The organism is Undibacterium sp. GW821-FHT11H02 (assembly GCF_058808015.1).
This window is the reverse complement of record NZ_JBXARG010000008.1, coordinates 1-57,671: the sequence shown is the minus strand read 5'-3', so window position 1 is coordinate 57,671 and position 57,671 is coordinate 1. Positions and strand designations below refer to the sequence as shown.

Sequence of the window (57,671 nt, the reverse complement as noted above, 5' to 3'; positions counted from 1 at the left end):
CGGTGACTTTGTGCCGCGTCGTCATCCGCAACTCGATTGGACGCGCCCGGTTGATGGCAGTTCACGTGCGGCCGATTGGCAAGGCTTGCATCCGGTCAAAGACATTATCCAATTATTCAACCCTGCCAATGGCTGGATACAAAATACCAATAACTGGCCTTTTTCCGCCGCCGGTACTGGCGAAGGAAATAACAGCCCGCGCCTGCAAGATTATCCACGCTATATGTGGACTAATGGCGAAAACGCACGTGGCCTGCATGCAGTGAAAATGTTGAAGGATGCGAAGAATTTGACACTCGATGGCATGATCAAGCTCGCATACGACAATGAGCTCACTGCTTTTGAGTCCTTGTTGCCACCTTTATTTAAAGCTTATGACGCGATGCCTGACCCGGCGCTGGCAGCACAGATTCGAAGTTTGCGAGCTTGGGACTTGCGTGCGACTTTAGAATCGAGTCCCACTTCGCTGGCGATTTATTGGGCGCAAGACTTGGTGCAGACGCATGGTGCTGAGGCTCGTAGCAAAAATATACCGGCAGTAGACTATTTACCTAGCCTGCCAGCCTCCGCCCTGCTCGCTGGCTTGCAACGTGCTAGTCAGCGCTTACAAAGAGATTTTGGCCATTGGCAAACGCCTTGGGGTGAAATTAATCGTTTCCAGCGACTCTCAGGTGATATTAATGCCAGCTATGACGATAATAAACCTAGCTTGCCAGTACCCTTTGCATCTGGCAACTGGGGAGCACTGGCCGCTTATGGCATGGTCGCCAAGCAAACGACCAAGCGGATCTATGGTGATCGTGGCAACAGTTTTGTCGCAGCAGTCTCTTTTGGGCCGCGCATACAAGCCAAGAGCATATTGGCTGGTGGCGAGAGCGGCGATCCTGCCTCGGCTCATTTTAACGATCAGGCTGAGATGTATAGCAAAGCGCAGTTTAAGGATGTGTTGTTCTATCCAGAAGACATCGCGCGGCACTTGAAGCGTCAATATCATCCCGGGCAGTAAAGCTTATAAGAAGGGCGTTGCACTAGTTGGGCTGATTTAGCTGCCGCATTGCAAATTTTTAAAAATGCCGCAATGCGCAATAAATCTAGCCCGTTTCTTCACCACAAATTGGTCTTATCCCCGACGTTTCTAGTTTAGAATGCACCGTCGTTGAAAATCCCTGCATTTTTGGTAAGTCTTGTGTGCGGTGGATTTGGTTTCTAAATGGGACGTAAGTTAGAGAACAACGGATTTAGACAAATTAAAAAAGCTTTACGACAATTCAAACTAAGTTTTACAAAATTCAAACAGGAGAAAATTGCATGAGCGGTGCTGCAATCACACCGGGTCAAGAGACCCCAATTCCAGAGTTTAAGCAAATCATGGGGCATCCTGCTCCGCTCTGGATGTTATTCATGTCCGAATTCTGGGAGCGCTTTGCGTTCTATGGTATTCGTTGGGCTTTGGTGCTTTATATTGTTGATCAGTTCTATCAGGGCTCTGGCGCAGGTCAGGCAGATGCCAACCTGACCTATGGTTCTTATCTGGCGCTGGTGTATGCCGCTGCTTTGTTTGGGGGCTATGTCGCTGACCGGGTGATTGGTTATCAACGTTCAATTCTAGTTGGTGCGGTGTTCATGGCAGCTGGCTTGTTCATGATTTCTTATCCCAATCAAGATGTTTTTAAATTGGGTTTGGCCACGATTATTATTGGTAACGGTTTGTTTAAACCGAATATTTCTACGATGGTCGGTAAGTTGTACAGTATTGCTGATACCCGTCGTGATTCTGGCTTCACTATTTTTTACATGGGTATTAATGTTGGTGGTTTCTTAGCACCGATCTTCACCCAGTTTTTGGCACAAAAAGTATTTAGTACAGGCGATACGCCAGCTTACAAAATTGTCTTCATCGCCGCTGGTATAGGTATGGTTCTGAGCTTGATCTGGTTCGCTATTGGTCGCCGTATGTTAAAAGGCATAGGCGCTCCAGCAGCAGGTAATGAGAGCATGTCGCGCGTCATCTATGTTGCATTGGGTGCCTTGTGTGTGATTCCAGTAGCTTACTTTTTGCTGTCGATGGGCGCTGTGAAATTGCAGATTGTTTTGTTTATCTTATTTGGCGGACTGGCTGTCATGTTGATGGTAGAAGGTATCCGTAATGGTAATGTCGCTCGCGATAAAGTGATTGCGATGTTGTTGATCTTTACGTTCAATATTTTGTTTTGGATGTTCTTTGAACAAGCGGGTAGTTCTTTCACTTTCTTAGCAGACAAAATTGTTGATCGTGATTTAACCTCCACTTTTAATTTTCCAACGGCTTGGTTCCAAAGTGTGAATTCTTTGGCGATTATCGGTTTCGCACCGATTGTTGCTGCAGTATGGGTGATGTTAGGTCGTCGCAATATGAATCCATCGATTCCACGTAAATTTGGTTTGGGCCTGATCGGTAATGCCTTGGCTTTTGGTTTGTTGATGTACGCCTTGACTTTCTTGGTTGATGACAAGAATAAGATCCCATTCTGGACTTTGTTCATGGTGTATGTAATTCAGTCAATTGGTGAGTTGTGCTTATCCCCTATCGGCTTGTCGATGGTGACAAAACTGGCACCAGTACGCTTAGTGGGTCTGGGCATGGGTGGTTGGTTCCTGTCCACAGGTATTGGTAACAACTTGTCAGGCATTTTCGCTAGCCATGTCAGTGGCGATGCTGGTATGTCGGTAGCGTCTGCTTTGAGCGGCTACACCTTCGGTTTCTATTCATTATTAGGCGCAGGTATCGTGTTGTTCCTGATCGCACCATTGATGCAAAAATTGATGCATGGTGTGAAGTAGAATTGAAAGCGCTGTAGTTTATTTAGCCAACAAAAAAGCGACCCGGGGGTCGCTTTTTTGTTGCTCATAGTTTGAAGGTGTTGAAATTAAGCTATCCTTGCTCGGCGCGGCAATAAGCAATTACCGCGTCCTTTGTTGCAACTATTTCACTTCCGCCATTTGCCCTGCCGACATGCCATCCGCAGCAGGCATCGCTGGATAAGCTTTGCCGTTAATTGTGAGCTTGCTGTTTTTCCAGAGAATTTGTGAGCTTAAGTTGCCACCATTGCGCACGATGTAGCCTTGTGCTTCGTAGGGCTCGACGCTGGTTTTGAACATGCCCAACATCATGTTGCGTGCTTCAGCTTCGGTTTGCGTGCCGTTAATCAATTCTTGTACCAGCGATTCGGCCAGACTGACATCCGCTTTGCTATCTAATTTCGCTAACAACAGCATAGGATTGTCTAAGTCCTCTGGTTTGACATCCAAAAATTGCAGTTTACCGGTCGCTTTGAATTCGCCGTTCTTGCCAGTCAGGCTGAGACGATCTAGAGATAATACCGGTTGATGTTTGAGCAGTTCTGCGCCGTGTTTTTTGATATTGACTTGCATTTCAGCGAGTTTCTCTGCGGTTAAACTCTTAGGATCTGTCACGTACAAAGCGGTGAAAATCTGATTGAAGCTAGGCCCGTGCAAATTCAACAAAGAGTAATCGTAATGAAAACTACCGATATCCTTGCTATTGATTTGAATTTGTTGGATGCCCATTTTCAAGTCTGAATCAAATAGATCATTCTTGCGTGTGGTGCTGCTTTCTAATACCAGGTCTTTTAAATTGAAGCCTGTGTTGGGCGCCAGTTTATTTGAAAAGCTGATTCCACTAATTGTTGCTTTTGACGTACCGACGTAGAGTATGCCGTCGGCATAAGCACGTTCTGCATCGCCAGTCATTTTGATCGCGCCAAGATTCATGGTGGTGCTGCCGTCGCTACTGACGACATCCATGCCAGGTGCATTGAAATCAAATTTCAATTTTTTGTAGGCTGCGTCAAATCCAAATTCCAGGTTCAAGCCTTTCCAATTGAGTTTGTCCTGGCGTACGCCGACCACGGTATTTACTGCCGGGCTGCTCATTTTGACGACCCCGCCACCGCCGTAGTTGAGTACAGTTTGTAGCTCTAAGAATTTTTTGTCACCGAAGATTTTTTTGATTTCGGCAACCGTCGCGGCATCCATGACGAATTCCGTTTCAATTTTGCCCGCACCTATGCCCACTATGCCAGGGATAGGACCGTGCGTAATATGATTGATGATTTGGATTTGCACAGGTTTGATGACAGGCATCATGTCCGGCTCGGCTTGGGCAGGTTCAACCGCATTGCCCGCCATCGCGGCGTCTGGTTCTTGGAAGTTGGCAGGCGTCGCTGTTGTGCTTGGCAGCATGTCTGCGTAGCTAATTTCTATCGTGCTTTCTTGAGTCGAGGAAAACATGCCGCGCGTGTAATTTTGTTTGACGATTTTGAACTTGGAAAACATCACCTCATTGGTGTTGAGCTGGCTCAACTTGGTTTCTAAGCGCTTGCCAGTGAGCCAAGAAGCTGCTGGATAAGCAATTGCTAAAGCAGCGACCACCGCAAGAGCTAAGGAACTTTTTTTCATGTGACACATCCTTTAAATCTAATAATGAGAAAAATCAAAAAATAAAAAATAGAAAAACCAGGCAGGCAATAGTGTAACGATATTTTCGACTTGTATGATTTAAAAGATAATATATTTAACCGATAGGACTTACGCAAAATTGCGCTAGCTAGGCGGGAAGCCGAAGACAGTACGGTTGTACGGCGAGGCGAACCAACGACGCTAGCGTCTGTTTTGCGTAAGTCCTTACCGAGATTTTCGGTTAGGATTTGAGATGACGAGGGATGCACTTTTCGAGGCAGTTTTTTTGGTGCGAATGAGGCGTGAATAGCGAGCTATTGGCAACGAAGAGCAAGAAAAATGACCGAGAATGCACCTTCGGCACGCCTAAAGGAAAATCCAGGTTTAAAGAAAGGGATGTGGCGGTAGTGCCCTTAGGTAAAGCGGGACAGCTTTACTAAACAGCATTAAGAGGCAGTGGGGCGATTGACGCAAATCGCCATTGTCGCTGGTGGATTGCTAGTGATTCAGCGATTTTCTTTGTTGATAAAGAGAGGTTCCCGGTTTTTGAAGAAATTGTGTTTCAAAATCATGTGGGTTCAAGGGGCGTGAAATTAGGTATCCTTGAATTTCATTGCAACGCAGGGAAGACAGTAATTCTTTTTGTTCTGCGGTTTCTACACCTTCGGCAATTACCTTTAACTTTAGTGCATGCGCCAGACTGATAATCGCCGTGACAATCGCAATATCACTTTCGTCCTTGGGCAAATTCATGACAAAGGAGCGGTCAATCTTGAGTTTGTTGATAGGGAAACGCTTCAGGTAACTGAGGCTGGAATAGCCCGTGCCAAAATCATCCACCGCCATTTTTACGCCTAATGCGGCGATGGCATGAAGTTTTTTCAGTGTCTCTTCGATATCCCGTATCAAAATAGATTCGGTCAGTTCTAATTCAATACAGCCGGGATCCAAATGGGCATCGTCGAGCGCATTGGCGAGGCTGTCGACGAAATTTGGTTGTTGAAACTGTAGTGCCGAGACATTCACCGCAATACGTAATTGGCGACCCTCTTTATTCCATGCTGCTGCTTGTGCAATCGCTGTGTGCATGACCCAAGTGCCGAGCGCGATAATGAGGCCGGTTTCTTCTGCAATCGGAATAAATTTTGCTGGACTAACTTCACCTAACTCGGGATCGTGCCAGCGCAACAAGGCTTCCGCGCCGTAAACTTCTTGCGTTTCCAGATCGACCAGCGGCTGATAATGCAGGCGGAACTCTTGATGCTCTAAAGCCTGTCGCATGGCATGATCAATTTTCATGCGTGATAGTAAACCGATGTTCATTTGCCGCTGATAAAAACGAAAATCTGAACGGCCGCGCTCTTTCACATGGTACATGGCACTGTCAGCGTTTTTGATCAAATCTTCCATGCTACGACCGTCGGTCGGATACAGCGCAATCCCGATACTACAGGTCAGGCTGAAAGAAATACCGTCGAGACAATAGGAGGCGGCGATATCACTTAAGACTCGTCGTGCGCAAATTTCCGCGCCATTTGCGTCCGCTTGATGTAGCAGCAAAACAAACTCGTCGCCACCGAGACGGGCGGCAGTATCCACCTGGCGCAAACATTTTTTTAGACGCTCGGTGACTTCAATTAAGACTCTATCGCCGAAGGGGTGACCTAAGGAATCGTTGATCTGTTTGAAGTTATCGAGGTCTAAGAACAAGAGGGCAAATTCACCATTGTCGCGGCTAGCGTGGGTGATGGATTGGTTGATACGCTCTTCCAGCAAGAGGCGATTTGGTAGTCCAGTCAATGCATCCGAAAAGGCAAGCTCTTCGATCTTTTGTTTAGCATTGTAGTTTTCGGTGCGGTCTTTGAAAAAGCCGATGATATTGACGGTATATCCCAATTCGTTTTGTACGCAGACTAAAGAAATCATGCATAGATAGGCATGACCATCTTTGCGGCGGTTCCAGATTTCGCCTTCCCAAAAACCATATTCATTTAATTCACTCAATACCCGTTTGAGTACTTCGGTATTGCTCTGATTTTGTAAGAAATCGCCGATAGTCAAACCTATCATGTCGGTTTCGACGTATTGCGTAAGGCGCTCAAAGCTGGGATTGGTCGTGATGATTCTTTGATAGTTATCCGCGATGAAAATAGCATCGGTACTGGCTTCGAAAACTTTTGAGGCAAGTTGTAGTCTGGCCTGATCGGCTAATTTCTGTGAGATGTCACGGAAAGAATATACCCGGCCTATCGGTCTGCCGCGAGCGTATTGCGGTAAGGTGACGCGCTCTAAGATTTTGCCTGAGTGCAGAACCAGAATGTCATTGCTCTCCATTAAAGGTGAGCGTTGTATCGTTGCTAGCCTTTCATTGTAATTGCTGGCATCGACCATGCAATTATCCATCCAGGCATAGATAGCAATATCATTGCGCTCAGTCAATAAGTCGTCCGGCAGATCCCATAATTTGGCAAACAGATGGTTATAACTACGGATATCGCCATTCAGATCGGTCACCAAAATACCATCAGCGGTGGACTCTAAAGTTGCACGTAGTTCTGCAATCAGTTTTTCTAATTCGGTTTCGATTTGTCTGCGGTCGCTATGATCGCGTATCGCAACCACGTACAGTGAAGTATCGAGATCAATATGGACTAGTGAGACGCGCCTGACGACGTGGACCACGCTGTCGTTCGGGCGCCTCAATAGGGTTTCAGAATAGATATTGTTTGATAAGCCGGCAGCAACATCTTCCCAAAAGAACATGTCCTCGGGGGCTGCGGCCAAGTCCACGACTGGCGTGTTGATTAGACTGTGTTGTACCGCGCCTAGTAATTCATGTGCCGCACGGTTGGCCGCCACAATTTGAAATTGCACAGGGTCGACCAATAATACGCCTTCCAGCATACCTTCGATTAAAGCCTCCCATTGCCGGCTGCTCATGAAATTTTACCGACTAAATCGGTCGCCATCGACAGAGGATCGCTGGCACGCTCAAAGAAATAGCACAGGCGTTTGCGTGGCGAAAGATAATCGTAGGCGGCCTTGGGTAATTGCACAGGCTTTAAGCTGCGTCGTATGCCGATGTGGGTTTCGTGCTCTAGATTAATCATTAATGCGTCGTCACGCGGGACAGATGGTTCGTGAATAATCACTTTGGGTTTGATAGGGCGCGCGGAATTGACGGAGACCACTAAGGCATAACGTTCATCACTAAGCTGTACTACCGAGCCGGGTGGATAGATGCCCATCATCTTAATAAATGCAGTCAAAGTGGGGGTATCCGATTGCATTTTGTTTTTGGTGAATAGCTGGGATAAGGCTTCGTGCGGGGTGATGGCATGCGCCACGTTACTGGGATTGCACATATTATCGAAGCGATTCACTAAAGAAATGATGCGACTGAGCGTCGTCATTTTTTCTACATTGATATGACCAGGATAGCCACTGCCATCGGCAAACTCATGATGCTGTGCAATGAGTAGGGTGGCGCTGGTGGATAACTGCATTTTGCGCGCCAGGTTGACCCCATGGGCAACATGGCTTTGATATAACTGGCGCTCTGAGGCACTGCTTTGTTCATCGACCCAACGCAAGCGATCGGGTAATTCCATTTTGCCGACATCGTGTAGTAATGCGCCGATACCGAGTTCTAGCATGTCCTCTTTGGGGAGTTCTAATGCCTTACCCAACAAGAGCGAAATCAGTGTGACGTTGATGCTATGCAATGCGGTTTTTTCGCCCGCTTTTTCGGACAAAAGGCGAATCGCGGATTCATCATGATTGAGTATGCCATCGAGCATGCCTTGTACCAGTTTGCTGGCGGTATCTTTGGCTGCTGGTGGTTGGGCGTGGATGATCTCGGTCAGATGTTTAAATTCTTGTGTAGCTTGTCCAAATTGACGCTCACATGCCATCAGGCTGGCTTGCTGGCTGGCGAGCAAAGCCTTGCGTTGTTTTGCTGCCAGGGCTTCGGGTGATTCGGTGGTATTCGTAACACTAATTTGTTCCGCGGGTTTGCTGACTTTAAGCTCGGGATCGGCGTGACTTTTTTCAGGGGCGTAGCGAATTTTGGCGAGTCCCAGCGCTTTTAATTTTTGAATCTGTTCTTGATTGCGAATCTCAAAACTACTGACGGGAAACGGGTGATCCATCCAACCGATATCGAGGTAGATATAGTGGCCAATTCGCAGTTCCGCCGGGCTGATAAATTGATGGGTAGGGTCTGTCATCGCACACGCGTTTTAGAGTAATTCAACTAATTGCGGAAAAGTTTCTTTTAGTTAATTGTTTTAGTATAAGCCTAAATAATCGAAAAAACCTATTTTCGCCTCTTTTGCCGCAAAATATTTAGAAAATCTGATGGATCAAAACGGGTGGCGTTGTATTTTATGTTCTTTAGTAAACAGGATTCATAAGTGTCTGTGATTTTTTGACTTCGTCGACGATTTTCATTTGCGGGGAGTTCACTTATTGCTTGTTTATTACGCTTCGTAGATAGTCCCCTATGGAACAACAGAATCGCATTTTTCGTGACACAAATATCTTACAATCAAATTTTATCTTTGGAAATATTCTTCCATGTTACTAGCGCTACTGACGGATTTACATGCTAATCGCGAGGCGCTGGAAGCTTGCCTGGCGCATGCCGAAGAACGTCATGCGGAACAATATGCATTCTTGGGAGATTTGATTGGTTATGGTGCTGACCCAAGTTGGGTGCTCGATACCGTGATCAATTATGTGGGACGTGGTGCTTATGTATTGATGGGAAATCATGACATAGGTGTATTGCAAGCGGACCGCAAGGAGATGAATCTGAATGCCCGTACGGTAGTCGAGTGGACGCGCGGTCAGTTGAACGATTATCAAAAAGAATTCATACGCAATTTACCGATGCAAATTGAGTTTGATCAACTATTGCTAGTACATGCCAATGCCTGGGCCCCTGAAAAATGGGACTATGTGGACGGCGTGATGGAGGCCGGGCGCAGCATGAATGCCACGCAGGCGCAGATTACTTTTTGTGGACATGTGCACACGCCCAGCCTGTATCACATGAATCATGCGGGCAAGGTTGGCGAATTTACCCCAGTGTCTGATCACAGTATGAGTTTAAGTAAATTGCGACGATGGCTGGTACAGCCGGGATCAGTAGGGCAACCGCGGGATGGTAATCCTGCCGCTTGTTATGCTTTGTTCGATACCATGTCACGTGAGCTTACTTTTTTCAGGGTGCCCTATGATGCGGAAACTGCGTCGCAAAAAGTATTGGCAGCGGGTTTGCCGCCCGTTTTAGCACAACGTTTGCTGCACGGAGGTTAAGCCGATGTCCGATCGTAAGTCTAGTCACCCTCCTCATGATGTCAATGCCGCGCTCCCCAGCGCAAATGCAGAAGCACCGGCCGACATGTCGCAAGCGGCATCGAAACAACGGCAATCAAGTTCATTTGGCAAATCAAGCTCACCGGTTCGATTGCAAGTCGGCATGATGGTAGATGGTTATCGTTTGGAAGAAAAATTGCATCTGGGTGGCATGGCGGCCTTGTGGCGGATTACTGATTTTCAGGAACGCTATCGCTCCGCCGATGGTGAATTGCCTGCGCTGATCATGAAAGTGCCTTTGATGTTCAGCATCGAAGATCCGACCGCGATAGTCGCTTTCGAAGTTGAGCAAATGATTATGCCCAAGCTGAAAGGCAAACACGTTCCTAAATACTACGGGGCAGGTGATTTTGATACTCAGCCATTTATTGTGATGGAACAGATAGAAGGCACTTCCTTACGCGCACGCTTTGATGAGGCACCCTTGCCACTCGATGAGGTGGTAAGGATAGGCGTTAAAGTCGCAACGGCTTTACAAGATCTGCATAGACAACATGTCATTCATCTTGATTTGAAACCTTCGAATATTATGTTTCGCTCGGATGGCGCTGCGGTGCTGATCGATTACGGACTGTCGCGACACGATAAATTGCCTGATCTGCTGGGCGAAGAATTTCGACTTCCTATGGGAACCGGGCCGTATATTGCGCCGGAACAGGTATTAGGCATTCGTAACGAGCCACGTAGTGATCAGTTTTCTTTAGGGGTGTTGTTATACCATCTGGCGACAGGCGAACGCCCTTTTGGTCATCCTACTTCCGTAGCCGGATTGAAAAAGCGTCTATATCACGATCCTATTCCGCCACGCGTCCACAATCCAGAGATACCGAATTGGTTGCAAGAGATTATTTTGCGTTGTCTGGAAGTCGATCCCAGCGCTCGTTTTGACACAGCGGCCCAGTTGGCATTGATGCTGCAAAATCCGGATCAATTGCGTCTGACCAGCCGAGCAGAAAAATCTGACAAAGATGGCATATTGTCGGTGCTAAAACGCCGCTTTCAAGCCGCAGGTATGGAGCCCTTTGCCAAATACAGTATGTCGGATCAGCTCTCGCAATCACCCATTATTATGGTGGCTTTGCATTTAAGTGAAAGCAATACGGAATTAGCAGATGACATACGGATGCTGACGCGACGCATGTTGCAGACTGAACCAGGCGCGCGTCTGGCCTGCGTAACTATCCGCAAGACCAGTCGTATTGGCCTCGATGATGGCATGGTACAGGGCGGTCAGAATATGCATGTGAAGCAATTAGTTGAGCTAAAACATTGGGCGCGACCGCTGCAAGTGTTGAAGGACAAGATTACTTTTCATGTGTTAGAAGCACACGACGCGGCGGCTGCCATTATTGAGTACGCACACAATAATAATGTCGATCAAATTATCATAGGTTCACGTGGCAGTTCAACGATCCGGCGTTACCTAGGCAGTGTTTCTGCACAAGTGGTAGCCGAAGCGGAATGCACCGTAACCGTGGTTAAACAAAGACGAGAATAAGTCTATTTATTTTGGATTGCAAAGATGAGCCTGTATCCACAGTATCGAGCATGGCCAACTTGGCGTATGACAAGGCGCAGTGTTTGTGTAACGCTCTTGTGCGCATGGATGGCAGTCAGTCTGGCTTACGCCCAGTCACAAAATCCAGCACAAAACGCCGCACAAAATCCTATTCAAGTGCGCACGTTAACCGGACACCCTGCTTTAGCACCAAGTCAGACCTGGCAAAAATTAGCTGATACCGTATTTCATCGTCTTTCCACACAAAATGGCTTGCCGCAATATAGTGCGACAGCGATTGCCCAAGATGGTGATGGTTTTATCTGGGTCGGTACGCAAGGTGGTTTGGCACGGTGGGATGGTTATCGGTTCCGTAATTATTTACCGCTGCAAAATGACGTCAATAGTTTGCCGGACAACTATGTGATGTCGCTCTATACCGATCCGCGCGGTCAGATTTGGGTAGGTACCAATGGCGGTGGGCTGGCGCGATATGACCGTAAAAATGACCGCTTTATCCGAATTCCTATTGGTCCGCAGGCAATCAGTCATGTCACGATTAATGCGATCATTGGTGATGGTAAAAACGGCTTGTGGCTGGCGACGCGCGGTGGCCTCAATCATTACGATCCAGACAGTGGCAAATTCCAACAATTTCATGCGGACAGTAAGCAACAAGAGAGTTTGCCCAGTGATTTGGTGCGTACTTTAACGCGTGATAAAACCGGAAGTCTGTGGATAGGCACCAGTCAGGGTTTAGTGAAACAAGAACAACAAGATGGCGCTGGTCCGCGTTTTAAGGCGATACGTCTGCCTATGGAGGCGGGAAAAATTCAACGTATCGTCAGTTTGGCTTGCAGTCAGGACGGCAAGATTTGGGTCGGGACTTTTGATGCGGGTGCTTTCTATATCGATCCTAAAGACGGGATTCCGCATCGACTATTACTACCGCAGCCTAATACGGATCAGTTGCTGCCAGCGAACGATAATATCTTCACCATCCGTGAGACCGCAGAGAATGAAATCTGGCTAGGTACTTACGGTAAAGGCGTTGTGATCGTAAATGGTACAACCCTGGAAAGCAAGCGTCTGTTGAGTGAGGCAAATCGTAGTACCAGTCTGGCAGATAATTCGGTGTGGTCGATCTTTCGTGATCGTTCCGGTTTGGTCTGGGTCGGTAGTCAACGCGGTATTAGCTTACATGATCCTTCGTCGAGTGCCTTTTTCACTTTATTCGGTGCCGAAAAACATCCGTATGGCTTGCTTGGAATTGATTTTTTCTCGGCAAAGGGCATGTCGGATGGGAGCGTCTGGATAGGCTCGCAGAATCATGGCGTGAGTATTATGCGTGCCGGGAGTGAGCGCTTTCAAGTTTTGCTGGCCGATGACAGCAAACCGATGACCGCGCTGCCGCAGAGTGCTATTTTTACGATCTTTCAAAGTCTGGCGGGTACGGTCTATATAGGCACGGACAAGGGTTTGTATCTCTCAGACATGTCTGGGAAAACGGTAAAAAAACTCAATTTGGCTCCGCGCAATCCAGCATTGCGAGTCGCTGCGCTATTGGAATTTTCAGGTAAATTATTAATCGGTGGCCCGGAAGGATTGTGGGAAAAAGATTTGGCAGTGGACGAAGATAAAGTGACGCAACCTGCCTGGAGCAAGCCGGTTGCAAACAAATTTATTACCGACCTGCAAAAAGCACCTGATGGGGCGGTGTGGGTCGGTACTTCGCAAGACGGAATTTATCGCATCGATCCCGACAGCGGTGCTACTCAAAACTATAAACCTGATCCGCAAAACGAAAATTCTTTGTCGCATAGAAATGCCTCCGCGCTGTTATTTGATTCGCGTGGCTGGTTGTGGATCGCGCTGCAGGGTGGTGGTTTAGATTTATTGCGGACCCCAAATGCCAAGGCAGAAGCCCGGTTTATTCACTTGCGTAAAGAACAGGGTTTGCAGAATGATTTGGTGAATAAAGTATTGGAAGATGCGCGCGGTGATATCTGGGTCAGTACCGACGAAGGGCTGGCGAAAATCAATCCGGATACCTTAAAGATCACTGCCATCACTGAGCCAGATGGGATTGCGATTTCAGGCTATTGGAGTAATTCGGGCGCCATGTTGCCGCAAGGTGATTTGTTGTTCGGCGGTGTCGGTGGTCTCACGATAGTGCGTCCTAGCTTGATGAAGGAGTATAAGTTTGATCCACCAGTCGTGATCACCAGTATCCAAGCGGGAGGTAAGACTATCGCTGCCAATCAAGCGCGATTCCTCGGTGTCAATCCTGAAAAATTGGTGATCAGCCCGGAAGCCAATAGCATGATCATAGAATTTGCCGCGCTCGATTATTCGGCACCGGAACGCAATCATTATGCCTATAAGCTAGAAGGTTACGATAAGGACTGGATAGAGACTGATTACACACGTCGATTGGCGGCTTACACCAACCTGTCTCCGGGCGAATATCGTTTGTTATTGCGTGGTTCGAATCGTAGCGGCGCCTGGTCGGAAAAAATCGTGATATTACCGATACGGGTGTTGCCTGCATGGTTTCAAACCTGGTGGGCGTATGCCTTGTACTTCCTGGTGATTTCCACGATGGTGATAGGTTTGATACGTTGGCGCTTGTGGCGTCTGGCGAATCGCAATCGCACTCTGGAGTTATTGGTGCAAGAGCGCACTCAGGAATTGGAAGTATCGCGTCAACAGTTAGAACAACAAAGTTTGACAGATCATCTGACCGGATTACGTAACCGTCGTTATTTGAATTTATGTATAGACGAGGATATAGCGCAAGTGAATCGCGCTTATCAAGTCCTTAACGCCAAGGACATTAATCGCGCACTATTAAATATCGACATCATTTTTATGATGGTCGATATTGATTATTTTAAATCCGTGAATGATGAGTTCGGCCATGCTGCAGGTGACTTGGTATTGATTGAAACGACCAAGATTTTGAAAGAAGCCGTGCGCGAAACCGACACCATCATACGGTGGGGGGGCGAAGAATTTTTGATCGTGGCACGCAATGCAAATTATCTGGAAGCCGAAGTCTTGGCGGAACGTATTCGTACCCGTATCGCAGAATACGATTTTGTACTGCCCGATGGCAAAGTTCTGCACAAAACTTGTTCTATTGGTTTGACTACTTATCCATTTATTCCGACTTCAGTAGAAGCCTTTACCTGGGAGCAAGTGGTCGATATCGCGGATCAATGTTTATATGCGGCGAAGCGCGGAGGCAGAAATGCCTGGGTCGGCTTATTCTTGCTCGGTAATTACTATAGCAAGGGACATATCACCGATGTTGCGTTAGAGGTTGAGCAGCAAATTGTGCAAGGACATATCGTGGTGAAAACCTCCTTACCGGCCGACACGCCGCTAGACTGGTCGCATGGACGAGAACGGACATAGCAAGACTTGCATCGTATAATCTGCTAAGGAATCTTTGGCGGAAGATGAGGTCTATCTTGCGTCGTATTCGATTTGAATTGAAAACCTTACATTAGAAAAAGTGGAAATTTATGAAGACAATGTTTTTACTGAGCAGCTTGGCTGCCAGTTTAGTTTTAGCTTTTCCGGTACAGGCGGCAGACAAAGCCCAAGTCACTAAAGCATCTGCCGCGCTGGTACAAGAAGCCCCTTTACGTGCCCATCTGGCTTTGATTTCTTCCGATCTGTTTGAAGGTCGTGGTACCGGTCAACGTGGTGGCGACCTCACCGTGCAATATCTGGAAAGCCAGTCACAAGTGATAGGTCTCAAACCGGGTAACGGCAACAGCTATCGTCAGTTAGTCAAAATTGCCGGTGTCAAAGCTCAGCCGCAGCAAAGTAGTTTGCAATTGGTCGCTGGAGGCAATCCTTTGGCGATTGAATTTGGGAAGGACTGGGTGTGGGCACCCGGTGATGCGGTAGCCAGTCATCAGTTCGATACCGATATCGTCTTCGTTGGTTACGGTATCAGTGCGGCGGAAGAAAAATGGGATGACTACAAAGGGCAAGATGTGACTGGCAAATTGTTGGTCATGATGGTCAACGATCCTCAGCCTACGGCACAGGAACCCAACCGTTTTGGCGGTAAAGCATTAACTTACTATGGTCGCTGGACTTACAAATATGAAGAGGCGAAACGTCGCGGTGCAGCCGGTGTTTTGTTGATCCATACCGACGCATCTGCCAGCTATGGCTGGTCTGTGGTACAGAATGGCGGCACGGCAGAAAAATTCCAATTGCAAGGTGCAGCACTGGGAACAGGTTTGCAAGGCTGGATCAGTGAAGACACCGCGCGTAAATTATTTAGCGGTGCGGGTCAGGATTTAGACCAATTGCGTGCTGCTGCTGAGCGCAGTGATTTTAAGCCGGTGACATTGGCAGCAAAATTAACGGGTGAAGAAAAAGCCGATATCCGTACGGTGGAACAATACAATGTTTCTGCCGTGGTACCTGGTACCGACTCCAAGCTGAAAGACGAGTTGGTCATCTATAGCGCGCATTGGGATCATCTGGGCAAGCAAGGGACTAGTGGCGACACGATTTATAACGGCGCAGTGGATAATGGTTCTGGTACCGCAGCCTTATTAGCAATGGCAAAAGCAGCTCTGCAAGCGCCGGCTAAGCGTAGCCAAATGTTCTTATGGGTAGCCGCTGAAGAGCAAGGTCTGCTGGGTAGCGCCTTGTATGCAGCACAGCCTTTGTGGCCTTTAGACAAAACTGCGGCGAATTTGAATCTGGATAGCTTGAACTTTGTCGGAATTACGCGCGATATGAGTACGCGCGGTAGCGAACGAACTGAGCTTGGTGATATCGCCGCCAAAGTGGCAAAGAATATGGGCTTGGTAATCGCACCGGCAGAACCTGATTTATCGGGCGGCTATTTCCGCAGCGATCATTTCAGTTTTGCTAAAGCAGGTGTACCCGCGTTCTCGATCGGTGGTGGGAAAGATTATGTGAAAGATCCAGAAGCCGCCAAAGAAAAAGCCAAAGCCTACGGTAAACGTTATCACCAAGCGAGTGATGAGTTCGATCCAAGTTGGGATTTATCCGGCATGGTGCAGCAAGCGCAATTCACTTTAAACCTTGGACGTGCAGTTGCGGATAGTCCTAAAATGCCAGCCTGGAAAGCGGGCGACCCTTTAGGTAAATTGCGCGCCAAAAAATAGAAATCAGACGCAGTAGTCGCGCTGGAACCGAATAAGCACGAAACTTCAGCAAGGGAGTTTCGTGCTTTTTTCATCTAAGCTCTGCTGAAATAAGATCAATTGAACAAGTTTTAAAAATATTTTTCAATCTAGAAAAATTTTTCTAGAAAAAAAGTTCTAGATGCGCTATGCTTGTTTCATCGACAGTAAATCAGGCATTTTGGAGTTGGCATGAACCTCATTAAAAAAACACTAAAAACCAGTGCAGCCCGTAAGCCGACGGCGGCTGAATTAGCCCTGCTCAAGGTCTTGTGGCAACATGGCCCGGCAACCGCCAAACAAGTATTTGAGCGGGTCCAGGCCGACCGACCTGAAATCAACCAAGCCACGGTATTACGTCAATTGCAAATCATGCACAGTGATGGCTTGTTGACACGCGACGAGAGCGCCCGTTCGCATGTTTATGCGGCCGCACAGGCGCAGGAAAAACTCCAAACCAATTTGCTGCAAGACTTTATTCAAAAAGCGTTTTCTGGTTCCGGTAAAGAATTGATTATGGCGGCACTGAAAGAGCATGTCAGTGACAGCGAACGTGCCGAGATTCAAGCCTATTTGTATGGCGATAAATCTGCTGAAAATAAACCAGGAAGTGCGCCAGAAGTTCTGCACGGAGACAAAAAATGATGAATAACTTGACGCAAATCTTACCTGCCCTGCCCGTTCTGGGCATCGCTCTGTTTCATGTGCTATGGCAAGCAAGTCTGATCGCGATGGCGACGGCTTTGGGTTTGCGTCTGCTGCGTTCGGCTTCTGCCCAGAGTCGCTACATCTTGCTCTGTTTGGCTTTGCTGTTATGCATTGCTTTGCCTGTGCAATATCTGATTAGTCATTCTGCTCAATCGGCCGAACATTGGCGTGTGGATAGCGTTGCCGCCCAGAATACGGCAACACCTGAATCAGTCGAGTTTGATCGCCAGCCTAGCGCAGTGAATGCCACCGCTAGTATGACGAATTTGTGGGCTAACTGGCGTTGGCAAGCATGGGAACCAAGATTCACTTCGGTCGCCCCAGTCTTAGTCTTGCTCTGGTCTATAGGCGTCGCAGGCATGGCATTGCGCATGCTGGCCGGATTACTTTGGGTACGCCAAAGGGTGCAGCGTGGCAGCCATCAAAGTAATGTGTTTTGGCACGCCAAACTGCAACAACTGGCCCAAAAAATGGCTGTGCGTGGCGAGATACGACTCGGCATTTCCGATGAACTTGAATCACCCTTCACGGTCGGCTGGTGGCGCCCTATGGTGATTTTCCCAAGCGCCTTGATGACGGGTATGCCGCCCGAATTAATAGAAGCTTTATTGGCGCATGAAGTGGCGCACGTGAAGCGTATGGATTACCTGGTCAATCTGTTACAAAGTGCGATAGAGATTTTGTTGTTCTTCCACCCAGCAGTCTGGTGGTTGTCACGCCAAATTCGTATCGAACGTGAGCAGATTGCCGACGATTTAGCCGCAGGATTGTTAGGCGAACCGCGGCGCCTGGCGCTTGCATTATCGGAACTGGAGCAGTTCCAGTTCTCAAACCCTCAACTCGCCCAAGCGGCACATGGAGGAAATCTTATGTCACGCATCAAACGTTTAATTCGCCCGGCTTCACCAGCCGGTGTCTGGACCTGGAAAATGGCAGTGCCTTTATTGAGCCTGAGCGCAGCCTGCTCGCTCATTTATGCACAAGCTGCTACTTTAAATACCATGAATGCGGGTAGCGCTTCCCCTTTAGTTCTTGTCAATGCGGTATCAGCGCCCGCATTAGTTGCCGCTCCGGCAGAAATGCCTAGGCCTGCGGCAAGCAGCACACCTGACACACAAAATGCCAAGAGTAGTAAATCAAAAGGCCTAACGATGAGTTCAGCGAACGGTATCTCATTCGCTCTGGTAAAACCAGGTGATGGTGAATCGAGCTTTGTCCATACCGATCGTAAAGGTACGCATGAAATAGCCGCACTTAAGAAAAAAGCCAAGGAAGAATTTCTTTGGTTTTCTGAAAACGGGCAATCGTACATCATCAAAGATCCCGCCATTTTGGCACAAGCCAATGCCGCCTATAAACCCATGGAAGCCTTGGGCGAACAAATGGAAGTTCACGGCAAAAAGATGGAAGAACACGGCAAAGTCATGGAAGCAATCGGCAAACAAATGGAAGCAGTCTCGGTTAAAGAGCATCCGGTCGATGCCGCTCTAGAGGCAAAGATACGCGCATTTGAACGACGTATGGAAGCGTTCGAAAGTAAGATGGAAGCGGCTGCTGCTAAGTTAGAACGAGCCAGCAATAATGAAGAACGCGCTCAAGCGCAAAGACAGTTAAAAGCGGTTGAAGCGGAGATGCGGGAAGTCGGCAAAAAGCTCAATCAAGAGTCACGCGCGTTTCAACACGACCATGAAAAATTGCGTATTTCTCTGCAGCCTTTGGAAGAGCTAGGTAAAAAAATGGATCAAGCCAGCCAACCGATGAAAGCCTTAGGCGAACAGATGGATCAGCTCGGTAAACAAATGGAAGCCTTGTCTGTTCAGGCCGAAAAACAAGTGAAAGACTTAATCCAAAATGCCAAACAAAAAGCTTTGGTATTGCCGGCGAAGGATATTTAGACGCAGTAAGTAAGGTCCTTATTGCCAGAATAGGCCGCTAGCTTATTCTGGCTTTTCCATTTCTTCCGCCGTCCAAGCATGAATCGGTAGTTCAAGCGTAAACACGGTGCCATGACCCACCACGCTATCGACTTTAATCTGGCCGCCTAGCAAAGAAGTGACAATGTTGTAGGTGACATTTAAACCCAAGCCTGAACCGCCATGCCCTAATTTGGTGGTGAAGAAGGGTTCAAATATTTTTCCTATATGTTCTTCCGGTATGCCTTTGCCATCGTCTTCAAAGCGTATCTGTATCCGATCCCCACTCAGTTCGCTGGCGCTGATACGCATGTGACCTTTTTTCATGCCATCGAATCCGTGCAAAATCGCGTTCTGCAATAGGTTAATCAGAACCTGACCATAGGGGCCGGGATAGCTGTGCATCTCGACGTGCAAAGGAATATCAATGATTAATTCATGCTCGGCCTGACGCACCTGATTCATCATGGTGGCGACAATTTCTTGCGTGGTTCTATAGAGATTAAAAGCACGTGCCTGCGCACTGGCCTGATCTACCGCGACTTGTTTAAAACTACTAACCAGATTGGCGCTGGTTTCCAGACTGCGCATCAATAGTACGCAAGCCTCGTGACAACGCTCGCTAAATTGTTTGAAATCAGAACGTTTAACGGAGCTAGATTCAATTTTCTGAGTGATCTTGTCGAGCTGATCTTCAATCGAACTGGCTATTAATAGGCTATTACCCAAAGGCGTATTTAGTTCATGTGCGACACCCGCCACTAAGGCACCCAATGCCGCCAATTTTTCACGTTCTACTAGCTGATTTTGTGCCACCTGTAGTTGCTGATAGGCGTCGGCGTTATCCAGCGCGATACCGACATATGAGGCCAAAGTGCGCAATACATCCAGATCGGTCAATTGATACGCATGTTTTCGATAGCTGTGTACGCTGATGACCCCTCGTATCTGGTGATTGACGACGATAGGGACATACAAAAGCGATTGCGGTGCAATTGCGACGGTGCCATCTTCTAATACACCCAGGCTCTCTGGGCTATTGGTCAACTCAAGATCGCTGATGTAATTTGAATATTCTTGTTCCAGATCGTTAATGAATACTTCCTTCTGGTTTTCGATACACCATACAGGCAACTGATTTTTTTCATGCAAATCACGCGAATAGCGTTCGTAACGTTTGCCATCCTCCATTACGTAAGGAAAATCTATGATGCCCTTTTCCGGCAAATAGAAACCGACTCCGAACACGCTGGCATCCATCAAGCTATTCACGTTGCGGTACAACATCTGCATGATGGATTCTTCATCCAACTTCGCCGTAATTTCTTTACCGATTTCGCTTAGCAAGGAGATATTTTTGTGCGCCTGTTCTACCGATTCTTTGCGTTCTTCTAAGGAGGCTTTTTGTCTTTGTAATTCTTGCGTGCGATTGGCGACTTGATTTTCCAGGTCAAATTTTTGCTGCATTAACTGACGCACGCGGAATAAGAAAATCGAATAGGCGATCCCCGCTACCAGCGCGGCAATTAGCAGTCTGAACCATAAGGTTTTCCAAAACGGCGGCGCAATATGAATTTTTAACGTGACGCCTTCATCGTTCCAGGTATCGTTTTTATTACTGGCTTTGACATGAAATACATAGTCACCAGCATCCAAGTTGGTATAAGTAGCGAAGCGTTTTGTGGCATCAGTTTCTACCCAATTTTCTTCAAAGCCCTCGAGCCTATAGGCATAGCGATTTGCCATAGGGTCGGCATAATGTATCGCTGCAAATTCAACCGTAAACACGCTGTCTAAGTAACTGAGCTGTATCTCTTTTGTATCTTGAATGGGTTCTTTTAAACGCGGCTTACCTTGTAAGGATAATTGCGCAATACTTTGATTCGAAATCAGGAAGTCCGTGATCAAGACGCGTGGCGCTACGGTATTGTCACGAACTTCCTCTGGCTTAAAACGGGTAAAACCAGTCCAGCCGCCAAAATTCATAGTGCCATCATCGGACATATGCACCGCACCTATCAGGTAGGAGCCTTGTATCATGCCGTCTTTTGCCGTGTAGTTCTTCATCTTGCCGGTCGCAACCTCAAGCTTAGAAATCCCCGTGGTGCTGCTGATCCAGATATTGCCCTGTTTGTCTTCCAATATGCCGCCGACAGAATCACCGGAGCCGTCGGCATGAGTCGGATAAAATTGAAAACTGATTTTGCCGTCGGCATCCTCTTGCATACGGTTCAGTCCGCCCGATGTTCCTACCCATAAAGTGCTCTTGCTATCTTCAAATAGCGCATTGATGCGATTGTGATTCAGGCTGGATTTGTCTTTATCATCGTGCTTCAAATGAATGAATTTTTCGGTTTTCTTGTCGAAGCGATCCAGACCGTTCATGGAGCCTACCCAGATTCGGCCTTCTTTATCTTCATACAGACTCATCGCCCAATTATTCGCAATGCTATCGATGTTTTTGGGATCGTGTCTAAAGGTGTGAAAATTCTTTTCGTTGGGGCGTTTTCTATGCAGGCCGCCACGACTAGAAATCCACATGATGCCGTCGCGGTCGAAGAGAATTTTCTCTAGATACTTTTCGTTTGCGTCATTTCCTATAGGGATAGGCTGAAAACGATTTTTTGTAGGGTCAAAAAGATTTAAACCTGACCGTGTCGCAATCCATAAGCGTGTTTCTCCCTCATTCCATAAGCTAGTGATCTGATCGTCCGATAAACTATACTTGCCTGAGTCATTTTTTTTCCAGACTTCCACTTGGCGGTTACGCAAATTCATCCTTAACAAACCACCGGCATAGGTGCCTAGCCACAAATGGTCTTTACCCGCGCCAGCGATAGCACGAATCCGGTCGTCGCTGTTGCCGCTGGCATCATCTTGCAGTTGTACGAAACGGGTAAAACCGCCACTCGCCAGGTCGACCTTGCTCAGCCCCGCTGAGCGCGCTCCTACCCACAGAACCCCGGTTCGATCTTGATAGATCTTACTAACATGGTTATGCAACAGGCTATTTGGGTCTAGCGGCCTATGCCGGAACCATTCATACGTGGCACTCTTTTCTATGAAACGTATCAGACCCTTATTTAGCGTTCCTATCCAGAGCGCACCGTCTTTATCGTGGAATAAGCTTTGCAAACGTGCCGTATTTAAACCTTGTTCATCTCCGACCGCAACCGCATGGTAGGGTGTCTGATTCAAGTCGATTTTAGCCAGACCTGCATCGCTGGCTATCCATAGGTTTTGCTGAGCATCTATAGAGAGTGCAACGACGCTTTTTTGCGCAGTTTGCATGCGACTGCGGATATTCAGATCGATATGTTCGAATTTACCCGATTGCACATGCAAACGACTCAAACCGACGGCGGTGCCTACCCACAAATTATGGTCTTTATCCGTGACGATGTCAGTGACCAGATCGTTGGGCAAACTGTCCGCCAGTGTTGCATCATGTCGATAATCAGTAAATTTTTGAGTTGGGATATCAAAGTGCATGAGCCCATAATCAGTCGCCAACCATAAGCCATCTGCACCATCGCTGGTGATGGTGAAAATCCTATAGTTGCCGCTGGCAACACCATTTTTACCTCTGCGTAAAAAATTAGTGAAATTATTGTCTTGACGGTTGTATAAGCTAAGACCCGATTGCGTGCCCACCCAAAGCGAGCCATCGTGATGTAGATACAAAGCGGAGGTGTAGTTGTCGCTGATGGTTGTAGGGTCACGTGGATCATTGCGATACACGATATTGCGATAACCGTCGTACTTGATCAAACCAAACTGTGAACCAAACCACATAAAGCCCTGCGAGTCTTGGATGATGGCCGTCATAGACTGATGGACAAAACCCTGCTCGTAACCAACATGATCAAACCGTAGATTGCCCAAAGTGCTGCTGGCGTGCGCTTGCAGCAGGCCAGCAAACAACAGGCTAGAGCACAACAAACTGCAACACAGCTTGAGTGCCGTATTGCGCCAAAAAGTGTAGCCTCTTTTCACGACATGCACCTATGGACACTAAGTGCCTTTCGCTTTCTTTTTGTAGATGAAGAAGCAAGGTAGTAACTCACGATAATCCTGCAATGATTTGAGCTGGAAACGAGGTGATATAAAGGTTGGTAAACCCTTTGTATAGGCTATCTTAGAGCACATTTGAATGATGCGCATCAGCAATTTTTACTTCGTGGTTTTTTCGGAGAATAAGTCTGAAAACTTAATGATAGATCAAGCAAAAAAGCTTCTGCACACCCCTAGTGTCCAGAAGCTTTGCCTGCTTGCCTGAATCAGCGATCAACTGGCAGAGGTTTTACCGATCTGATACCAATCCACTTTGCGTGTCACCAGCATGATCGATGCCAGGACGCCGAACAATAAGAGACTACCCATCACCAAGGCATTATTTTCTGATTGCAGCAGTCCGAACAAGACACCGTATAACAAGCTCAAGGCACTGCCAAAACCAAAACCACGCTTCCAGCTTCTGAGCGCATAACTCAGATAAAAACCGATCAGACTAATACAGGCCACACTGGCAATCGCATACGCGGTGATGAAGCGCATGTGCTCGGACAAACTGACCAATAGTAAAAAGAATAAAACCAGCGCCAGACCGACCAAAGCATATTGCACAGGATGTATCGGTAATTGCTTCAAAATCTCAAACAAGAAGAAGGCCGCAAAAGTTAAAGCCACAAACAACACCCCATACTTAATCGCCCTATCTGATTGCGAGTAGATATTCACAGGTTCAATAAACGCTACGCCAAAGCTATCGATCTGGCCGACCGCCTGTGCCGCGCCTTCAACTGCACCCGCCTGATTCGGCGGCGCTCTGTTATGGCAACATTCGGTATTCAATAACTGTTGTTGCGCATTGCTGGACAAGGATGAAATATTCCAGGTCGCCGTAAAACCATTTGCATCAATTTTTCGTTCTTTCGGTGATGGTAAGAAACGCCCAAAAAATTGAGGATGTGGCCATTTCGAGGTCATGGTCACGACATTGTTTTTGGCAATTGGAATAAACGCCAACTGCTCGATACCATCTATCGACAATTTCAAATTGAAATCGACCGTTTTAGCTTGTTTCAAATCCATCGCGACCAAGGGCGCATGTAAGCCGCGTTTAAAGAATTCCAGCTTACTATCTTGTTGAAATTCGTAAGCAGCGCCTTCCCAGATAATTTTTGGTACGTTTTTCAAACCACGCGTGTCGCTCAAACCCAAGCTGATAAACGGCTGTCCGATTTTAAACTGCGAATTTGCCTTGTCTCGCACCAAAGCCTCTTGCGTAGGTAGGTCAAAATTGCCGCTCAAAGTATGTTGACCGCTGTACACCAAGACTTTGTGAATGCCGCGGTAGCGCTGGTCATTATCAACATTCGACAAAACTTGCAGGTCATTCGGAAACACAAACAAACGCTTACTCAAAACCCGCTGCCGTATCACACTACGCTTATTATTAGTATTGGCATCGACGATCTCTTCTTCTTCGTAGTGCTCGCTATATGGAATAATCAAAACCGGTCCCAATAAAGTCTGTTCACCCACTGAATCGGCCGCAATACTACGCACCGCCTCATCCCGAAACCGCATACGCGAGCTGATCGTCCCTTCTATCATCATCAAGGGAATCGCAATCAAGAGCATCAAAATGCCTATGGTGAGAGATTTTAAGAATAAAGATTTTTGCATGTCCTGCTCCATGAAATGAGGAGTCAACACTGTAAAAAAATCTTGTGTGCGGAGAATGAAGTTGAGATTCGGTTTTGTGTGCTGGGTGTGAAGTTTTTATTGGCTGGTTTGATTGCGCAAACTTTTGCTCACCCCAACGGCAATCTAAAACAAGCACAAACCCCACCCAAACTCTGATTCTCCAAACGAATCTCACCACCATGCAAAGCTGCTACTTCACGTACAAAAGGTAAACCCAATCCCGTGCTTTTTGCAGCATCGGGACGCGCTAGTGAATAGAAGCGTTCAAAGATTTTGTCAATGGCGTAGTCGGGAATACCTGTGCCTTGATCACTTATTTTGATTTCTAAGCTCATGTTTTCTGGCTCACGACAGACAGTGATATTGATCGTGCTGGACTCGGGAGAAAAGGCAATCGCGTTATCGAGCAAATTACCTAGCGCTTGGCGTAGTAAGAGTTGATCGCCATGAATAGTGTGCGGGTCAGTGTCGAGATTCAATCGAATCTGTTTACGCTGAATTTTTTCAGCGTAATCTAGTGCCACCTGCTCTAGCAATTCATTCAAGGCGATGTCTTGTGTGCCGCTCAGGCTCTGCTGTTTCTCGACTTTGATTAGCGCTAAGAGTTTGTCGATCAATTGTTTTTGTCGTGCGTTTTGTTCGATGATATTGGCGAGGAAGCGGCTGCGTTCGGCGGCGGGTAAGTCTTCGCGCAATAGCTCAGCCGATCCTTGTATAGCGGCGATGGGGCTTTTTAATTCATGCGCTAAGGTGTGCATCAAGGTCTCAACGTATTCTTTGCCTTCTAGCTTGTAACGCATGCTTTCTAATGCCTGCCCTAGTTCACCGATTTCATTATTGCCTAAGTCTGGCAAGCTGACTTTTTCATCGCGTGTCACGGCTTTGGCGTAGTGTTGCAGGCGTTGCAAAGACCGATTCAGCCACCAGGAAAAACTGATACCGATGATCAGTGAGGCCAATAGTAGCCAAAAGCCGCGTTGCAGAATTTTCTCTTGGCTGCGTTCGATAAAAGGTCGTATGGTGGAGGTCGCTTTGGCTACCGTTAATACGCCTATGATTTGACGAGCCTTGCCGTCGTTATTATTGTCGAGTATCGGGGCGGCCACGTGCATCACCGAGCTTTCTTCGTTCAGCGGTTCAGTCCGCGTGATACGTGCACCGTATTGTCCGCGCAAGGTCAGATATACGTCGTTCCAGCGTGAATAGTCTTTACCGACATCGCGTAGCTCAGAGTCAAAAATCACGATACCTTTGGCATCGGTGATGTAGATGCGATAGTCGAGCGAAGCTTTGCGGACACCGCTGATTTTGACATCGACACTGCGCTGCGCATAATTTTGCATGCGCGTCAGTAAAGCCGCATGCGACAGGTCACCCTGCTTCACATCTTCCGCAACTAATTGCGCTAAGAGTTGCGCGGTATCGACCAGCGTGTCTTCTAAAGTCGCACGCACACCGGGTTTCACTTCAGCGACAAACACGTTGAGTACGAACCACGCCGCGAGTCCCAGAATCAGGAAATAACCGAGTAGTATGCGCAGTCCGATTTTCATGAGGTCTCAGGACTTCTTTAAGCTTGTGCGATGCTATAACCCATGCCACGATGAGTCTGAATTGGTTCCTCATTCTCATTAATGGCTTTGAGTTTGGCGCGCAGAGATTTGATATGGGTATCCACCGTTCTATCCATGGTGTTGATGGAATTCGACCAGACTAGATCCATCAATTGCGCACGGGAGAACAGCTGACCCGGGCGCTCTAGCAAAGTCTTGAGTAGCAAAAATTCGTAACGCGTCAGATTTAACTGATGGCCAAAATAAAGAATCCGCGCCTCTTCCGCTCGCAACTCAAAACGCTCAACATCGACACCGGCTGCAATGATATTGGCAGGTGCAATCTGACGTCGCAATACGGCACGGATACGCGCCACCAATTCACGCGGCGAAAAAGGCTTAGTCACATAATCATCGGCACCAATTTCTAAACCAACAATGCGGTCAATTTCATCACTGCGTGCCGTCAAAAAAATCACGGGCGTATTGCAAAATTGACGCAGGCGACGACACACTTCAAAACCATTCAGATCAGGCAAACCCACATCTAAAACAATTAAAGCAATCTCTTTGGCCGCGCCCGTTTGCAAGAGATCGAGCGCCGCTTGCCCCAAGGTGACATGCTTAGGGGTAAAGCCATCGGTCGCTAGTGCGTAGCTTAAATTATCCGCGATGGCGACTTCGTCTTCAACGATGAGTATAGTTTGTGACATAAGTGATATTGGTCATAACAGATTGAGGCAATGTGCGCATGGTAGCAGATGCATAGGGAAGCGCGGACTTATTCAATAAGCACAAAACCCCATTTTTTAGATGGCTGAAATAGTCACCATGCTCGATGTAAAAATGTGGTTTCCCTTCGGGTTCGGTACAAAACGGGCGATTTTGGCAGCAAATTCCCTTGCTTGGCACCCGCCAAGCTGCGGAAATGTTGCTACCAAACTCATCCCGTTTTGTACTCGAATGTGCATACCGAATAAATCTGCGCTTCCCTAGATTTCTGAACATTTTGACATACCGCAGTCGCCAAATAATGGTTATGATGATTAATCTATAGATTCATAAAATCAAAGGCAACTTATGCCGCAAACAGTCAAAGTGGAGATAGGTGAAAATTTCCCGCCATTAAAGTGGCCCGCTTGCTGCCCCGAGTGTGGCACGACCAAGATGTTGGAAAAAATGACGACTCGTGTAGGGCGGATAAAATCACTGCGCCCAAATCTGGGCGGTAGTTTGACTGTGAAAAATGAGGTCATGTATCTGACTTACTTTATTTGTCCAGATCATGCCGCCGAGACGCGTTGGGCGAATCGCCTCTTAGAAAAAAGTTCAGTGATGTATTTGTTGCGTTTCATCTTTTATGTGGGAGTGATATTCGCATTCGCACTATTGCTCGGGTCGCGTCCACTTTCAACATTTCCAGAATTAGGTGCTTTGCTAGTCTTGCCTGTGCTAGGGATAGCCGGCGTCACCAGCCTGATTTGGGCACACATGGCGACCAGTCTATGGCCGATGCGCTTCGATCCTGACAAAGGCGTGATGATCATCCGCTTTCGTCAGGCACCCTACGCCACCAAGTTTCGCGTCATGAATCTGGAAGCCACTAGCAGCGCGAATACTGAGGTGTTGCCTTGGTTTAAGCGCAAATTGCTGTGGCAAATCGTCCTTATAGCGCTACTAACGGTGGCGATGATTTATTATTTTGAGTTTTAATTTATTTACGCCTTAACTTCCCAGCATCGCCGCATAAGCCAGCTTCTTAAACTCAAACGAATACGGATGCCAGAACGCCATTTGGCGCTGTGTCATCAAAAGGCCTGCCATATTGTGGCGCGGTGAAATCCACCAATGCGTGCCCGCGATGCCTCCCCATTCAAATTCAGCTTCTGCGTCTGCTGGGTCATTCTCACCCGGACGTAAAGTCACTGCGCCACCGAGACCAAAGCCTTTGCCGGGTACATCACCAACGCCGGGGAAGGCGATACCCCATCCTGCGGGTAAATGATTTTGCATCATGAGTTGCATAGATTCGGGTTTTAAAACCGCGTGACCGCCGGGTAAAAAACTACGCATTAAGGCCAGCATATCGTGCATGCTCGATACCAGACCCCCGCCGCCCGAGAAGCGTGGAATCGGTTTTAAGAAAGCTTCGGGGTAGGGCGATTTTTCTAAGCGTTTCAGATCGCGGTTTAGCACATTCATAGGATCGCTGCCGGCATAGTAAGCGGTCAGACGTTCGTGTTTGTGGGGCGGCACCCAAAAGCTGGTGTCGTTCATACCCAAGGGCGACAAGATGTGGGCGTGCAGATAGACATCAAAGTTATCGCCGCTGACGACTTCCACTAAGCGCGACAAAACATCGGTGGCAATCGAGTATTCCCACTGCGTACCAGGGTGAAAACTCAGCGGCAATTCTTCCAGCACATTGATCAATTCGGACAAGGGTTCAAACGCATTCAAAACTTTGCGTTCGACATAGGCCTTATAGATGGTACTGCCATGATCAAGCAGACCGTAACTGAGACCAGAGGTATGTGTCAGCAATTGACGCACGGTGATCGCCGAACGCGCCGCTTCGGTCTGGCTGATGTCGGTAGCACCGGGAATTAAGACCTGACGATTGCCGAGTTGTGGCAAGTACATTTCAACCGGATCATCGAGTGTCAATTGACCGTTTTCGACCAACTGCATGATCGCCATCGAGGTCAGGAGTTTGGTATTCGAAAATACGCGAAACAGATGATCGTGACGCAGTGGGATTTGGTTTTCGATATCAGCCCAGCCGGTTGCTTGAAAGTGCACCAGATCCTGTCCATGCAAAATGGCGGAAGAAACGCCCGACAGGATTTTTCTATCAACATAGCTTTGCATCGCGGGTGCGATAGCACTGAAGTCATAGTGGCTGGGCGTAATGATCATGGGCAGATTCGGTGAAAAGCGTCGCAGGACAGAGAGAAAGCTGGTATTTTAGCCGCTATTCTAGCTACTATTCTAGCCACCCCAGTACCCAGCACCAAACCAAGATGACAAATTGGAATCAGACGCAGGCCTTAGATTTTTTGCGCGAGCTATTTGCCCTTGCTGTCGCAGCAGTGGATCCGCATCATTGCCTGCCACCACATTTACCTGATTTTCCTGATAGTGGACGTTGCATCGTGGTCGGTGCGGGCAAAGCGGCGGCGTCTATGGCGCAGGCTTTGGAACAACATTGGAGCCAGCAGCAACAAGCCGATTTGAGGCGATTAAGTGGCATGGTCATCGTTCCTTACGGCTATGCGCTCCCATGCCAACAGCTCCAAGTACGCGAAGCCGCTCATCCTATTCCCGATCAAGCCGGCTATCAGGCTGCGCAGGATTTACTCGCATCCGTACAAAATCTTAGTGCCAGTGATACTGTGATTTGCTTGCTATCGGGTGGCGGCTCGTCTTTGATGAGCTTACCCGCGCCCGGCGTCAGTCTGGCAGAGAAGCAAGATATCAATCGCGCGCTGTTACGCAGCGGTGCCCGCATTCACGAAATCAATTGTGTACGCAAACATTTGTCCGCCATCAAAGGTGGACGACTAGCCCTAGCCTGCGCACCCGCGCGCGTACTGACCTATATCATCTCTGATGTGGCTGGCGACGATCCCAGTATCATCGCCAGTGGCCCGACCTTATCCGACACAAGCACCTGCGCTGATGCATTGGATATTTTGCAGCGATACGCCATTCCCGCCTCATCAGCGGTACTCACGCATTTGCGACAGCCTGCATCCGAAACACCCAAATCACATCAAATCGACTCCACCCATTCACAAGTTCACATCATCGCCAATGCACAAGCCGCCTTACAAGCCGCAGCCGATTGGGCGCAATCGCAAGGTGTTCAGGTGCAAGTTTTGTCAGACCGGCTAGAAGGCGAAGCCCGCGATCTGGGACGCGCTCATGCGCAGCTTGCCACCGGGAAGGCAAAAGAGCTTGCTACTGCGGAAGATCAACGACCACACTTATTCCTCTCAGGTGGGGAAACCACCGTGACCCTACGCGGCACTGGTCGCGGCGGGCGCAATACGGAATATTTGTTGAGCTTGTGTCAGAACTTAAACGGTCGTCCTGAGATTTATGCCTTAGCTGCCGACACCGATGGACGCGATGGTAGTGAACAAAACGCAGGTGGGTGGTGTACACCCGATAGTTTGCAAAGGGCGGCTCAATTATCGATATCGGCTAGCGATTGCTTGGCAAATAACGATGCGTATACCTTTTTCGCTGCGCTGGATTCCTTATTGATGACGGGACCTACTTACAATAATGTGAATGATTTTCGGGCAATTTTGGTTTTGTGATGTTGAGATGATAGGCGTTAATATTCGTACCTGTTGATTGTCGAATTCGTAGGGCGGGCACGGAATTATCGTGCCCACGCGTTTAGCTAGACTTAATTTACCTCTCCAGCGAAGTAAGTAAAGCGGGTATCAAGCTCATACCAGTTTGTGCCTTTACAGTAAGCGGTGATTTGCCAGTGAACCACGATGCGCGAATGGTATTTGCTTCTGATTTTTGGTCATCAGTCAGCTTCGCTTCCATAGGCGCGATGTGTGCGAGGAGCTCTTTAGTGGGATTAGGCATCAACTCTTTGAGCACTAACGCCAGAGCGTAGTTCTTAACTTCATTGGCTGAGGGGTTCTTAGACAAATAGTACAAATAGATAGCTGTGGCTTGCTTATCGCCTTGCCGTGATGCGCGCTCCCACCAAAGATTTGCATTTTCCATGTCGCGTATTTTGATAAAGTGCAGACCGACGTCGAATTGGGCAAGGTCATAACCCGCTTCAGCGGCACGAAGTTTAAACTTGAAGGCTTCTGCTTGGTCGACTTGAACCACACCCGGAAACTGACCCGCCAGATAGCAACCCACTTTGTAAGCGGCCAGCTCGTGTCCTAACCCAGCCGCCTCAGAAAAATATTTGAACGCCGCTTTATTGTCGCGAGCGGTTCCTATCCCGTTATTCAAAAACATTCCAAGGGTGTATATGACCTCTGCATTGCCACTGGGTGCTAAGGCAGACAAGCGCGCAAACATCGCTTCTTTTGAGAGATTTTCAGCGTGGGCGTTAGATAAAGAAATGGCCGTGATTGTGATCAGTGCAAAAAGATGTTTGATGAACGACATAGGTTTTCTAAGTGCCTGAGGTGAACTTGATTTGAGAATACGATGGCGGCGTGAAGGCTTGGACCCGCACTGAATTATAGTGCCGAAACAATTTGCTAGTTATTTCTTGAGCGAATAAGCTAGGCTCAAACGACCGGTCAAATTTCGGATGCTACAAGCTTAGGCGGCAAGTAAATAGTGAACTCATTGAGGGGCTCGATAAGTACACTGTGCGGCAATTGTTGTTCGGCCTCTGTGACCAAGCCCATCCTGTTTAGCAATTCGAATTTCGCAGAAACCAAGTTGGCGGCGCGTACCTGATGATCGCAAAGTGCTGAAGCTTGCAGAGTACATCAATTCCACTTGGCTCGGGTCTGTCGTGCAAATAGTCTTTGAGTTGTAGCGGATGAGAAAGTGGTATGAAGGAATTTGGGAAATTTATTGTGGAAGCCTAGTGAGCCACCAACGCTACTTTTGAGTGTTAATCTAGCCGCCAGTGTTAGAGCACATTTTTGTTAAACGCCGAAGCCAGGATGTAAAGCAGATCTGGTTTCCTCTAGTGTCCACGTGGCGCCGTTATAGCGATCTTGAAGTTTTTTACCGGCTTTGGTGAATTGCAGTTCGGTTCCTATCGGCGCATTGAGCTTAGGTAGCAAATCGCGAAGTACCTCTCTTGCCCGATCACGGTGAGTGACATCGACATCGATACCGCAAAATTCTACTTGCCTTGATCCATCTGGCCGTTCATCGCCCAAGGAAGATCCTCCTCCAGAAACAGATCCAAGCCCTTCCTTTTCAAGCACGGGATCAATTTGATCTTCGAAAAGCTCACCGCGATCAAGAGGACCAATATTGCCGGGTAGTTTGATGTAAATAAATTTTTCGAGATCAAACTCATTTTCCTCTTGTAGTTTGGGTTCATTGGAACCGAACAAACTTTCTTTGATTCGCGAGAATAAATTCATTGAGATGCCTTTGCGCTCTGACGTTAATTTAACAAGAGTAAATATTAACTTGTGAATGTAAAAATGTACAATCAGTTTCAAGCCTCTCGAAACCCGCATGATACTTGGTCGAATTTGCTTTTTCTCTATAAAATCGAGCTATAAAAAATCGACAAAAAGTGCGGCTTAGAAATTGCAGAATGTTCCAAATTAATTTTTCAAAACTTGTGACTTAAATGTTCAAGAAATGACGGGTGTAAATAGTCTCTTTCCAATTTATGGGCTAGTCTACACACGCGAGTATGTATGTAGAGATTTTGAGTGACATAAGTCGTATTTGTCTTCGTACCGGACTTGATCCAGTATCCAGACTATCGCTTGGTCGTCGGGTCCCAATGCTCTGCAATTTTGCCGTTCTCTATGCGGAACATATCAAACCAAGTAGTCGTATAGGTCTTCGATGTATCCTTCGGGTCTTGCGCCTGGCTTACAAAGGCCAGCACCACCATGTCGCCCTCGGCGACTATCGACACAAGCGGCGCTTTGACTTTCATCGCTATGGATTTAGGCTGTGAGAATTGCTTGAAGAATTCGACGAAGCCTGCTCTACCTGTGGGCACGTTCGGATTGTGTTGGATGTATCCCTCAGCCAAGTACTTCTCTGCGAGCTTGAGGTGCCCACCTTCAAAGACTTCACGCCAGAAGTCGTAGACGAGTCGCTTGTTCGCAGCCGCCTTTGGGTCTGAGCTGAACAAGAGTTCATCGTGATTAGGGTTCGGTGTGACCGCGACTTGAGCTTGTGCCGCTAATGGCGAAATTGCCAGTGCTAAGCTTAACAGGACGGTAGCTGCGGATTTCATGGCGAGTAACTCCAAAGCGAATGATTGCGACGAATAATACTGAGGTAAGAAAAGCGGATATTAGCTTGGGAATGTTACAAAATACAATTAAATTCGGTTCTCGCGTATCCCTAATGCGGGAAAGGGCTAGGGTGATTCAGAGATAGCAAAGCGCTTGAATGGCAAGAACCAACACAAAACTCAAACTAGCGCTCTACCATCCACAAACACTTTCAACTCGCCCGCCTTTAGGGCCGTCCATTGTTCGTTCGTGGTCAGCGGTTCGGTGACGATCACGGCGACTCGGTCTTGTGGTGTTGTGACAGCGGAAAAATCGACTGACATATCTTCATCCGATAAGGCGGCGGTATTGAATGGGTGTTGTCGTTCTATGTAATGCAGTTTGGTCGAGCAGTGCGCAAACAGGGCGCTGCCGTTGGATAGCAGCATATTGAAAGTGCCGTGGCTGGCGATTTCGGCGCAAATTTTGCTTAAGAATTGTTGAAGTGCCGCGTGGTCTGGTAGCGTGCGTCCGAATTCTTGACGCAGGCTTTGCATGAGATAGCAAAACGCCAGCTCGCTGTCGGTGCTGCCTATCGGTAAATAGCTGCCATCGAGTTCGGGTGCAAAATTTTTCAAGTCGCCATTGTGAGCAAAGACCCAGTTGTAACCCCAGGCTTCGCGTATGAAGGGATGGCAATTTTCTTGCGCGATCACGCCTTGAGTGGCTTTGCGTATGTGGGCAATGACGTTGGTGGATTTGACTGGATAGCGTTTAATTAAATCGGCCAATGGTGAATCCATCGCTGCCTGACGATCGACAAAATGTCGTACGCCTTTACCTTCAAAAAACGCGATGCCCCAACCATCTTTATGCTCGTCGGTGCGTCCGCCGCGTGTGGCAAAGCCGGTAAAACTGAACACGATGTCAGTCGGGGTATTGCAATTCATTCCTAGTAGTTGGCACATGGCTGGCGTTTAGTTCTTAGAGCAAGATTAAGATGGTTTATCTGACATTGGATCCAAGATCAGTTCAGATAAGTGCTTACCTTAACATTGAAAATTCTAAACTTTAAATACTCAGTCGCGATTTGCTTATGCGTTTTTCGTGTAAGTCGGTGTTTAGAATGAAAAAAGCCAGCATATAGAATGCTGGCTCGACTTTAAGCTTTGAATGTTCCCTCTCCCGCAGGCGGGAGAGGGTTAGGGTGAGGGTGGTTCAGACGGGGCGCGAAATTTTTTTAACATAAAACCGAACAAAAACGGAAATATTGACACGTTGAAAAATGCTATCCGAACCTGAACGTCCGTCAAAGCATGCTTTGACTCCCCAGCCCTTCTCACGCTCGCGGGAGAAGGGAGTGAACTCACTCTCTAACAATCAACGTGCCGCTGGTTCCGGCGCCATAGGCTTACGTGGGAACAATTCATCACGGTTCGCTGTGTGTGCAACGAAGCTCGCCATAATCATGGCGGCTTGCATCATGTCGCCTTTTTGGATTTTGTCGAACACATCGATATTGGTGTGATGGGTGCGTGTGAAGTAATCCATAGGCTCTTGGATGAATTGGAAGCCAGGTACGCCTACCGCGTCAAAACTGACGTGATCGGTGCTGCCGGTTTTCTTCATCGTGGATGTTTTTGCGCCGAGGTCATGGAATGGTGCTAACCATGCGTCAAAGATGGCTTTTGCTGCTGCATTATTTTCTGCGTAGATACCACGGATTTTGCCACCACCGTTATCCAAATTGAAGTAAGCAGAGATTTTGCCATGCAAAGGTTTTAAAGCTAATGGGCCGCTTGGACGACGCATAAAACTTGGCAAATCTTTTTCTTTAGGATCAGTTGATTCTGGACGTGCTGCAACGTTTTTGCTGATGAAATCACGTGAACCTAATAGACCTTGCTCTTCACCGCCCCACAGCGCGATGCGGATAGTGCGGCGTGGTTTGAAACCGATGGCTTTCAACATACGCACCGCTTCCATCGCGACGGCAACACCTGCTGCATTGTCCGTTGCGCCTGTACCTGCGTGCCATGAATCTAAGTGGCCGCCGAGCATGACGATTTCATCTTTTTTGTCTGAGCCTGGGATTTCAGCAAAGACGTTGATGGAGTTGGCTGGATCTTCGTCGCCGAATTTCACTGCGACTTCGACTTCAACTTCCACTTCTTTTTTCTTTTCAACTAGACGGAACACACGGTTATAGTGTTCTGCCGTCATGACCAATGCGGCTGGGCCAGTTGGCTCGTCTTTTTTGTAAGAACCGCCACCTTGTACAAAGATGGTGCCGTCTTCACCGCGTGATGCGTTGACGGTCGCGATGACGCCTTCTTCGATCAGGTAAGGATTGATCTTCTTAGCGAAAGCCAGACGTTTTGCGATGTCGGCCATATCGACAGGTGGACGACCTGTGGCTGCGCCTAATTCCATATTTTCTAATTCATGCAATTCAGCATCGGTATAACGTTTGGCATCGGGTGTTGTGTGCAATTTGGTCACAGCAGCGGGATCGCGTAACAAGATTACGCCTTTCAGCTTGCCTTTCCACTTTGCCAAATCTTCTTCTGTTTCTAATTTAGCGTAGACCACTTTGCCGCGTTTGACGCCGTCGGTGCCTGGTGTCCATGCTTTAGGAATTGCTACTAACTCTAAAGTGGACGGTGCCACCATGCGCATGGCGGATTTTTCTAATTCCCAGCTGCGCCCAAACGGTGCGATGCTGACGGTTTGGGCGTTTTGCAAACCCCAGTTGGTTAATTGTGACTTAGTCCAGTCGCCGGCTTTTCTTAAGCCTGGTGCGCCAGTCAAGCGGGGGCCGATTTCGTCGGTCAGAACACCCAGGGTTTCCATAATCTTGGAACGGTTAGTTCCTTCATCGCGGATCTTGTTAACTAAAGCCAGATCGACTTTTTCATCGGCAGCGATGGCCGGCAGTGTGGCGCTGGCTATTAGCGAGCAGACCAAGAGACTCATCAAACGCATCTTATTATTCCTTATAGTGAAGTACGCGAACTGGCGCGTAGTGAGAAGTAGTACGGATTTAATTATGGGTGCTGCTGAAATTATTCAGATGACCCGAAACGAACGCGGCTCATTGAACCGGATTGGATAAAGGATGGATTGAATTGGTTCCCGGCTTTTTGTATCAAACTATATACAGTTGTGTTGCAGTGCGGAAAATTGGCAAGGGTTAAGCCTGTGAGGCAAGCTAATAAAAAAGCCCCTGTCTCGTTGAGATAGGGGCTTCACGTTCACAATGATTACGGAAAATCAATACTTGAAATTAATGCCTAAACGCACCGCACGTGGCGAACCAGGTGTGATGTTGTTATTACTATTGGCCGAGGCATAGTATTTTTTATCAGCGAGATTCTCTACGTTTAACTGTAATTGAATATTCTTATCCCAGGCATAGTAGAGCGCTGCGTCGACCCTCGTGAAGCCTGGCAATTCCACTGTATTGTCGGTGGACGGATAAATGGCACCGCGATAGACCAGACCTGCAGCGATACCCCACTGGCTGTTTAGGTCATAACGGTTCCATAAGGAGGCGCTATGAGTTGGCACTTGTGCCAAAGTTGCACCCGCTTTCACGGTAGCAGATTGCGCGCGGGTAATCTTTGCGTCTTGGTAGGCATAACCGCCCATGATGCTCCAAGCCTCGTTGATTTTGCCACTGACCGCCAGTTCTAAGCCCTTGGTGCGCTGACCATCGACCAGAATAGTTTTGGTGGAATCAGTAGGATCGGCGATGGCGACATTACTACGATCTAATTGATAGACAGCCGCGCTCAAGCTCAAGTCACGCAACACATCCCATTTGGCACCGAGTTCAAAGTTTTCGAATTTTTCCGGATCAAAGGCCTTGTTGCTAGCCGTCAGTGAGGATAATTGATCGCCCGCCCGTGGCGCGAATGCCAAGCTATAGCTGGCGTACAAGGACATCTCGGTGACTGGTTTGTAGATCAGACCGGCACGTGGTGAGATTGGTGTATCCGTATTCTCAATTTTTTCGCCGGTACGATTATTGGTAAAGTCGATGCCGAAGCTGTCGCGACGCAGACCGAGTATCGCTTGCCATTGTGCGGACAATTCGATTTGATCTTGCACATAAATACCCACGGTTTTTGCGACGCCATGGTTGTTGGCATCTGTCGCGGAGGGGCGGAAGACCACATTGTCGGTGAATGGATTGCTGAGTGGCACGGTGATACTAGTCGCATTGGCGCTGACACCCGGGAAGTAGCCCGTTTTACGTAAGTTATCCGTCGTTTGTTGACCCAATTCCAGTCCAGCCAGTATCTTGTGTTTAACGCTAGCACTTACGATATCAAAGGTGAGGTCGGTTTGATTGAAGAAATTCTGACGTTGCGTTGCGTTGTTGTAGGCGCTCAAGGCCACGTTGGTGGCGGTGCTGTTGACGGCACCGGAGAATATGTTTTGGTAAAACTTATCGTAATCAGCATAACGCGTGCGGTTACGTAAGCTGTAACCGTTGCCCAAATCGTGATCAATCAAGGCTGTGAAAGCATCGACGCGTGATGAAGTTGGGCTTAATGCAGCGTTACCAAAGAAGACGCTGCTATCAACATTCAGTGCCTTGCCTTGGTAAGAAGGGATGCCACGGTCGGCGGTGCGGTCATCTTTGAAATGCTCATAGCCAAGTACGATACTGGTGTTTTGACCGGCGCGGATCGCAAACGTTGGATTGATACCGCTGCGCTTAATGTTGACACCGTTGCGGTAGCTGTCAGAGTTTTCCACCATGCCCGTGACGCGGAACGCCATGTTTTGATCTATCGCTTGACCCAGGTCAGCGGTGGCGCGGCGATTACTCCAAGAGCCCAAGGTAATCGATGCCTCACGAACTGGTGCCCATTGTGCTTGTTTAGTCACGCGGTTGATGATGCCGCCGGAACCGCCACGACCAAAGATCATAGCATTCGAACCCTTTAAAGCTTCGACGCTGTCTATATTGTAAAAATCGCGATAGTACTGCACGTCGTCACGGATGCCATCGACGAAGAAGTCGCCGGTAGAACTATTGCCGCGGAATACCGCCGTATCACGATTACCTTCACCTTGCGCAGTAACGACGCCAGGCACATAACGAATCGCGTCAGCCATGCTTTGCATCGCCTGATCTTTGATCAATTCCTTAGTAACGACCGTGATTGCCTGCGGCGTATCGCGGATTAAAGTGTCGGTCTTGGTCGCGGTACTGCTGATCTTGGTTGCGTATTTTTGTTCGGTCGCGCCGACAATTTGCACTTCGGGTAATTTGGATTCTTGAGGCGTGTTGGTACTGTTCTGAGCGGCGCTAGGTAAGCTGATCAATGCCAATAAGGCTGGCAAAGTGGCCAAAGCAAAACGGTTTGAGACTGCGCTAATGGCTTGCATAAATTTCTCACAAAATAATAAAAATGGCAAGATTCGCTGTTCTTAGATCACTGACTGAACAAGAAGTCTTTAGTAAAGCAGCAGACTCCAGTCAGCATCGAAGGCGAATCAATTAGGCGCAATTATAAATGCGAATTATTATCATTTGCAATTGAATTTGCCGATCAAACTTGTTTTGAATCAAGAGGTTTGGCTACTTTGAAGTGAAAATTCTTATCAAGTAGCTACTTTAGCGGGCATGGAAGAGATAGATACGTTGCTCTAAAAGTACATTTAGTCACAAAAAAGAATTATTTTGACATCTTCTTTTCACACGAGAATATGATTGCGGATGGTTTTTTTTATAAATCTTATGATCAGGAGCGATCTTGCTACGTCAAACCCTACTTTCATTAGGCCTGTTATTCGGCCAGGCAGAAGTCAGCCTTGCTGCTGACAAATTGATTCCCATAGACCATTTTGTGCGTGAGGATGAGTACGCGCAACCGCGGTTGTCTCCGGATGGAAAGTATCTGGCGCTCACCGTCAGAGTTCCGCAAAATGACAGGTTCGTGCCTATGATCGTTGTTTATTCTTTGCCGGAAATGAAAGAACAAGGCGCGGTACGTATGCCAGTGTACGAAGTACCTGACAAATATTACTGGGTCTCAAACACGCGACTATTGGTAACCAAAGCCAAAGAAGTTGGCTCCAAAGAGCAGCCTCAGATTACGGGCGAGATTCTAGCGATGGACTATAACGGCGAGAATCAGGAATACGTTTATGGTTATAACGAGCGTTTGAAGCGAAATTCCAGCAGGTTCGCTGATTCGCGTGGTACTGGCAGGGTGACGGCAATCCCCAAAGTCAAAAATGGTCGCTTCTATATGACGACCAGTATGTGGGAGGGCGAGCGTACTATGATGTACGACGTTGATTCCAAAAACGCAAACCGGAAACTGATTGCTAGTATCCCAATCGATGATGCGCATTTCATCTTACAAAACAATGGGAAACCCCGTTTTGCGACCGGCTCTGATAAAGAGGGACTCTATAGTTTATATAGATTTGATGATGCGAAAGAAGAGTGGGTGATACTAAGTCAAAAAGAGTTTGACGGACATCTTATACCAATTGGTTTCAATGCAGATGACACTGAATTCTACGGCTACTATAGCAAGCATGGTGAGCCAAATTCGCTAGTTCGTATCAATGCACAAACAGGTGTACGCACTGTGATCGCAGAGAACAAAATCGCTAACTTAGATATCGCTCAAACAGCAATCAACTCTGAATTGCCATTTGCCGTCGCGAGTAATTTGGGCATTCCCGCAATCAAATATCTGGATGCGGAATTGCCAGAAACCAAATTGCATCAGATGTTGAGTGCAAAATTCCCTGGCAATCTAGTGAATTTCATTAACTACACGGATGACGGCAATACCTTGCTTTTTTCAGTAGCAAGTGATCGTGAGCCAGGTGCTTATTTTATCTACGATAAATCACGCAACCGTGCCTATCCCTTGTTCGCCAGTCGCCAGTTGATCGATCCAGATCAAATGTCTGAGCGCCGTCCTATCCAATTTACCAGCCGTGACGGTATCCGCATAGATGGCTATCTAACCGTGCCAAAGACCCACGATATCGCAAAAAAAATGCCTATGATAGTCTTGCCCCACGGCGGCCCACATGGCCCTTACGACAAGTGGTTCTACGATAACGACGCACAATTCCTGGCCAGTCGCGGCTATAGCGTTTTACAAGTGAATTTCCGTGGTTCGGGCGGTAAAGGACATAGTTATCAGAATTCAGGATGGCGTAAGTGGGGCACAGAAATTCAAAATGATTTGATCGATGGCGTGCAATGGGCAATCAAAGAAGCGAACGTCGATGCCAAACGTATTTGTACTTATGGCGCCAGTTTTGGCGGCTACTCTGCCTTGATGCTGGCGGCACGTGAGCCTGACATGTTTCAATGTGCCATTGGTTACGTCGGTGTCTATGACTTGAATTTGATGTTCACCTCTGAAGAGGCTAAGGATCCAAAATTTAAGTCAGTGATGACACGCTATATCGGAAACGATAAAGCAGAGTTAGATAGCATCTCTCCAGCGAAGCAGGCCGAAAAAATCAAAATACCGGTGATGTTGGTGCATGGTATGGACGACAAGCGAGCGACTTTTAACCACGCCGAAGCGATGCGTGATGCATTGATTAAGCAAGGACGCCCACCTGAGTGGATGGCAGTCCCCGACGAAGGTCATGGTTTTTACAATACTAAGAATGTGCAGGAATTTTATACACGTATGGAGCGCTTCCTTGCCAAGTATTTAGGGCAATAATCGCGTTATAAACCTTTTAAGTAGCCTAGAGTTGGATAAGTGCTCTAGGCTCTTTTTTTATCCCGCTTGGTAAGTTACCGTCATCATCTGCGTACCAGACCACATCTGTCCTGGTGCCAATACTACCGGCTTCAATATAGTTGCCGCCTCTACGCACAGCATACGTTGGTAGCCACCGGGCTCCAGATCTGCCAGTTGCGCGCCCTTCTCCGCGCCGGGATTCCACACCACGGCATCAGCAAAACCCGACTGGCGTATTTGTACCTGTTGGTGCGGCTGTATGATGAGGATATCTGAAGCGACGTCGCCATAGATTCTGTCGGTCTCGCCCATGATTTTTAGTAACTCGTCGTCTTGATGGCAATCTCTTTCACCATCTACCGTGTCGCGATAGTCCAAGCCACCTAAGCCATGAACCAGGGTTTGGGCGATATCATTGACTTGGAAGTAGGTATGCAAGGCCGTGGTGAAACTAAATTCGGTATCACCGTTATTCACCACCGAAAAATCAAGTTGTAGCGTCTCTTCAGCCACGGTCACCATTAGCTCCGCCCGAAACACATGCGGCCAAATGTGCAAGCGGGCGATATTTTCCTGCAATTCGAACACGGCCTGTGCCGCACCTTGCTCCAATACGCCTGAACTTAACAGCCGCCATTCCGCATTACGGGCGAAACCATGCTTGGGCAAAGTCCCATGATTAGAAAATTGAGGGAATGCGATGGGTACCCCGCCGCGTATCGCTTTCCCCGGACCAAATTCTGAGCTTTTACTGAGAAACAATTGTTCTGTGCCACTGGCCGGTATCCACGAGCAAACATGGGCTCCATGGGTAAACAATTCTGCGCGGGCGCCATCTCTGGCCTGTAGTAAAACCTTATCCATGTATGCACAACTTTCTGCTGAAATAGCGAGGAACGATGAAAGAAGCGAGCATTTTATCGTTTCTCCTCCCAAAATTTGACCATTGAGGAGGTGAATTTTGCATTCTGTCGCTCTTCGTGGGCACGGCAATTTTCCTTGACGTAGACTGCAGGTATGGAAATTTCAATCAATTCTTCATTTTTTGGGGGCGGATATGTTTAAACAATTAGCGATCGCATCAGCGACATCGGCAGTATTACTGGCTTTAGGTGGTTGTGAGATCAGTATTAACGATGACAGCATCAAAGGTAGCGGAAAAATCATTACTGAAACCCGCACCGCAGGCAGTTTTGATTCCATCACGAATAATTCGCCATTCGATGTCGAGTTGGTCGTTGATGGAAAAAACAGCGTGGTCGTTGAGGGTGATGATAATTTTGTAAAAGAAGTGGAGGCCGTAGTCGAAGCTAATACCCTGGTGATACGCACTAAACGCCGTGGTAACTTTCACTTTTCTTGGAAAAATTCACCCACCACAGTCAAGGTCAGCGTTGCCAATTTAGTCAAAGCATCCAATACCGGCAGCGGCGATATGCATTTGCGTCAATTGCATAATGAAAAATTGGATATCTCCAGCGAAGGTCCCGGTGATATCGAAGCTAGCGGTACCGCCAACGAACTGCATTTCCACGCCAGCGGCAGCGGCGATGTGAATTTGCGTCAATTGAGCGCCAAGAAAGTAGAGATTGATATGTCTGGCCCAGGTGACACTGAATTAGGCGAAATCACACAAAGCCTGAATGCAAGACTGAGTGGTAGTGGCGATTTGAATGTCGCTAAATTACAAAGCGAACAAACGACTCTGAGTATCTCGGGTCCAGGCGGTATCAGTTTGCGTGGTACGACTAAGAATATCGAAGTCGATATGTCGGGTTCCGGCGATTTGTCGGTAGATCAAGTACAAGCAGAAAAAACCACGATCACTATGTCCGGTCCTGGTGAAGCTACATTGGCGGGTGAAACTAAATTCTTGAAATTGCGGGTAAGCGGTTCCGGCAGCGTTGATGCTTCGCGTTTGAAAGTTGGCGATGCAGAAATTCGTAATTCGGGTCCAGGCGATTTGCAATTTAAGTTATTGACTGGCAGCGTGAGTATCGATACGTCTGGCTCCGGCGACATCGAAGCCGATTTGGCTATGGCTGGTACGGTGGATGTGAATTCGGATGGTCCTGGCAGTATCACTTTGCGCGGCAGTGGTAAGAAATTAACGGCTAGTTTGAATGGTTCCGGTGATTTGCATGCAAATGATCTGTTGTTGGAGATCGCCTCAGTCAAAGTCAACGGCCCGGGCGAAGCAACCGTCAATGTAAAAGCCGCTGGTTCAGCCTCTGCAGAACAAAGCTCCATCAAGAATGGTTCGCGCTTGGTGACCATAGATCGTAATGGTGTCGTGAACTAACACAATTAAGCAGGCCTACTCAAAAGAACGCCAGGGCTAGAGCAATTTAGCCTTGGCGTTTTTACGTTTACTCGCGGCGTGTGAATAGGTTCAACCCAGATTTTCCATTAGGATTTGCGATGATGACAGATGCACTTTTCGAGACAGTTTTGATGCGAATGAGACGCCAATAGCTGGCTATTGGCAACGAAGAGCAACAAAAATGGCCGAAAATGCGCTGTCAGCACGCAAATAGCACTGTAAGTGCGCCTAATGGAAAATTTGGGTTCAAACCACATCCTGACGAAAAACTTGTCCCTCACCATCAACCAATAAGTAGGCCAATCCACTATCTGATAACCATGCCTTGCCTTGCGCTTGTTTGAGCATAGTAATAGTGGAATAACTACCCGCCGCAATACTGAGCGGCGCTACTACGCTGACTGATTGCCAATAACTGACCGGGTAAGCAGAGTCGGGATCAAGGATGTGACAATAGCGCTTCCCATCCAGATCAAAGAACCGTTCATAGTCACCGCTGGTCGCCAGCGCACCGCTACTCACAGGAATGGTGGCGATAATCTGATCTGCATCACGTGGATTTTGTATGCCGATTTGCCACGGGCGTCCATCAAGTTGCGGTCCCAAAACACGTAAATCACCACCCAGATCGATTAAGCCGTGACTGACGCCTTCATTGATCAATAGTGCTGCGGCACGGTCTGCGGCATATTCTTTGCCAAACCCACCAAAGTCGATTTCCATTTCTGTTCGCGGTAGGTAAATGGTATTGCTGGTGCGCTGCACTTTGTTCCAGCCGATTTTGCCGCGCAAGTAATCGAGCAAAAATGGATCGGGTAACACAGGGCGTTTAAAGTTCCAAGCTTTACGCAACACACCTGAACTGATGTCAAACTTCCCGTCGCTGGCGTGAAATAAGACATCGGCATAGTCGAGCAATTCATTCGTTTCACTATCGATGTTGACAGCGTTGAGGCCTGCCTGTCCGTTGATTTGGCTAAGTATGCTGTGGTCGCGATAGCGTGAATACTTATGCTCGATGCGTTTCACTTCGGTGATTGCGATTTCCGCTAGTTGCATAGCCTGTTGCTGCGTGTCGGCAGGCAGGCGACATTCGCATAGGCTGCCCATGGCGAGAAATGGGATAGTAAAAATAGGCATGCAGCGGGAGCTAAACTTGGTGAAAAATCAAAACCGATAGCGCAAGCCGATTTGTAAAATGCTGGCATCTAAAGGCGCTAAAGGGGGGCGTTTATTGTCAAAAAACGTCCATTCACTGCGCTGCCGGTAGCGTTCTAGGCTGGCGTCGACTTGCCAGTGCTGGTCTAATTGTTTGCTTAGTTTGACGCCGAAACTACGTCCGCCAAATGCTGACATGCGTTGATCTTCACTGATAAATTGTGTGCCACCGATTTTGTAGCCTACCGGGATGTACAAAAATGTGTAGACCGGATCGAAGTAAAAATCAGCGGCACTTTGTGAATACAAACGCACAGTCGGCGTGACCGTCCAGCCTTCGCTCAGGGTTTGCGCATAGTCTATATTGATCGTATGTGAGCGTATGCCAAAACTGTCCTGATAGTGGCGGTAATTCAGGCGCAAGCTAGCATCTGCTTCGGGAAAGTAATGATGATATTTTAGGTTCAATGCGCTTTGTTGACGTTCGCGCGGACGAATATCGAGCGATTTGTACGCATCAGAAAAATAACCGTGCGCATTGGTATGGGTCAAGGTGATTTGCGCGATATCTTGTGGTGATAAAACTTGACTGACCCCGATCAAAAAATCACTGCCTTGTTTCTCCTCCTTGAGTTGCCGTCCGGTCGCGCTGATTTTATCTTTGGCTGAGCCTAAGCCAAAATTCCAGGTCGTGTTATTGTCTTCGGTCGCAATGCTGGCATTGAGTGAAATTGCCGTTGAATCATAATCATGTTCCGTTGAATACGACACGCCAGCCGAGAGTTTGATGCGTTCAAAATAGCGGTGCAATTTGAAATCTGCAGCGCGGCGGGAGTCGCTCATTTTCGACGCACTTGAGATCACCGTGTGGTAACGCGGCGATGCACCCGATACCTGATCCGCGACTAAGCCGGCATCTATACTCCACACGCCAGCGATGGGGACACTAAGCGCCATCGAGGGCGAATTGACCGTTAAACGATTGAGACCCGGTTGACTATCACGATAGCGCAAATATTTACTACTAAACTCGGCTTTGTCTGGCGCATCTTCTGCCTGTGCCTGAGTCGAGACCAGCGGCAATACACCAGTTAAACTGAGCGCCGCCAACAAGATGGAATGACTGAGCCTCGCCTCCTTCGATGGCACAACTGCTTCATGCTGTGTAGCGTCATTCGAATTGCTGAGTCCGGTCATGGTTTTATGTGGTCAGTGGAGGTGAAAGCCTGAGGCTTGGAAATTCGACGAGCGATACTTCGACAAAAATACTTCGACAGTAATACTTCAACATAAATAATTTAATTACAGCCGCAGCCACTACCGCCCACACTACCGCTGCCTGATGCCGCTTCTTTGCTGGTGTAAATATGATCGGCGTTCTTGGCACTGAGTTTGTCGTGATCAAAGCGCATTTCAGCTTTTGCCAGATAGCCTTTCTCCCAAGCAGCGACTGGACCAAAACTGCTGCAAGCGGTATTGCTGATCGCTAGCAATATGAGGCTGCATGCATAAATGATACGTGGCCATTTTTTAATCATCATGTTTATTCCTTACTGGTCAGCGCGGTTTTAATTTTTGCTTCCAATATTTCCTGGTCAGCGACTTTAAACCCTCTATGGGTAAAAATCAGTTTGCCTTTGCGATCAATTAAGTAGCTGCTAGGCATGCCTTTGACGCCATATTGTCGCGGTGTTTGTCCGGCGGGATCAAACAAGATCAAAAACTGCGCTGGATTTTTGTTGAGAAAAATCTGCGCATCGTCCATTTGTTTGTCGAGATTGATCGCGATAATTTGTAAGCCAGCCGTCTGATATTTTTGCTGCAGACTATTCATAAACGGAAAAGACTGTAAGCATGGCGCGCACCAAGATGCCCAAAAATCGACATAAACCAATTTTCCAAGGTGTTGCTTCAGACTTTCTTTATTGCCATTGCCTGTGTTCAATTCAAAAGCCAGTGAAGCTGGCTCTTGAGCAAGAGCGATCATAGGCAAAGTCAATAACAGACGGAAAAGCAAATTAAAAACTGGCTTAGATCGCACATGCATTATTTGGCGCCATTCAAATACCAAGTGCTAATAGCAGAAATCTCGTCGCCAGTTAATACGGCATCTTGTGGCATCGCACGGGTGACAACCGTGGCAATGTACAAAGGGAGTGCATTGCGCCTGATCAGATCGGCGGTATGTAAGGCAATGCCGCCCTCAGTTCTTTGCGTAGAATGGCAGGCCAGACAACGCGCATTCACGATAGTCTGTACTTTTTCAAACTCAGGATTACTAATTCCGGCGGTTAAGTCGAATAAAACATCGGTGATACCTATCTTGGCTTTGGCCTCAAGGATGTCGCTTGGTGTCACGGCTTTTGCGATCTCCATGCCTTTGGTAATCGACATCTGAGGCGTGTTGTAGTTGAGCCCTTGTTGAATCGAAAAAAAATGTCCGACTGCGACCTTATTGTCCAGTAGTTGCGGCACCCAGCCCCATTCAGCATCGCCAACAAAGGTATGTGCCGAATTGAGCATGGTGGAAACTAACACGCCTTTGCTTGAGCGACCACTGCTCAGTTCGCCACTCCAATACGCAACATCGATATCGGGCGGTGCCGTGGCACCACTGCGGCCAAGTACGTTTTTATAAATAATCCGGACAAATTCGTCATTGCTCATGCTGGCCGAATAGCCAGTCAGGTCAGTATAGAATATGGCGGCGTCATAGAAACTGACAGCCAATTGATCAACCGTCATGCCGTTCTTGATTTGATCTATCCAGTAGCTCATGCCATCGGCGTCAGGTACCCGATTGAAAAAAGCGACATACAGCTCGATTAGGGTCTTGAGACTGGCGGCGGGTATGGTTTTCGATTTGTCGCCAACGACAAAATTGACGGTGACGTCAGCAAATTTAGCGCTGCCGGTAGCGCCTAAATTGAGAGTGCCGCCACTGCCTACATTATCTTTGACGCTAAATCCAGTCGCGGTACGAGTGATCTTATAGTTATTACGAGCGGCATCGAAAGTAGTGATATTAGCCGGTGCCGCCGCCAGTGTTGGCGGCGGTGGTGGCATGGGTTTATCTGCGACTAAGTCAGCGTTACCTCCACAAGCGCTGAGTGCCGCGCAGAATACGCATAAGAGCAAAGCGGAAAACTGTGGTGAAGAAAGTAATCGCATGATGCACCCCCGGTCGTCGATCTGGTTAATCAGAATTTCTGTATTCGATACGCATGCTTTACAACCAAACGAGTGCTGGCAATCAGCGGATTTAGCCCCATAAGCAGGCCTGTCAAATCATGCTGTGGTAACAACCATATCTGCCCTCTTGGCGCGGCAACTTGCGTACAAGCCGTAATCACAGGTGCGACCCAGGCGGCGTCGTTGGTGACATCTAACAGGATATCCCCATCTGAATTGGTATGAAAGTAAATTTCACCGCCATGCAACAATGTGAGGCAGATGCCCTGGCCACTTGTCGGCTTATTACCTATTAATTTTTGCAATTCCTGATTGTTTAATTCCATCCAGCCTTCAATTTCGGCTGGTGTTTCTAATACTATCCATGGATGGTCGGGTTGATGGTCTGGTGCTTCAGTTGTGTTCATGGATTATCGTATTTGCCTAACTTGCAAGCCTTGTTGTTTCAATTGCGCAATGATACTGCGCTCGCCGGCCAGGTGACCAGCACTCAGAACGATGAAGGCTTTTTTTCCTTGCTGCATCATGTCACGAATTTTGTTCGCCATCGCTTCGTTCCTATCGTCCATCAACATGTGCATGATTTTCCGCGAGCCCTCGTCTTTATTTCCCGCTTCCAAAAAAATCTTTTCAAGGCCATCGCTATCGGCTTTCAGCCAGGCCTGACTCATTTTTTGGAATTGACTTTTGACTTCACCTTTTCGGAAGGAATCTAGGGTACTGGCGAGCATGGCATTACCCTCATCGTCATTTAAGCTACCCAGAACATCAGCCTGAAACGCCAATCCGTCCAATTCTATTAAGTTCTTCTGGTCTTTTTTTGCTGCATTAATAAAATGCAGGTCTATCCCTTGAGCCGGGTCAAAACCTAATTGCATGCTGACCTCTATCGTCAAACCCATTGCCACCATTGCCGGTGCATAGGATTGAAACTGATCGATAGATTTGCCTGCCATCGCTTTCAATGTACCCCAGACCGCCTGACTCACATGATTTTCTAGTTTGTCTGGCGCCGTATAGCTGAGTTTGCTGACAATGGCCTGTGCCGCATTGTCACCACTGCTATCGGCGGCCACGACCACGGTGTCACTTTGCGCATAGGCTTTTCGCACCGGTGCCGACATAGGGTAGAAATTCTTTTTTGCGATATGAATTGAGCCAAACAGGTAAGCGATCGTTGGCTTCGTTTCTTGGTTCGTCTTGTCTTGATCATTTAAACGAATTTCATATAGCAGCCCTTTGACTTTGCTTGCCGTAGTTGGTTTGACTGTTGTTTTGACGGTTGCTGGCGTTTGTCCAGTGACTTTGGTTTGTGCTAACACACCAGTCGAAAAGCTGGCGCACATGACGCCGGCTGCACAATAGCTCAAAATTTTGCTGGTAAAGTGCGGTGTTTTGTTTTTCATAATGGATTACAAAGAGTCGATGTGGAATTGCTTGACGGTACTTAATGCTCTTTAGCACCAGCGGCAGACTTGATAACAGCAAAATATACACCAATTTTTTCCGACTAAAAAAGCGCGGTCTGACCAGCGCGAGGATTTGGCTTCTCTATGGCACTTTATGCCAACGCGAACTAGCCTGCTGAAACCTCAAATTGCTCGCTCCAAAAGAGATGCTCAAAATTCAATGGGAACTAATCGGGAATGGAATAATCGAATGCCGGCGCTATCCAAGCTTCGAGTGTCTTCCTTTTGCGCAATAGTCATGCAGTTGACTGGGAGAAAGAGTGCTACCACAAGTTGTTGGATTGTTGCTATGCAGTGCAGAAATTTTGTCCAAAACGTGCGCATTGGGCGAGTTTTCGCGTTTTTTCTCTTTACTGTTTAGCCATAAATGGCTATGTTACGCAGGTTTACAAAAACAGATCCTTTTCGAACGCTTTTCATTTAGCAAGATTAGGAATAAGAAACTCAATTATTGTATTTGCCTTAAGGAAATATTATGTCTTTTGAACGTGTGGATTTACCGGGTCCAAGTTTGACTTCGGTGGGAAATATGGCTGTCAAAGTCCAAAAAAAAGGAAGTATTAAATTACTTATGATTAGCCTTAAGTCTATCAACGAGGTGGAAATATGATTAATTGGCGCGTTAAATCACTAGACGCTATTTTGGCGACGGCAGAAAAAAAATCTCTGCATCGCACCTTAGGCGCATTTCAACTTACTATGCTTGGTATTGGTGCCATCATTGGTACCGGTATTTTCGTTCTGACCGCCGCTGCCGCACAAAAAGCCGGCCCTGGCATGATGTACTCTTTCATTATCGCGGGTTTTGTTTGCGCGGTTGCTGCACTTTGTTATTCTGAACTGGTTGCAATGGCACCAGTTTCTGGTTCGGCTTACACCTATACTTATGCGGTCATGGGTGAACTCATGGCATGGACCGTGGGCTGGGCCCTAGTACTCGAATATGCCGTCGCCGCCGCCGCAGTCTGCGTAGGCTGGTCAGGTTATGTGATGGGTCTGATTCAAAAAGCCACCGGCTTTGTGCTTCCCGAAGTTCTCGCACATGGTCCTGCCTGGTCCATGTCAGGCTTTATCCCAACGGTAGATTTCAGCCATGGTATTGTGAATGTACCGGCGATCATCGTTGCTTTGGTTATTACCTTGTTGTTAGTCAAGGGTACCAGCGAAAGCGCGAAAGTTAACTCTATATTAGTCGCAGTAAAAGTCACGGCATTGTCTGCTTTCATCGTGATTACTTTGCCGATGATCAGTGGCGATAACTTTACACCGATGTTGCCGAACGGCTGGATTGGTAGTCAAGGTAGTGGCGTAGGTGTGGTTGGTGCTGCTGCTTCTATCTTCTTCGCCTATGTTGGTTTTGATGCGGTATCTACGGCTGCTGAAGAAACCAAAAATCCACAACGTAACGTTCCTATCGGTCTGATCGGTTCATTAGGTATTTGTACGGTGTTCTACATGTTGGTTGCCGCTGGCGTAGTTGGTTCTGTTGGTGCACAACCAATCACTTCAATTACTGGTGCCGTATTGTCACCAGATTCCGCGGAATTTGTGACACGTTGTAAAGAGCTGGCAGCAGCTGGTAGTTCTCCTATCGTTTGTTCACACGAAGCCTTAGCGGAAGTATTGAGCAAATTACACTACGATCAAGTATCAAAATTAGTCGGTCTCGCAGCAAGTATCGCTTTACCTAGCGTTATTTTGATGATGATCTTTGGTCAAACACGTATTTTCTTCGTGATGGCACGTGATGGTCTCTTGCCTGAAAAATTGGCTGACATCCATCCAAAATGGAAAACACCTTGGTTGATGACGATTGTTACTGGTATTTTTGTTGCGATTGCAGCAGCGTTCTTCCCGGTCGGACAGTTGGCGGATATCTCTAATTCAGGTACCTTGTTTGCATTCTTCATGGTGGCGATCGCTGTTCTGGTCTTGCGCAAAACTGACCCTAACCGTACCCGCCCATTTAAGACACCAGTAGTATGGCTGGTAGCACCTTTAGCGGCTGGTGGTTGTTTGTTCCTGTTCTTCAGTTTGCCAACCGTGGCGCAATTGGTATTGCCAATCTGGGGTAGCGTGGGTCTGGTAATCTACTTCTTGTATAGCCGCAAGCACTCTCATGTAGGCAAAGCGATTGCCGCTCAAGAAGCTAGTAAAAAATAAGTAATACCGAGATCAAATTCGAAAAAATTTAATTTTTGAATTGAATAAACAAAGCGGCGCAATGTAAAAATTGCGCCGCTTTTTTATTGGATACGAATCTATCTACAACCAACCCTCATCCCGTGCCATTCGAAATGCTTCAACGCGATTTTTAGCATTGAGTTTGCTGATTGCTTCTGACAAATAGTTACGTACTGTACCTTCGGATAAATGCATCATTTTGGCGATCTCAGTGCTGCTAGAGCCCGTGCCTGCCAGACGTAACACCTGTCGTTCACGTTCGCTGAGCGGGTCTTGCTGACCGCTCCAACCCTCTAAGGCCAATTCCGCTGCAATCGCACGTCCACCACTATGCACAGTGCGGATTGCTTTTGCCAAATCTTCGGCGGGGGCATCTTTTAACATATAGCCACGTACGCCGCTTGCCATGGCGCGCCGCAAGTAACCGGAGCGGGCAAAGGTGGTGAGTACGATGACTTTGCAGGGTAATTTTTGATTTGCGATTTCGGCGGCCAGTTCCAGCCCCGTCATGATGGGCATTTCTATGTCTGTCACCAACACATCCGGGTGCAAGCTTAGACATAATTCCAGGGCTTCCTTGCCGTTTTTTGGAAGTCCCAGCACCTCGATATCGCCTTCCAGTTTTAGTAAGGCGGCCAGGGCGCCTGACACTAGAGATTGGTCTTCCGCGAGAATGATTTTAATCATAGAATTTACTCGTCATTATTGAATTGAATCTAGAAACCTTAGTTGAACGGGTTCGAGTGTGCGTTTTTTCGCGTTTCTGGCGAGACGTGACGACGACGCAAGCTCCAAGTTGATAGGAGGAACAACGAAGTCCAGAAGCGCGGCAAAATGGGCAATCGAATTCGTAGCGCTCGCACCAAAATAGTGAACAGAAAAAACATGATGAAAGCTAATATTCATGCGGCATCCAAGGCGAAATTAAGCGGTCAACTGAGGCTTTTAGGTTGAATGTAGAGGCAAGACGATATCGATGCTGACCCCTTGTTGACAACTGACTTGCATTTGTCCACCTAAGGCCGATACACGTTCTTGCATGCCGGTTAATCCATTACCTTTTTGCAGCGCGGGTTTTTCTTGCACGTTTTCAAAACCATTATCCGATATATGAAAATACAATTGCTGGTCGCGGGTTTGCAGTGACAGCTTGCAGCGACTCGCTTGTGAGTGGCGGATAATATTCGTGATGGCTTCACGCAAAGCCAGTGCGATGATGTTCTCGACTGCCGGCGGTAGGGCATCGGTCTCGATGTCACTGACGAACTCGACCTGTGCCGAATCTAAGGTGTTTTTTGCGCCGCGCAATTCATGTTGTAGTCCCGTATCTCGATAGCCTAAGACCGCAGAGCGAACCTCACTTAGGGCTTGTCGAGCGGTTTGTTCTATGTCGGCGATTTCTTGCTGACAGGCTTCTTTGTCACGGTCAAATAGCTTGCGCGCCAATTCGGCTTTCAAGGTAATCACCGATAGCGTGTGACCTAGGAGATCATGCAGGTCGCGCGCTATCCGTTCACGTTCGGCGAGCGCGGCCAGATGTTCGATTTCTTCCTGCTTTCTAAAGAGTTTTTCATTCGCGCGATTTAAGCGTTCACCGATGATGGCACCGACTGCGCTGGGCACACTAAACACTAATGCTGGAATCCAGAAAAAGCTTTGCAATTGCCAGATAAAACTCGCCAGCGCCACCGAAAACAAAACCGTCGCGAGTGCAAAATAAGCACGGCGTTTGTCATGAAAACGCGAACACATGGTTGCCGCAAAAATCACAAAACTAGAGCCGCCATAATTGTGATTGGCCCAGGCGATGCCCATACAACAAACCAAAGCAATACAGACGGTAGCGCGCCAATCGTGTACCCAAAAGCTGTAAATGTAGATCGGCAAAAACACCAGCATACTGGCAACAATCAGCCACAATTCGCGCGCTGTGGGTGGCACATAAATGTATTTCCAACCGAAGATAACAAAAGACAAAAGCCAGAAATAGGGCGCTTTACCATAGCGCGCCGGAATCCAAGGTGCGCTCCAGATTTTGTGTAATGCAGTGGTGGATGACATGAATGCGTTCCCGACTAAATAATGTGGTGCCTTGCAAGCGGCGCAGGATAGTACAAAATCGTGCAAATTTCCCTTGATAGACTGAGAGTATAAAGGAGGCACTGGCGAATTTATGGCCTTACTTGTGGTAAAGAAGGCCGTTTTCTTGCCTGCACCGCTCGATTTATTCTTTGACCAAACGCACATCCATAATTTGGAATTGATAATCGCCCGCCGCCGGCCCCGCATTAAAACTCAGCATTGTTACCATGCTCGCATCTAATCCCTTGAACTGACTGAATGGCAGGCTGATTTCTTGCCACTCTGTGCCAGCAGTGAAGCGCAAGTTCATGGGAATAAAACTGCCTTGCATAGTGAAGCCCACGTTGTAGGTCTGACCATCGCCTTTGACTTTAAACTTCAAGGTGTTAGCGGCACTCAAATCAGCCGCTTGCATGGGTTTATCGGCCGGAAAAAATACCACGCCTGCCCAAGGGAAGGCAAAGCCAGCACGGATGGACGATTTGATGATTAAGGGATTTTGACCATTGGCCTCAGGCTCTGCGACCGAAAGTTCAACTTGGGATTTGCCGCCCATAGGGGCATCATTTGATGGAACCCAGCCATAACCAAAAGGACCCGCCAGCTTGGTCTTGCTAAACAGACTGATGCGACCATCGGCCGGCAATTCTGTGCTGGACTTTTTTTGCAATTTTTCCTGTGCGACTTGTTGTGCTTTTTGGGTACGCAATGGTGAGACGATTTCACCATCTTTCCAAATTTCGACGATGCGGCGAGTGGCCGTGATGTCGATGCTAGGATCACCTTCGACCAATAAAAGATCCGCTTTGTAGCCTTGACGTATGCTGCCTCGATCATTCAGTCGAAAAGCTTTGGCGGGTGATGAGGTGGCTGCTTGTAAGGCGGCATTAGGGCTCAAGCCTGCCGCTACCAGCGATGCCAATTCATGATGCATACTGATACCGTACTGGGTTCCGCTATTGCCGGCATCGGTGCCAGCCAAGACCGGAATTTTGGCCTTAGCCATGGCCGCCGTCAGCTGACGTGGTGCCAGTAATAAGTCGCTTTGTACTTGCTTGCCATAAGGCGCATTCAGGGGAATAGTCTGAGTTTTACTGAGCAGACTAGTCATCCCCTGATCTGCCAAGACATCTTCCGATTTTAAACCCGCCATACTTTCCAATACGCTGAAAGTTGGGATCACAAATGCTTTGCTGGTTTTGGCGAGGCGTATCAATTCATCAATTTGTGTCGCACTGATGGTTTTGCCGTTGAATAAATGCACCAAACCATCGGCACCGGCTGCCAGTGCCGCTTTGGCATCTTCGTAGGTGCTGATGTGTACCACCGCTAGTTTTTTGCGTGCGTGGCTGGCTTTGATCAGGGCCTGCACGGTGGCTATATCCAGGCTATTGAATTTGTAGCCTATGCCACCGTTTTCCATCACGATTTTAATAAAGTAGGAACCTTCGGCGATGCGCTTATCCACCCATGCCTGCGCTTGCTCTGGCTTGGTTAATGTATCGACTTCCATGCCATATTCCGTGCCATGTCCTTTGGGCGCGGTGGCTAGCATACCGGCTGCAATCAGGTCAGGTGCTTGGGTGTTCCTGCCTTGTGCCCTGCGTTGATTCATATCCTGCATGACGGATACCGCAGTGAACATATCGATTTGGGTTGTTACGCCATACAGCAAAGGCAGATCCTGATCTTGAAATGCATGAACATGCGCATCGATCAAGCCAGGTAACAGACTGCGTCCACTGCCATCAACGATTTGCATAGAGGCTGTGATCTTGCCTTTAAAGTTCGCGTCGAGAATTTTGCCATGATCAATTAAAACCTGACGTGGACTCAGCATTTTTTCACCGTCAAAAACCCGCACGTTCTTGATTAGCGTGGCGGCATCGACTTGCAGGCTAAATAGGCAGGCAAGTGTGGTGTAGCCGATGCGACTGGCTAGCTTGATCGCTTTTGCCTGGGCAAAATGATTGAAATGGTGGTGCAGCTTCATCGTGTTCTCCCTCTATGAGTAGTTGATGACGCTAGTGTGTACCGGCGATCAGGATTTTGTTAGAGCAATTTGACATGACTTTGGGATGACAAATGTCATGCGCGGCAAATTCATGACCATCCCTTTCGTATTCAGCATCACTTTCATGCAATAATTGCTTGGCTTGTGTAGATGCCAAAAGCGGTTAAAGTCGTTTGTGTGTTTTACCTAAAGTTGCATCGGCACTGGGTTTGAGTAATTTGCTTCAACTTGGAAAACGAAATGTATAAAACCATCATGAGTAGCGCAAAAATTCTAGTACTGAGTACATTGGGACCACTTGCTATGACCGCCATTGCACAAACAACGCTAGTTCCTCAGGCGATTGATAAGCACCCTTTAGTAGAAAAATTTAAGCCTTGCATTAGTCCGATTGGCCTGACGCGTGACCTGCCTCTTGCTGACCCGATTCCCAAATTGGAAGCGCCCGGCCGGCTCTATGTTTTGGGCGATATGGGCGCAATACGAGATGGCTATCGACACTCTTTATATGTGAGTGCAGATGGCAAACAAATTTACATAGTTCAGGTGGGTGGTTTTGCTGGTACCTATAAAATTTTTGGGCCACTCGATCCCAACTTGGATTGTTCCAGAAAGGATTAGGAAATCAAGTAAGATTACGCCTTCAGTTTATTTTTTGCTTCCCTATGAACGATTCTGCTTTGACCGAATCCCTCACCGTGCGTCGCGCACAAGTCGGCGATGCGCCCGCATTGGCACAGTTAGCACGCCAGACTTTTATCGATACTTACAGTGACTTGAATGATCCTGAAGACGTGCGCCTGCACTGTGAAAAAAATTTCAGCACTGCGCTACAAGCGGATGAAATTAGTAATCCCAACTACACCGTTATTCTGATCTGGCAACAACAGGAATTAATCGCTTTTGCACAAGTGGTGAAACGTCCATTGCCGGATTCAGCAGAAGTGCAGGTACCCAATGCGGTTGCCCTATTTCGTTACTATGTCAGAAAAGATTGGCATGGCAAAGGCGTGGCACAAATCCTGATGCAAGCCGCCGAACAAGCCGCACGAGAGTTCGCCGCCAGCCACCTCTGGTTAGGCATGTGGGAACACAATGCACGGGCACTCGCCTTCTATCAAAAAGTAGGTTTTTCCCATGTCGGATGGATGGACTATCACTTCGGTGGCAAGGTCGAGCGTGATTATGTATTACTCAAAGGTTTGTAATGCTTTGGATCGCTACTAAATATCTATTGACGGCTGCCCTTGTTGTCTTGATTTCTGAAATGGCGAAACGAAGTGACAAGCTGGGTGGCTTGATTGCAGCATTGCCTTTGGTCACTGTGTTAAGCATGATTTGGCTCTATTTGGAGAACCAATCGAACGATAAAATTGCGAATCACGCCTGGTACACGTTTTGGTATGTGATCCCAACTTTACCGATGTTTTTGGTGTTCCCTTATCTCCTGCCGCATCTGGGATTTTGGATCAGCTTGTTACTTGCTTGCGCGCTCACCCTGCTTTGTGTGCTGGTGTTCGCCTATTTCCTCCGTCGCTTCGGTATTCATTTGTTGTAATGCGGTTTTTTTGTTTTATGACCGAGATTCAGTTAATCCGTTTGTTCAGTTTGAATGTGGAGAAAAATATTAATGAAGTACCTAAAAAGAATTGCAGTCGCTTGCCTTGCCTGCGGAAGTATTACAGCGATGGCACAAAAGCCTATCACTACTCATTTTTCACCGACTGCCGTGCTGGAGCAAGTCGTTGCGGAGTTTGACCTGGCGACGATCCGATCTTCGTTCGGGCCAAAGCGCGATAGCGTACACCGTACATTAAAGAGTTTTGAGTTGAAAGCTAAGATGCTTAATGCCAAAACCTTGGTCTTGGAAAATGAAGACTTTGTTTATCACTTGCAGCTCTTAGGTCGTGGTGATTTGAATCACGATGGTATTGAAGATCTGGAAATCTGTTTCACCGAAAAAGCCAAGCATGGAAGCTATCATTCGCAAAAACCTATGTTACTGACTAAGTATTCGCCTTCCGAATTAGCAGTCGCGCTCCAATTTGAGACTGATGGTTGTAAACGCTTTGCAAAATAGGGAAAAACACAAAGTGCGCGCTGGGGCCTGTTAACATTTAAATTGGGAGTGCGAATGCGGAAAAACGGGCACAGGGCTAGGCTATCGCTAAAGGAAAGCA

General features: G+C 47.7%; 42 protein-coding genes (1 of these 42 running past the window's edge). 17 read left to right on the top strand and 25 right to left on the bottom strand.

The annotated features are described in order from the left end of the window. Together AC1RR2_RS10115 and AC1RR2_RS10110 are read left to right on the top strand one after the other, a co-directional pair. Positions 1–1,006, top strand: the 3' portion of a protein-coding gene (locus AC1RR2_RS10115; RefSeq protein ID WP_493222133.1) for a penicillin acylase family protein. Its footprint begins 1,229 nt before the window's first position; 1,006 of the gene's 2,235 nt are visible here — the last part of the coding sequence; the start codon falls outside the window, past its left edge; it ends in the stop codon at positions 1,004–1,006. A gap of 302 nt (positions 1,007–1,308) precedes the next feature. Continuing rightward, positions 1,309–2,820: a peptide MFS transporter gene (locus AC1RR2_RS10110; protein ID WP_493222132.1), complete on the top strand. Its 1,512-nt coding sequence runs from the start codon at positions 1,309–1,311 to the stop codon at positions 2,818–2,820. Between the two features lie 141 nt (positions 2,821–2,961). Here the strand turns inward: AC1RR2_RS10110 and AC1RR2_RS10105 are convergent, their stop codons facing one another. From AC1RR2_RS10105 to AC1RR2_RS10095, 3 genes are all read right to left on the bottom strand, one after another. Continuing rightward, a complete protein-coding gene (locus tag AC1RR2_RS10105; protein ID WP_493222131.1) occupies positions 2,962–4,458 on the bottom strand; it encodes a YdgA family protein in 1,497 nt (498 codons plus the stop codon). Positions 4,459–4,956: 498 nt separating this feature from the next. Beyond that, on the bottom strand, positions 4,957–7,398 hold the full coding sequence (locus AC1RR2_RS10100) for a sensor domain-containing protein (RefSeq protein WP_493222130.1): 2,442 nt from the start codon (positions 7,396–7,398) through the stop codon (positions 4,957–4,959). Further along, entirely contained in the window at positions 7,395–8,687 is a 1,293-nt protein-coding gene (locus AC1RR2_RS10095; RefSeq protein ID WP_493222129.1) for a cyclic di-GMP phosphodiesterase, read from the bottom strand. Before AC1RR2_RS10095 ends, AC1RR2_RS10100 begins: the two co-directional genes overlap by 4 nt. Positions 8,688–9,036: 349 nt before the next feature. Here AC1RR2_RS10095 and AC1RR2_RS10090 point away from each other — a divergent pair, with 349 nt between their 5' ends. The 6 genes from AC1RR2_RS10090 to AC1RR2_RS10065 all read left to right on the top strand — a co-directional run bounded on the left by AC1RR2_RS10090 (position 9,037) and on the right by AC1RR2_RS10065 (position 19,124). Next, positions 9,037–9,780 carry a metallophosphoesterase family protein gene (locus AC1RR2_RS10090; RefSeq protein ID WP_493222128.1) on the top strand — a complete coding sequence of 248 codons (744 nt, stop codon included), beginning with the start codon at positions 9,037–9,039 and terminating at the stop codon, positions 9,778–9,780. 4 nt (positions 9,781–9,784) lie between these two features. Next, positions 9,785–11,338, top strand: coding sequence for a protein kinase domain-containing protein (locus tag AC1RR2_RS10085; RefSeq protein ID WP_493222127.1), 1,554 nt, complete (start codon positions 9,785–9,787; stop codon positions 11,336–11,338). Positions 11,339–11,362: 24 nt separating this feature from the next. Further along, complete coding sequence (locus tag AC1RR2_RS10080; protein WP_493222126.1) at positions 11,363–14,758, top strand: two-component regulator propeller domain-containing protein; 3,396 nt, start codon at positions 11,363–11,365, stop codon at positions 14,756–14,758. Positions 14,759–14,868: 110 nt separating this feature from the next. Then, complete coding sequence (locus AC1RR2_RS10075) at positions 14,869–16,503, top strand: M28 family peptidase (protein ID WP_493222125.1); 1,635 nt, start codon at positions 14,869–14,871, stop codon at positions 16,501–16,503. A 210-nt stretch (positions 16,504–16,713) separates the two neighbouring features. Then, on the top strand, positions 16,714–17,166 hold the full coding sequence (locus AC1RR2_RS10070; protein WP_493222124.1) for a BlaI/MecI/CopY family transcriptional regulator: 453 nt from the start codon (positions 16,714–16,716) through the stop codon (positions 17,164–17,166). Continuing rightward, the gene (locus AC1RR2_RS10065; RefSeq protein WP_493222123.1) at positions 17,163–19,124 is read left to right on the top strand and encodes a M56 family metallopeptidase; all 1,962 of its coding nucleotides are present in this window, start codon (positions 17,163–17,165) and stop codon (positions 19,122–19,124) included. Before AC1RR2_RS10070 ends, AC1RR2_RS10065 begins: the two co-directional genes overlap by 4 nt. 42 nt (positions 19,125–19,166) lie before the next feature. Here AC1RR2_RS10065 and AC1RR2_RS10060 read toward each other — a convergent pair whose 3' ends face one another. The 4 genes from AC1RR2_RS10060 to creB all read right to left on the bottom strand — a co-directional run bounded on the left by AC1RR2_RS10060 (position 19,167) and on the right by creB (position 27,120). Next, a complete protein-coding gene (locus AC1RR2_RS10060; protein WP_493222122.1) occupies positions 19,167–23,138 on the bottom strand; it encodes a sensor histidine kinase in 3,972 nt (1,323 codons plus the stop codon). Positions 23,139–23,429: 291 nt separating this feature from the next. Further along, positions 23,430–24,833 carry a cell envelope integrity protein CreD gene (gene creD / locus AC1RR2_RS10055; RefSeq protein ID WP_493222121.1) on the bottom strand — a complete coding sequence of 468 codons (1,404 nt, stop codon included), beginning with the start codon at positions 24,831–24,833 and terminating at the stop codon, positions 23,430–23,432. Between the two features lie 128 nt (positions 24,834–24,961). After that, positions 24,962–26,407 (bottom strand): two-component system sensor histidine kinase CreC, encoded by a 1,446-nt coding sequence (gene creC / locus AC1RR2_RS10050; RefSeq protein ID WP_493222120.1) that lies wholly within the window; start codon positions 26,405–26,407, stop codon positions 24,962–24,964. 17 nt (positions 26,408–26,424) lie between these two features. Further along, on the bottom strand, positions 26,425–27,120 hold the full coding sequence (creB, locus tag AC1RR2_RS10045) for a two-component system response regulator CreB (RefSeq protein WP_493222119.1): 696 nt from the start codon (positions 27,118–27,120) through the stop codon (positions 26,425–26,427). Positions 27,121–27,487: 367 nt separating this feature from the next. Here creB and AC1RR2_RS10040 point away from each other — a divergent pair, with 367 nt between their 5' ends. Then, on the top strand, positions 27,488–28,120 hold the full coding sequence (locus AC1RR2_RS10040) for a hypothetical protein (protein WP_493222118.1): 633 nt from the start codon (positions 27,488–27,490) through the stop codon (positions 28,118–28,120). A gap of 12 nt (positions 28,121–28,132) precedes the next feature. On the opposite strand, the gene AC1RR2_RS10035 is transcribed toward AC1RR2_RS10040, so the two are convergent. Further along, complete coding sequence (locus AC1RR2_RS10035) at positions 28,133–29,326, bottom strand: serine hydrolase domain-containing protein (protein ID WP_493222117.1); 1,194 nt, start codon at positions 29,324–29,326, stop codon at positions 28,133–28,135. A 104-nt stretch (positions 29,327–29,430) separates the two neighbouring features. On the opposite strand from AC1RR2_RS10035, the gene AC1RR2_RS10030 reads away from it, so the two are divergent. Further along, positions 29,431–30,735, top strand: a complete 1,305-nt coding sequence (locus AC1RR2_RS10030) for a glycerate kinase type-2 family protein (RefSeq protein WP_493222116.1) — start codon at positions 29,431–29,433, stop codon at positions 30,733–30,735. A gap of 97 nt (positions 30,736–30,832) precedes the next feature. Here the strand turns inward: AC1RR2_RS10030 and AC1RR2_RS10025 are convergent, their stop codons facing one another. From AC1RR2_RS10025 to AC1RR2_RS10000, 6 genes are all read right to left on the bottom strand, one after another. Then, positions 30,833–31,561: a tetratricopeptide repeat protein gene (locus AC1RR2_RS10025; protein ID WP_493222115.1), complete on the bottom strand. Its 729-nt coding sequence runs from the start codon at positions 31,559–31,561 to the stop codon at positions 30,833–30,835. 494 nt (positions 31,562–32,055) lie between these two features. Next, positions 32,056–32,586, bottom strand: coding sequence for a hypothetical protein (locus tag AC1RR2_RS10020; protein WP_493222114.1), 531 nt, complete (start codon positions 32,584–32,586; stop codon positions 32,056–32,058). A 269-nt stretch (positions 32,587–32,855) separates the two neighbouring features. Next, positions 32,856–33,344 carry a nuclear transport factor 2 family protein gene (locus AC1RR2_RS10015; protein WP_493222113.1) on the bottom strand — a complete coding sequence of 163 codons (489 nt, stop codon included), beginning with the start codon at positions 33,342–33,344 and terminating at the stop codon, positions 32,856–32,858. Between the two features lie 180 nt (positions 33,345–33,524). Further along, positions 33,525–34,292 (bottom strand): class II glutamine amidotransferase, encoded by a 768-nt coding sequence (locus AC1RR2_RS10010; RefSeq protein ID WP_493222112.1) that lies wholly within the window; start codon positions 34,290–34,292, stop codon positions 33,525–33,527. Positions 34,293–34,704: 412 nt separating this feature from the next. Continuing rightward, complete coding sequence (locus AC1RR2_RS10005; protein ID WP_493222111.1) at positions 34,705–36,309, bottom strand: M20/M25/M40 family metallo-hydrolase; 1,605 nt, start codon at positions 36,307–36,309, stop codon at positions 34,705–34,707. Positions 36,310–36,597: 288 nt separating this feature from the next. Beyond that, on the bottom strand, positions 36,598–38,727 hold the full coding sequence (locus AC1RR2_RS10000; protein WP_493222110.1) for a TonB-dependent receptor: 2,130 nt from the start codon (positions 38,725–38,727) through the stop codon (positions 36,598–36,600). 368 nt (positions 38,728–39,095) lie between these two features. Between AC1RR2_RS10000 and AC1RR2_RS09995 the strand changes: the two genes are divergently transcribed. Next, a complete protein-coding gene (locus tag AC1RR2_RS09995) occupies positions 39,096–41,048 on the top strand; it encodes an alpha/beta hydrolase family protein (RefSeq protein ID WP_493222109.1) in 1,953 nt (650 codons plus the stop codon). 57 nt (positions 41,049–41,105) lie between these two features. On the opposite strand, the gene AC1RR2_RS09990 is transcribed toward AC1RR2_RS09995, so the two are convergent. Continuing rightward, positions 41,106–41,933, bottom strand: coding sequence for a D-hexose-6-phosphate mutarotase (locus tag AC1RR2_RS09990; RefSeq protein WP_493222108.1), 828 nt, complete (start codon positions 41,931–41,933; stop codon positions 41,106–41,108). Positions 41,934–42,126: 193 nt separating this feature from the next. Here AC1RR2_RS09990 and AC1RR2_RS09985 point away from each other — a divergent pair, with 193 nt between their 5' ends. Then, positions 42,127–43,371 (top strand): head GIN domain-containing protein, encoded by a 1,245-nt coding sequence (locus tag AC1RR2_RS09985; protein ID WP_493222107.1) that lies wholly within the window; start codon positions 42,127–42,129, stop codon positions 43,369–43,371. 267 nt (positions 43,372–43,638) lie between these two features. Here the strand turns inward: AC1RR2_RS09985 and AC1RR2_RS09980 are convergent, their stop codons facing one another. The 7 genes from AC1RR2_RS09980 to AC1RR2_RS09950 form a co-directional block, all read right to left on the bottom strand. Further along, on the bottom strand, positions 43,639–44,532 hold the full coding sequence (locus AC1RR2_RS09980; protein ID WP_493222106.1) for an FAD:protein FMN transferase: 894 nt from the start codon (positions 44,530–44,532) through the stop codon (positions 43,639–43,641). Between the two features lie 27 nt (positions 44,533–44,559). After that, entirely contained in the window at positions 44,560–45,747 is a 1,188-nt protein-coding gene (locus AC1RR2_RS09975; protein ID WP_493222105.1) for a DUF3570 domain-containing protein, read from the bottom strand. A gap of 101 nt (positions 45,748–45,848) precedes the next feature. Next, a complete protein-coding gene (locus AC1RR2_RS09970) occupies positions 45,849–46,091 on the bottom strand; it encodes a DUF4266 domain-containing protein (protein ID WP_493222104.1) in 243 nt (80 codons plus the stop codon). Between the two features lie 2 nt (positions 46,092–46,093). Next, the gene (locus AC1RR2_RS09965; protein ID WP_493222103.1) at positions 46,094–46,597 is read right to left on the bottom strand and encodes a TlpA family protein disulfide reductase; all 504 of its coding nucleotides are present in this window, start codon (positions 46,595–46,597) and stop codon (positions 46,094–46,096) included. Next, on the bottom strand, positions 46,597–47,721 hold the full coding sequence (locus AC1RR2_RS09960; RefSeq protein WP_493222102.1) for a DUF4214 domain-containing protein: 1,125 nt from the start codon (positions 47,719–47,721) through the stop codon (positions 46,597–46,599). The genes AC1RR2_RS09965 and AC1RR2_RS09960 overlap by 1 nt, the downstream gene beginning before the upstream one ends. A gap of 29 nt (positions 47,722–47,750) precedes the next feature. After that, on the bottom strand, positions 47,751–48,149 hold the full coding sequence (locus AC1RR2_RS09955) for a hypothetical protein (RefSeq protein ID WP_493222101.1): 399 nt from the start codon (positions 48,147–48,149) through the stop codon (positions 47,751–47,753). Between the two features lie 3 nt (positions 48,150–48,152). Beyond that, positions 48,153–49,148 (bottom strand): TraB/GumN family protein, encoded by a 996-nt coding sequence (locus AC1RR2_RS09950; RefSeq protein ID WP_493222100.1) that lies wholly within the window; start codon positions 49,146–49,148, stop codon positions 48,153–48,155. A gap of 669 nt (positions 49,149–49,817) precedes the next feature. On the opposite strand from AC1RR2_RS09950, the gene AC1RR2_RS09945 reads away from it, so the two are divergent. Then, entirely contained in the window at positions 49,818–51,374 is a 1,557-nt protein-coding gene (locus AC1RR2_RS09945; protein ID WP_493222099.1) for an amino acid permease, read from the top strand. Positions 51,375–51,476: 102 nt separating this feature from the next. Here AC1RR2_RS09945 and AC1RR2_RS09940 read toward each other — a convergent pair whose 3' ends face one another. The 3 genes from AC1RR2_RS09940 to AC1RR2_RS09930 all read right to left on the bottom strand — a co-directional run bounded on the left by AC1RR2_RS09940 (position 51,477) and on the right by AC1RR2_RS09930 (position 55,470). Further along, complete coding sequence (locus AC1RR2_RS09940) at positions 51,477–52,082, bottom strand: response regulator transcription factor (RefSeq protein WP_493222098.1); 606 nt, start codon at positions 52,080–52,082, stop codon at positions 51,477–51,479. 258 nt (positions 52,083–52,340) lie between these two features. Then, positions 52,341–53,456 carry a sensor histidine kinase gene (locus tag AC1RR2_RS09935; protein WP_493222097.1) on the bottom strand — a complete coding sequence of 372 codons (1,116 nt, stop codon included), beginning with the start codon at positions 53,454–53,456 and terminating at the stop codon, positions 52,341–52,343. Between the two features lie 163 nt (positions 53,457–53,619). Continuing rightward, entirely contained in the window at positions 53,620–55,470 is a 1,851-nt protein-coding gene (locus tag AC1RR2_RS09930) for a CIA30 family protein (protein ID WP_493222096.1), read from the bottom strand. A 261-nt stretch (positions 55,471–55,731) separates the two neighbouring features. Here AC1RR2_RS09930 and AC1RR2_RS09925 point away from each other — a divergent pair, with 261 nt between their 5' ends. The 4 genes from AC1RR2_RS09925 to AC1RR2_RS09910 all read left to right on the top strand — a co-directional run bounded on the left by AC1RR2_RS09925 (position 55,732) and on the right by AC1RR2_RS09910 (position 57,571). After that, positions 55,732–56,112 carry a hypothetical protein gene (locus tag AC1RR2_RS09925; protein ID WP_493222095.1) on the top strand — a complete coding sequence of 127 codons (381 nt, stop codon included), beginning with the start codon at positions 55,732–55,734 and terminating at the stop codon, positions 56,110–56,112. Between the two features lie 44 nt (positions 56,113–56,156). Beyond that, a complete protein-coding gene (locus AC1RR2_RS09920; RefSeq protein ID WP_493222094.1) occupies positions 56,157–56,699 on the top strand; it encodes a GNAT family N-acetyltransferase in 543 nt (180 codons plus the stop codon). Next, positions 56,699–57,049 (top strand): DUF3147 family protein, encoded by a 351-nt coding sequence (locus AC1RR2_RS09915; RefSeq protein WP_493222093.1) that lies wholly within the window; start codon positions 56,699–56,701, stop codon positions 57,047–57,049. The genes AC1RR2_RS09920 and AC1RR2_RS09915 overlap by 1 nt, the downstream gene beginning before the upstream one ends. 72 nt (positions 57,050–57,121) lie before the next feature. Then, on the top strand, positions 57,122–57,571 hold the full coding sequence (locus AC1RR2_RS09910) for a hypothetical protein (protein WP_493222092.1): 450 nt from the start codon (positions 57,122–57,124) through the stop codon (positions 57,569–57,571). Positions 57,572–57,671: the final 100 nt, after the last annotated feature.

Coding starts and splice junctions, on each gene's coding strand:
- AC1RR2_RS10110 (WP_493222132.1), top strand. CDS start 1,309: ATGAGCGGTGCTGCAATCACACCGGGTCAAGAGACCCCAATTCCAGAG.
- AC1RR2_RS10105 (WP_493222131.1), bottom strand. CDS start 4,458: ATGAAAAAAAGTTCCTTAGCTCTTGCGGTGGTCGCTGCTTTAGCAATT.
- AC1RR2_RS10100 (WP_493222130.1), bottom strand. CDS start 7,398: ATGAGCAGCCGGCAATGGGAGGCTTTAATCGAAGGTATGCTGGAAGGC.
- AC1RR2_RS10095 (WP_493222129.1), bottom strand. CDS start 8,687: ATGACAGACCCTACCCATCAATTTATCAGCCCGGCGGAACTGCGAATT.
- AC1RR2_RS10090 (WP_493222128.1), top strand. CDS start 9,037: ATGTTACTAGCGCTACTGACGGATTTACATGCTAATCGCGAGGCGCTG.
- AC1RR2_RS10085 (WP_493222127.1), top strand. CDS start 9,785: ATGTCCGATCGTAAGTCTAGTCACCCTCCTCATGATGTCAATGCCGCG.
- AC1RR2_RS10080 (WP_493222126.1), top strand. CDS start 11,363: ATGAGCCTGTATCCACAGTATCGAGCATGGCCAACTTGGCGTATGACA.
- AC1RR2_RS10075 (WP_493222125.1), top strand. CDS start 14,869: ATGAAGACAATGTTTTTACTGAGCAGCTTGGCTGCCAGTTTAGTTTTA.
- AC1RR2_RS10070 (WP_493222124.1), top strand. CDS start 16,714: ATGAACCTCATTAAAAAAACACTAAAAACCAGTGCAGCCCGTAAGCCG.
- AC1RR2_RS10065 (WP_493222123.1), top strand. CDS start 17,163: ATGATGAATAACTTGACGCAAATCTTACCTGCCCTGCCCGTTCTGGGC.
- creD (WP_493222121.1), bottom strand. CDS start 24,833: ATGCAAAAATCTTTATTCTTAAAATCTCTCACCATAGGCATTTTGATG.
- creC (WP_493222120.1), bottom strand. CDS start 26,407: ATGAAAATCGGACTGCGCATACTACTCGGTTATTTCCTGATTCTGGGA.
- creB (WP_493222119.1), bottom strand. CDS start 27,120: ATGTCACAAACTATACTCATCGTTGAAGACGAAGTCGCCATCGCGGAT.
- AC1RR2_RS10040 (WP_493222118.1), top strand. CDS start 27,488: ATGCCGCAAACAGTCAAAGTGGAGATAGGTGAAAATTTCCCGCCATTA.
- AC1RR2_RS10035 (WP_493222117.1), bottom strand. CDS start 29,326: ATGATCATTACGCCCAGCCACTATGACTTCAGTGCTATCGCACCCGCG.
- AC1RR2_RS10030 (WP_493222116.1), top strand. CDS start 29,431: ATGACAAATTGGAATCAGACGCAGGCCTTAGATTTTTTGCGCGAGCTA.
- AC1RR2_RS10025 (WP_493222115.1), bottom strand. CDS start 31,561: ATGTCGTTCATCAAACATCTTTTTGCACTGATCACAATCACGGCCATT.
- AC1RR2_RS10015 (WP_493222113.1), bottom strand. CDS start 33,344: ATGAAATCCGCAGCTACCGTCCTGTTAAGCTTAGCACTGGCAATTTCG.
- AC1RR2_RS10010 (WP_493222112.1), bottom strand. CDS start 34,292: ATGTGCCAACTACTAGGAATGAATTGCAATACCCCGACTGACATCGTG.
- AC1RR2_RS10005 (WP_493222111.1), bottom strand. CDS start 36,309: ATGCGTTTGATGAGTCTCTTGGTCTGCTCGCTAATAGCCAGCGCCACA.
- AC1RR2_RS10000 (WP_493222110.1), bottom strand. CDS start 38,727: ATGCAAGCCATTAGCGCAGTCTCAAACCGTTTTGCTTTGGCCACTTTG.
- AC1RR2_RS09990 (WP_493222108.1), bottom strand. CDS start 41,933: ATGGATAAGGTTTTACTACAGGCCAGAGATGGCGCCCGCGCAGAATTG.
- AC1RR2_RS09985 (WP_493222107.1), top strand. CDS start 42,127: ATGTTTAAACAATTAGCGATCGCATCAGCGACATCGGCAGTATTACTG.
- AC1RR2_RS09980 (WP_493222106.1), bottom strand. CDS start 44,532: ATGCCTATTTTTACTATCCCATTTCTCGCCATGGGCAGCCTATGCGAA.
- AC1RR2_RS09975 (WP_493222105.1), bottom strand. CDS start 45,747: ATGACCGGACTCAGCAATTCGAATGACGCTACACAGCATGAAGCAGTT.
- AC1RR2_RS09970 (WP_493222104.1), bottom strand. CDS start 46,091: ATGATGATTAAAAAATGGCCACGTATCATTTATGCATGCAGCCTCATA.
- AC1RR2_RS09965 (WP_493222103.1), bottom strand. CDS start 46,597: ATGCATGTGCGATCTAAGCCAGTTTTTAATTTGCTTTTCCGTCTGTTA.
- AC1RR2_RS09960 (WP_493222102.1), bottom strand. CDS start 47,721: ATGCGATTACTTTCTTCACCACAGTTTTCCGCTTTGCTCTTATGCGTA.
- AC1RR2_RS09955 (WP_493222101.1), bottom strand. CDS start 48,149: ATGAACACAACTGAAGCACCAGACCATCAACCCGACCATCCATGGATA.
- AC1RR2_RS09950 (WP_493222100.1), bottom strand. CDS start 49,148: ATGAAAAACAAAACACCGCACTTTACCAGCAAAATTTTGAGCTATTGT.
- AC1RR2_RS09945 (WP_493222099.1), top strand. CDS start 49,818: ATGATTAATTGGCGCGTTAAATCACTAGACGCTATTTTGGCGACGGCA.
- AC1RR2_RS09940 (WP_493222098.1), bottom strand. CDS start 52,082: ATGATTAAAATCATTCTCGCGGAAGACCAATCTCTAGTGTCAGGCGCC.
- AC1RR2_RS09935 (WP_493222097.1), bottom strand. CDS start 53,456: ATGTCATCCACCACTGCATTACACAAAATCTGGAGCGCACCTTGGATT.
- AC1RR2_RS09930 (WP_493222096.1), bottom strand. CDS start 55,470: ATGAAGCTGCACCACCATTTCAATCATTTTGCCCAGGCAAAAGCGATC.
- AC1RR2_RS09925 (WP_493222095.1), top strand. CDS start 55,732: ATGTATAAAACCATCATGAGTAGCGCAAAAATTCTAGTACTGAGTACA.
- AC1RR2_RS09920 (WP_493222094.1), top strand. CDS start 56,157: ATGAACGATTCTGCTTTGACCGAATCCCTCACCGTGCGTCGCGCACAA.
- AC1RR2_RS09915 (WP_493222093.1), top strand. CDS start 56,699: ATGCTTTGGATCGCTACTAAATATCTATTGACGGCTGCCCTTGTTGTC.
- AC1RR2_RS09910 (WP_493222092.1), top strand. CDS start 57,122: ATGAAGTACCTAAAAAGAATTGCAGTCGCTTGCCTTGCCTGCGGAAGT.